This is a genomic window from Micromonospora endophytica, assembly GCF_003236305.1.
GTDB lineage: Bacteria > Actinomycetota > Actinomycetes > Mycobacteriales > Micromonosporaceae > Micromonospora > Micromonospora endophytica.
In genome coordinates, this window is sequence record NZ_POTX01000028.1 from 1 (window position 1) to 41,067 (window position 41,067).

Sequence of the window (41,067 nt, forward strand, 5' to 3'; positions counted from 1 at the left end):
CCCCCCACCCCCGCCGAACTGGACGCGATGCCGCAGCAGATCCGGGACGTGCTGGCCAGCTACCACGACCCGGCGTCGCTCACCGTACGGGCCCTCTCCCCCGCCACCGAGCCGATCGACCTGAACCGCGCCGACCTCCAGACCGTCCAGATACCCGCGGTCAACGGCATCTGCACCGCGCACGCCCTCGCTCGTTTCTACGCGGCGCTCATCGGCACCGTCGACGGCCACCGGATCCTTGACCCGTCGACGCTCGCCGTCGCCACCGCCGAGCAGGCCGACGGCATCGACCGGGTGCTGCACCTGCCGACCCGTCCCGCACTCGGCTTCGGCCTGCCCCTGGCCGGCCTGCCCTGGTGGAGCCCGACGGCCTTCGGACACGGCGGGCACGGCGGGTCGCTCGGCTACGCCGACCCGGAGACCGGCATCGCCTTCGGCTATGTGATGAACCGGCTGCACGTCGCGGCGGAACCGGACCCGCGGGCCGCCGGCCTGATCACCGCCGTTCGTGCCTCGGCTGCCGTCGCCGCCCCGGCCGGGTTGGACAGCGCCGCCACGAGGTGACGGTCGGAGCGCGACCGCCGCTGCCGTAGCATCCGGCAGGATCGCGCTTTCAGGTACGACGTACAGGAGAATCCAGATGAACCAGGCGAGCAAGCCCGAGATCGGTCCGATCGAGGGCGCCCCGCCGGCCGATCTCGTGATCGAGGACATCACCGTGGGCGAGGGAGCCGAGGCCCGGCCCGGCCAGACGGCCCGCGTCCACTACGTCGGCGTCTCGCACTCCACCGGTGCCGAGTTCGACGCGTCCTGGAACCGCGGTCAGGCGTTCGAGTTCCCGCTCGGCGGTGGGCGGGTCATCGACGGCTGGGACCGGGGCGTGGTGGGCATGCGGATCGGTGGCCGGCGCAAGCTGACCATCCCGCCGCACCTCGGCTACGGCAGTCAGGGCGCCGGCGGAGTGATCAAGCCCAACGAGACCCTGGTCTTCGTGGTCGACCTGCTCGACCTGCGCTGATCTGTGGCATCCGGCGCCGGCCCCCGTGCCCGGCGCCGGATGCCCCCTGGCTGCGCGGGCCCCGGCTCACACCGCGACGAGCAGCCGCTGCGGTGCCGCGGCGACGACCGGGATGACCCGGCGCAGGCCGGTGGCGCGGAGCACCCGCTCCACCATCGGCGACGGGTTCACCAGCACCAGTTCACCGCCCTGCGCCCGCACCCGCAGCCGGGCCGCGACAAGCGTGCGCACCCCGGCGGCGGAGAGCATCAGCAAGTCGGAGAAGTCGACCCGCAGCTGCGGCCGCGACGGTGCCGACCAGAGGGCGCTGCGGAACGCCGCGACGGTGGCGACGTCGATCACGCCGACGACACGCACCCTCACCGCCTCGTCGGAGACGGTCGTCTCGACGTGGAACCGCTCCTCGCGCTCTCGCATGACCCGAACCTATCGTCCGGCACCGACACTTCCACCCTGCCCAGCGGTGGTTCCGGGGTAATCCCAGGGCATGATCTGGCGGACCTCGGTGTCCACCCTAGGGACGATCCCCGGTCGGGCCGGTCCGTGGTGGACCGGCCCGACGCGTACGCTCCGGTCAGCCGCCGCTGGCGGACGGCGTCGGCTGCGGCGAGCCACCGGCCACCGCTCCCGGGTCCGCCGCCTGGGTGGGTGTGGGCCGCAGCCCGGGTGGCACGGGCAGCGCGCTGCCCTTGGCGAACTCGTCCCAGCTGACGTTCCACGCCGTCCAGCCGTTGCCCTCGTTCAGTTCCACCTCGGTGCCCTTGACGGTGACCAGGTCGCCGACCTGGGTGACCCCCATCAGCCAGTCGGCGTTGGCGGCGGAGAGGTTCGTGCATCCGTGCGAGACGTTGGTGTATCCCTGATCACCCTCCGACCAGGGCGCACCGTGGATGAACTCGCCACCCCAGGTGAGTCGCTGGGCGTCCTCCACGTCCACCACGTACGGGTCGGCCGAGCCGGTGGTGTCGAAGGTGGTGAACTCGTGCTTTTCCATGATCACCATCTTGCCGCTGGAGGTCGGCGTGCTCGGCTTGCCAAGGCTGACCGGCAACTTGCGCAGCAACTTGCCGTCCCGGACCACAGACATCTGCTTGGTGGCGTTGTCGATCTCCACTTCGACCTGCCGGCCGATCTTCGAGGTCGCCCGCCGGTCGGCGTCGCCGACGTTCTCCTTGCCGATCGGCAGACCCTCCAGCGCCGACCGGACGCTTACCGTCGTGCCGGGCCGCCAGAAATCGGGCGCCCGGTAATAGACCTGGCTGCCGTCGGACACCCAGGACCACGCGCCCGGCTGCGGTGGGTCGGTCTTCACGAACAATCGGCGCTGCACCTGCGCCCTGGCCTCTTTGGGAATCGGCGGGTCAAAGGCGACGGTTACCGGCATCGCCGTGCCGTACGTACGATTTCCGGCGAAATAAAGGGTACTGGTGACGGGCGGTTTCGACGAATTCGGCTGGGTCGTGAAGGTTGTCTTCCGGGTGACTGTCTTCCCGGAGTCGGCGGTCGCGGTCACCTCTGCGGTGTAGGTCCGCTTCGGCTGGAGGGTCTTGCTCGGCACCCAGCCCGAGCCGTCCTCGCGGGGCTCCGCCCCGACCGTGCCGCCCTTGTCGTCGGTGATCCGCACCGCAGTGACCCGACCGTGTTTGACCTGCGTACCGATCTCGCCGCTGATCGGCACGTCACGCGTGCCCTCGGCCGGCGTGACGACCAGCTCCGGCGCTGCGGCCCGCGCCTCGTTGCCCTGCCTGCGGTCGCTGGTGCACGCGCCCAGCGCCAGCGGTGCCGCTGCGACGGTCACCGCCAGCAGCGTCAATCGCCCCCTCAGCATCATGATTTCGTCCCCCCGTTTGCTGCTCCGGTCCTCACATTCTCACTGGCCCGGCGGTTCCGATTTAGCAATTCGGCGGAACAGGCGCGAATATTGTCAAGGACATTTTTCCGGATAGCTCCGAGGCCGACCATTCAATACGCATCCGAGCGTTATCCGGCACACTGTTGTCCACTGCGCCGATCAGGGCCGACGTCACGCCCGTACGCCGCTGCGCCCGGTGTCCCTTGCGGGACGCCGGGCGCAGATCGGGATCGAATGCCGGGGCCTGCGGGTCAGACCGCGGCGATCAGCAGGGCCGGTTGCTCCACGCAGTCGGCGACGTGCCGGAGGAACCCGCCGGCCACCCCGCCGTCGCAGACCCGGTGGTCGAAGGTGAGGCTGAGCTGGGTCACCTTGCGCACCGCCAGTTGGCCGTCGACCACCCACGGCTTGTCCACGATGCGACCGACGCCGAGCAGCGCCGCCTCCGGGTGGTTGATGATCGGTGTGGAGCCGTCGACGCCGAAGACCCCGTAGTTGTTGAGGGTGAAGCTGCCGCCGGTGAGCCGGGCCGGCGGCAGGTCGCCGGCGCGGGCCGCCGCGGTGGTCACCGCGAGTTCGGCGGCCAGTTCCGCGGTGGTGAGCCGGTCGGCGTCACGCAGCACCGGTACGACCAGGCCACGCTCGGTCTGTGCGGCGATGCCGAGATGCACCCCGGCGGACTGGATGATCCGCTGTCCCTCGGTGTCGACGCGGGAGTTGAGCTGAGGGTAGCGGCGCAGCCCCGACAGGCAGATCCGGGCGAGCAGGGCCAGGATGCTCACCGGGTGTTCGGGGCGGGCGGCGTTTATCGCGGCCCGGGTCTCCAGCAGCGCGGTGGCGTCGGCGTCGACCCAGATCGTCACCTCGGGGATCTCACGCCGGCTGCGGGAGAGTTTGTCGGCGATGACCCGGCGGATGCCGGTCAGCGGGATCACCACGTCGGACGCGCCGACCGGGGCGAGCCCGACGTGGGCCGCCGCCGGCCGTTCCGGCGGCTCCGCCGGCAGGTCGGGTACGGCGGTGAGCCGATTCGCTCCGGCCGCGGCCTCCACGTCGGCGCGCCTGATGACGCCACCGGGGCCGGTGCCGCTCAGCGTGGTCAGGTCCACCCCGCGCTCGCGGGCCAGCCGCCGCACGATCGGCGAGATGACAAGCGCCGCCGCCGCGCCGGGACGCGCGGTCGGTGCGGCTGCCCCGACGGCCGGTCCGGCGGTGTGCGGAGCTGGTCCGGCGGCGGGAGGGGTGGCCACGGGGGCGCGGTCAGCCGGCGTGGCGGCGTGCGCGGCCGGCGTCACCCGGGGCCGGCGGCGTCGGCGGGTGTCGCCGTGGCCGGTGCCGTACCCGATCAGCACGTTGCCGGAGCCGGCCCGCTCCTCCTCGCGGTAGACGGCGTGCCCGGTGGGCTCGCTCGCCCCGGCGATGGTGATCAGCGGCTGGCCGACCGGGCGCACCTCGCCCTCCGCGCCGTGCAGGGCGACGACCCGGCCGGCGTACGGGCAGGGCACGTCCACGACCGCCTTGGCGGTCTCCACCTCGACCACGCTCTGGTCGACGGTGACGATGTCGCCGACCGCGACCCGCCACTGCACGATCTCCGCCTCGGCCAGTCCTTCGCCGAGGTCGGGCAGAAGAAAAGTCTGCTCGCTCATGCCGCGCTGCCTTCGGTCAGCCAGCGCGGGTCGGGCTGGTCGTCCCACTGCAACCGGGCCACCGCGTCGAGCACCCGGTCGACCGAGGGCAGGTGGGTGTGTTCCAGCATCGGCGCGGGGTACGGGATGTCCAGTCCGGAGACCCGCAGCACCGGGGCGTGCAGGGCGTGGAAGCAGCGTTCCTGCACCCGGGCGGCGATCTCGGCGCCGACACCGGCGAAGCCCTGCGCCTCCTGCACCACCACGCAGCGGCCGGTGCGGCGTACCGATTCGGTGATCGTGACGTCGTCGAACGGCACGATGGTGCGGATGTCGACCACCTCCAGGTCCCAGCCCTCCTCGCAGGCGGCCTCGGCGGCCTCCAGCGCGACCGGGACCGCCGGCCCGTACGCGATCAGGGTGGCGTCGCGTCCGCTGCGGCGTACGACCGCCCGCCCGAACGGCTCGGTACGGGCCGGAAGCTCCGCCTCGCCGCTGCCGAAGTAGAGCTTCTTCGGCTCCATGAAGACCACCGGGTCCGGGTCGTCGATCGCCTCACGCAGCAGCGAGTACGCGTCGGCGACGGTCGCCGGGGTGACCACCTTCAGGCCCGGGGTGTGCGCGTAGTACGCCTCGGACGAGTCACAGTGATGCTCGACGCCACCGATGCCGCCGGCGTACGGCACCCGGATCACCATCGGCACGCTGAGCGCGCCCCGGGTGCGGTTGCGCAGCTTCGCCACGTGCGAGGCGATCTGCTCGAACGCCGGGTACGCGAACGCGTCGAACTGCATCTCGACCACCGGGCGCAGCCCGGACATGGCCAGGCCGACGGCGAAACCGACGATGCCGGCCTCGGCGAGCGGGGTGTCGAAGCAGCGCTTGTCACCGAAGCGGGCCTGCAGACCGTCGGTGATCCGGAAGACTCCGCCGAGCTGCCCGACGTCCTCGCCGAAGACGACCACCCGTTCATCGTCGAGCATCGCGTCGGCGAGCGCGGCGTTCAGCGCCTTCGCCATGGTCATGGTGGCCATCAGGCGTCCCCCTCCTGCGTCGCGGCCAACTCGGCGCGCACCTGTTCGCGCTGCTCCACCAGTTGCGGGGTGGGTTGGGCGTAGACGTGGTCGAAGAGGCTGAGCGGGTCGACCGTGGGCTGGATGTTCATCCGCTCGCGCAGTCCAGCGGCGTACTCCTCGGCCTGCGCGGCGATCTCGGCGACGGCCGCGTCGTCGAGCACGTCGCGGGCGCGCAGGTAGCTCTCCAGCCGGGCGATCGGGTCCCGGTCGCGCCACGCCGCGACCTCGTCGGCGTCGCGGTAGCGGGTCTGGTCGTCGGCGTTGGTGTGCGGCTCCATCCGGTAGGTGTGCGCCTCCACCAGGAACGGCCCCTTGCCGGCGCGGGCGTGCGCGACCGCCCGGTTCAGCACGGCCAGCACCGCGACCGGGTCGTTGCCGTCGACCTGCTCGCTGGGTACGCCGTACCCGACGCCCTTGTACGCCAGCGAGGGGGCGGCGGTCTGCCGGGACAGCGGGACGCTGATGGCGTACCTGTTGTTCTGCACGAAGTAGACCACCGGCGCCTTGAACACGGCAGCGAAGTTGACCCCCTCGTGGAAGTCGCCCTCGCTGGTGGCGCCGTCACCGATGTAGACCATCGCCACGGTGTCGCGGCCCTGGTACGACTCGCCGTAGGCGAGACCGGCGGCGTGCACGCACTGGGTGGCCAGCGGGGTGCACTGCGGGGCGGTACGCACCACCGTCGGGTCGTACCCGCAGTGCCAGTCGCCGCGCAGCAGGGTCAGCACCTCGACCGGGTCGATGCCGCGGGCGGTGAGCGCCATCGACTCCCGGTAGGTGGGGAAGACCCAGTCGTCGTCGCGCAGCGCCAGGACGCCGCCGACCTGGCACGCCTCCTGGCCCCGCGAGGACGGGTAGACGGCGAGCCGCCCCTGCTTGGTCAACGCGGTGGCCTGGGCGTCGAAGCGGCGACCGACGACCATCCGCCGGTACATCTCGCGTAGCGCCTCGACGGGGGGCTCGGGGTAGTCGGCGCGGGCCGGCAGCGGGCTGCCGTCCGGGTTCAGCAACCGGACCGACTCGGCTTCGGGCAGCAGGCCGGCGGACGGATCGGGCGCTGCCGGGGTGGCCGGTCGGCGCTTCCGCGGGGTTGCCCTGCGGACCGCCTGGGGGGTGCTCGTCACGGCGGAACCTCCTGGACGTGTGGTGGCCCTATGCTCCAGCGGTCGGATGATTGACTCAAGCTGCCCGCTGAAGGCGGGACGAATGGCACAGCGAGGGGGCGGAGATGGGTCAGGAGACCAACCCGACACCGGGCCCGGCGGGTGGAACGGGACGATCGGCCGCTGTGCTGGACGAGGTGGACCGGCGCATCCTCGACGAACTGGTCCGCGACGGCCGAATCTCCATCCGCACGCTCGCCGAACGGGTGCACGTCTCCCGCACCAACGCGTACGCCCGGGTGGAGCGGCTGCTCCGCGACGGCGTGCTCACCGGGTTCGGGGCCCGGATCGCGCCGGAGGCGGCCGGGTTGGGCACCTCGGCGTACATCGCGTTGACCATCCAGCAGAACACCTGGCGCGAGGTGTCGGCGGAGCTGGCCCAGGTGCGCTACGTCGAGCACGTGGCGCTGCTCAGCGGCGAGCACGATGTGCTCGCCCTGGTCCGCGCGCCGGACAACGCCACCCTGCGGGACGTGGTGCTGGACCGGGTGCAGGGCATCGCCGGGGTGCTCGCCACCCGCACCTGGCTGGTCTTCGACGAGTTCGACGGCGAACGCGGCCCCTGGGAATGATCAGACGACGACCGGAACCTGATCACCGAGTCGCCCGGGCGGAGCGCATGGGTCCCGGAGCGGCGGTGACGATTTTCGGAGTTGCTGTCAACAGCCGGCCGGGCCGGCCACGTCCATCAGATGTGACGTTCGAGGAGTACGCGTTCGCCCGCGCACCGGCGCTGGTGCGGCTCGCCCGGTTGCTTACCGGCGACGCGCATCGGGCCGAGGATCTGGTGCAGGACGTGCTGGTCAAGGCATACGTCCGGTGGGCGAGCATCTCCCGGGCGGAGCGGCCCGACGCGTACGTGCGGCGGATGCTCGTCAACGCCCACCATTCCTGGTGGCGTCGGCGCAGCAGCCGGGAGATCAGCGTCGTCGCGGTGGCCGACCGGGTGGGCGGCGCCGACGAGGCCGCCGGGGTCGACGAACGGGACGCGTTGTGGCGACTCGTCTGCGACCTGCCCACCCGGCAGCGCACGGTGATCGTCCTGCGGTACTACGAGGATCTCGACGACGCGACCATCGCCGAGATCATGTCCTGTTCACCGGGGACCGTCCGCACCCACGCGATGCGCGCCCTGGCCGCGCTGCGCCAGCGGCAGGAAGCAACCGATCCCGCCCCGACCGGAGGGTACTGATGTCCGACGACCTCGATCAGCGGCTCACCGCGACCCTTCAGCGCCACGCCGGCGGCAGCGTCGACCCGACGCCGCTGGTGGCGCAGGCCCGCCTTCTCGGCCGGCGCAGCCAACGCCGTCGCCGAGGGCTGGCCGCAGGGGGCGCGCTGGCGGCCTGCGCCGCCCTCGCCGTGGCGGTCGTGGCGCTTCCGCCCGGCCCGGCACCCGATGGGCCCGCTGGCCGGCTCGCGCTACCGCAGGCACCGGGAACACCGGGGGCCAGTGCCCGACCCGAGGCGGTCGGCACCGACCCGGGCATCGTCCACTTCACCACCGAAGCCCTGGTCAGCTCCGCCGAAACGGCCACCTGGCGGGCCGGTCGCGGGGTGGAGAGCGTCGAGTTCCAGGGGCCCTCCGGTGCGGCCCGGTTCGCCCTGGCCCGCAGCGTCGAGACCCTCGACCAGCTTCAGCAGACGTTGTCCTCGGCCGGACAACCCCAACCACCTGTCGACGTCCGGGTCGGTGCCCGGCCGGGGACCGCCTGGTTCGACAAGTCCGATGACCGGCAACTCTGGTTCGTGCGGTGGCAACCTGTCGACGGCCTCTGGGCGCAGCTGGACAGCTACGCGGCCGACCGGGACGAGGCCACCGCCACGGCGACCCTGGTCCGGTTCGACCAGGCCCAGCGCTGCGTCGTGCCGTTCCGCCTGGAGGCCCTACCGACCGGCGGACGGCTGCTCGAATGCTCGGTCACGCTGCACCGGGTCGAGCCGACCCCGGTCGGCGCCGCCTCCCTCGTCGTCGGCGACGACTCCGGTCGCTGGCTGACCGTCCGGACCCATGTCACGCCGGGTTACGAGGCCCCGCCCGGCGACCTCGTCGCCGGCCCCTACCGGGCCCGCCGGCAGGGCAGCGAGGTACTGGAGATGGTCGTCGAGCCCTATGTGGTCGAGGCGTTCCTGCGGGGCTGGGGAAAGGGATATCCCGAGTCGGTGGGTCTGACCGTGCTCGGCGGTTTCCAGGGGGCGCGCGACCCGGCCCGCCCGGACACCTGGTGACCTGGGCGCACCGCCCACGCCACGGTGCCGCTCAGCGTTCCGGCGGGGCCGCGAGCCCTTCCCGGTCGGCCAGTTCCAGCAGCGGTTCCAGGGAGTACGCCCGCTGGTCCAGGCCGGCGTGTGGATCGCCGCGCTCGGCGAAACGGCCCGGCAGGGTGGTGACGTCGAAGTCCTCCGGCCGGGCGTCGTCCAACTCGGCCCAGTCCAGCGGCGCGGAGACCAGCGCCGCCGGGCTGGGCCGGATCGAGTACGCCGAGGTCATCGTGTGGTCACGGGCCATCTGGTTGTAGTCGATGAAGACCGGACGGTCGCGCTGCTCACGCCACCAGGTGGTGGTGACCAGGTCGGGTCGGCGGCGCTGCATCTCGCGGCCCAGCGCCAGCACGGCCCGCCGGCAGTCGCCGAAGCTCCAGCGCGGCTCGATCGAGACGTAGACGTGCAGGCCCCGCCCGCCGGTGGTCTTCGGGTAGCCGACCAGGCCGATTTCGTCGAGGAAGGCGCGTACCTCGTGGGCCACCGGCACCACCTGGTCGAACCCCACCCCCGGCAGCGGGTCCAGGTCGATGCGCAACTGGTCTGGCCGCTCCACGTCGCCCTTGCTCACCGGCCACGGGTGGAAACGCAGCGTGCCCAGGTTGACCGCCCAGATCACCACGGCCAGTTCCCCCGGCGCCACCTCGTCGGCGGTCCGGCCACTGGGGAAGGTGATGTGTGCGGTGCCCACCCAGTCGGGCGCGCCCGCCGGCACCCGCTTCTGGTAGAACGCGTCGCCCCGGTTGGTCTGCCGGGTGGCGATGGTCGCCCCCTCGAACACCCCTCGGGGCCACCGCTCCAGCATGGTCGGCCGGTCACGCAACGCGCGCAGGATGCCGTCACCGACGGCGAGGAAGTAACGCACCACGTCGAGCTTGGTCAGCCCACGCTCGGGAAAATACGGCTTGTCCGGGCTGGAGACGCGGACCACCCGCTGCCCCACCTGCATCTCCTCGGCCGCGCCCGCCACGCTGACAGGGTACGACGGCACACCGACGCGGACGGTCCGTGCGGCGGGACCGGGTGGCGCGGTCGCCACCCGGTCCACCTCGTCCGGGCTGAGGTCAGCCGTTCTCCCGCTGAAGGCGGGAGACGAGCAACTGCTTACCCTGCTCGCCCGCCTTGCGGTTGTTCTCCTGGATCTTCCGGAACCAGGTGGCGAGTTCCTCGTCGCCCCGTGCGTCGGCATCCGCGATGTACGTCTCCAGTTGCCAGATGTGTTCCAGCGACATCTGCACCGCGTGCAGCAGGTCGTAGTTCTTGTCCTTCACCGGGCTGGCTGGTTCCCTCACCATGGTCGCCACGGTTCACCTCCAGGTAGTTCCGTCAGGTCCCGGTCGGGTACCCCCGACTCGGACCAACACACGCTGGTGGCGGGCCGAACAGCCCGTGCCGCAGCAGCCGTTGGTTCGCCGCGCTGCGGCGGGCCAGCGGCTCCGGGTCGAACATCGGCTGGTCGAGATTGGGTTGCATGACCGGTTCCAGCAACAGGGGACCGAGGATCCAGAACCTGCTCGCCTTCAGCCTGCTCTACCTCGCCGGCCGGGCCGTGGCCCGGCAGATCCGCCGACGCTGGCACCGCCCCGCCCCCGGGTGGCTGACCCGGGCACCCGGCCACCGGGCCCTGCTCGGCTTCACACTCACCCTGGCCGTGGTCGCGTTCGGTGTCCGGATCCGCTACCCGCTCGACGAATGGGTCCCGCTCTTCGAGTTCATCCAGGCCGAACCGGCCCGCCTCGCCCAGTACACCGCGTTCTTCACCGCCGGCGTCCTGGCCTACCGGTACGACTGGCTCGACCAGCTCTCCCGAGGTACCGGATACACCTGGCTGGCCGCCGGTCTGGCGCTCGCCGCCGGACTCTTCGTCACCGGCACCGACACCGCCTACTTCGCCCCCGGCGGCGCGTCTGCGGCGTCGGCCTGCTGGACCCTGGTGGAGATGGTCATCTGTATCGGGCTGAGCGTCGGACTGCTCACCCTCTTCCGGGACGTCGCCACCGGCCGCCACCGGCTCAGCCGCGCCCTGGCCGACAGCTCGTACACCATCTACCTGATCCACCTGCCGATCGTGGTGGCGCTCCAGTTCGCCGTCGCCCGTGCCGATCTGCCCGCCCTGCCCAGCTTCGCCCTTGTCGCCGCGCTCGCCACGGTGGGCAGCGTCGCGCTCGCCGTACCGCTGCGGCGGCTGCCCGGCCTGCGCGCCGTCCTGTAGGGCCGGGTACGGCGGCCCGGAGACGGTCGCGACGGCCCGACGCCGCCGTACCCGGTAGGATGACCTCGGGCCGTGACTGGCGCATTGGAGATGGATAACCATCGGGGAGCGGCCCCGTCACGAGGACGCATGCCGAGCGCCTGGGCCTTCCGCACGTCACCAGGAGGTCGCATGTCGCGCAACGTCGAGTCCACCGCATTCCGCAGCGCACTCGAGGTCATCGCCGGCGTCGAGCCGCGCGTCGCCGACGCCATCCGGGCCGAGCTGGCCGACCAACGTGAGTCACTGAAACTGATCGCCAGTGAGAACTACGCCTCGCCGGCCACCCTGCTGGCGATGGGCAACTGGTTCAGCGACAAGTACGCCGAGGGCACCGTCGGCCGCCGCTTCTACGCCGGCTGCCAGAACGTCGACACGGTCGAGGCACTCGCCGCCGAACACGCCCGGGAGCTGTTCGGTGCGGCGCACGCGTACGTGCAGCCGCACTCGGGCATCGACGCCAACCTGGTGGCGTTCTGGGCGATCCTGGCCGACCGGGTGGAGGCCCCCGCGCTGAAGCGGGCGCAGGCCCGGCACGTCAACGACCTGACCGAGGCGGACTGGTTCGCGCTCCGCCGGGAGCTGGGCGACCAGCGGATGCTCGGCATGTCGCTGGACGCCGGTGGTCACCTCACCCACGGTTTCCGGCCCAACATCTCCGGCAAGATGTTCGACCAGCGCAGCTACGGCACCGACCCGGCCACCGGCCTGGTCGACTACGACAAGGTCGCCGAGGCGGCCCGCGAGTTCCGGCCGCTGGTGCTGGTCGCCGGCTACTCGGCGTATCCGCGGAAGGTCAACTTCCGGATCATGCGGGAGATCGCCGACTCGGTCGGCGCGACCTTCATGGTGGACATGGCCCACTTCGCCGGGCTGGTCGCCGGCAAGGTCTTCACCGGCGACTTCGACCCGGTGCCGCACGCACACATCGTCACCACCACCACCCACAAGTCGCTGCGTGGCCCGCGCGGCGGCATGGTGCTCTGCGGCCCGGAGCTGGCCGACCAGGTGGACCGGGGCTGTCCGATGGTGCTCGGCGGCCCGCTGCCGCACGTGATGGCCGCCAAGGCGGTGGCGCTGGCCGAGGCCCGCCGCCCCGACTTCGCCGACTACGCCCAGCGCATCGTCGACAACGCGCAGGCCCTCGCCGAGGGGCTGCTGCGCCGGGGCGCCAAGCTGGTCACCGGCGGCACCGACAACCACCTGGTGCTGATCGACGTGACCGGTTACGGGCTGACCGGCCGCCAGGCCGAGCAGGCGCTGCTGGACTCGGGCATCGTCACCAACCGCAACGCGGTGCCGCAGGACCCGAACGGGGCCTGGTACACCTCCGGCGTCCGGATCGGTACGCCCGCGCTGACCACCCGTGGGCTGGGCCCGGCGGAGATGGACGGCACCGCCGAGTTGATCCACACCGTGCTCAGCCAGACCACCGCCGGCACCGGCCCCGACGGCACCCCCAGCAAGGCCAAGTACGTCCTCGACCCGGCCCTGGCCGACAAGATCAGCCGCCAGGCCACCGAACTGCTCGCCAGCTACCCCCTCTACCCAAACGTCGACCTGGCCTGACCTGACCCCCCGCCCCCCCGTTGATCATGAGCTTAGCGGCAGTGGTTGATCTTCAAAGTGCCGTCAACCTCATGATCAACGAGGGGAAGGGGTGGGTCAGTTGAGCGGACGCTTGAGGTGGTAGCGGTGCACCTCGGTGCTGCCCTGGACGTTGTTCACGTCCTCGGCCGCGGTCACGAGTTCCCAGCCCTCCCGGCCGACCCGGTTGAGATGGGCGACCGCGGTGTCGCCGTACGCCGTGACGTCCTTGCGGGACCCGTCCGGTCCGTACCAGACGAAGGTGACGTGAAAATTCCGGCCCTGTCCCTGGTAACGGCGAACCAGCAGGGCGTACTCCCAGGCAATCATGCCGCCCATTATGACCGTCCACCCAGGACGACGGCAGGGTGGCTGTCACACGTTGCCAGGCGGTGAACACGGCGAGTCAAAGTCGCCGCCTCAGTCGAGCGGCACGGTCCGCAACGTGCGGGCGGCCGCCGGATCCGCACAGCCGGCGAGGGCGAGCGCGTCCCGCAGCTCGTCGGCGAGCAACGCCAGCCCGGCACTCGCCCCGGCCGCTCCCCCGGCGGCCAGCGCCCAGAGCATCGGCCGGCCCACAAGCACGCCGTGCGCCCCCAGCGCCAGCGCCCGCAGCACGTCCAGACCGCCCCGGACGCCGCTGTCCAGCAGCACCTCACACCGCTCACCCACGGCGGCCACCACCTCGGGCAGCATGGTGGCACTGGCCGGCACCCCGTCGAGCTGGCGTCCGCCGTGGTTGGACACCACCACCGCACGCGCGCCCGCGTCGACCGCCCGCGCCGCGTCAGCCGGGTCGAGAATTCCCTTCACCACCAGCGGCAACTCGCAGTGCTCCGCCAGCCACCGCAGGTCCGCCCAACCCAACGCCGGCGCGAAGGCCGCACCGCTGGTCACCGACACCGCTGTGACGCCCGGCGTACCGCCGTGCGCCAGGTCGTCCCGACCACCGGGCAGGTTCGCCGCCACCAGCTCCGGCGGCAGCCGGAACGCGTTGCGCAGATCCCGGTACCGCCGGCCCAGCACCGGCACGTCCACCGTCACCACCAGCGCCCGGCACCCGGCCTCGCGCACCCGCGCCAGCAGCTCCGTCACCAACCCCCGATCCCGCAGCCAGTAGAGCTGGAACCACACCTCGGCACCGGTCGCGGTGACCTGCTCGATCGGCGTGCTGCCCAGGATGCTGGCCAGGTAGGGCAGATCGGCGGACCGGGCCGCGTTGGCCAACCCGACCTCACCATCGGGATGCACCAGCCGCTGGTACGCCATCGGCGCCACCCCGACCGGCATCGCGTACTCCCGGCCCAGCAGCCGGGTCCGCAGACTGGCGGTGGCCACCCCGGTCAGCACCCGGGGCAGCACCCCGACCCGGTCGAGCGCGCTCCGGTTCGCCTCGAGCGTGACCTCGGTGCCACTGCCACCGTCCAGGTAGTCCCACACCTCCGGCGGCAACACCGCCCGGGCTCGTTGCGCGAAATCAGCCAGACACACCGGCACCTTGCTCTCCATGGGCACACCTTAAGGAAGGGCCCCCTATTAACGCCTCATGCATAGGAAGGGCCCCCTATTAACATCCGACAATAGGATTCGCGGAAGCCGCGGCGTGGCGTCGGGGCGCCGGCGTGACGAGGTGGGAGCGGCCTGGCCGTACCGTGTCGCCGGTCGGTCCGTGCCGGCGGATCCCGGCGCGTATGGTCGGACGATGGCCAGTTGGGAAGACGTACGCCGGATCGCGCTGAGCCTGCCGGAGACCGGCGAGCGACCGTCGTACGATGCCTTGCCCGCGTGGACGGTGCGCAACAAGTCTTTCGTCTGGGAGCGTCCGCTGCGCCGCGGCGACCTCGATGCCCTCGGGCCGGCTGCGCCGGACGGTCCGATCCTCGGCGTACGCGTGGCCGACCTCGGCGTCAAAGAAGCGCTACTCGCCGACGACCCCGCCCGCTATCTCGCCACGCCGCACCTCGACGGTCATCCCATCGTGCTGGTCCCGCTGGACCGGATCGACGTCGACGAGCTGACCGAACTGATCGTGGAAGCGTGGTACGCCCGCGCCCCGAAGCGACTCGCCGCCGCCCACCGAGCCGAGACCGCACCACCCGCCACCTGACGCGCGGCCCCCGGGCAGCCCGAAGGTTGCCGAGCGCACACCCCGCAGCGGCACTGGCGCGGAGCACGGTGGCCCTTCCGGAGCACCGGCGGGCCGGTGACGGCGATCAGTCCGCGGTGCCGGCGGCAGGGGCAGCGGTTGGACGGACCGGCCCGTATGGTGGCGTGGTGATCACCTGTGTCGTGCACTACGTCATCGATCCGGCACAGATCGAGGCGTTCGAACGCTTCGCGCGCGAGTGGATGCGACTGGTGGCCAAGCACGGCGGCGTGCACCACGGCTACTTTCTGCCCGCCGAGGGGGCCAGCGACCGGGCCGAGGCGCTGTTCAGCTTCGAAAGCCTGGCGGCGTACGAGCGGTACCGCACCCGGTTCGGCAACGACCCGGAATTCGTCGCGGCCGACCAGATCCGCGAGGATTCAGGCTGTGTCCTGCGGTACGAGCGGACCTTCATGCGCCCGTTTCTGCCCTCGACCTGAAAGCCGGCAATGGTGATCACCGCCGTTTGTCACGGGGGCGATCAGGATCACCTGCCACCGCGCCGCCGGCTGAGGACGACGAGGTAGCGGCAGGGGCGGTCGGTGATGTTGCGGTAGACACCCGGCGCGGGTTCGCCGAGTTCGAGGCAGTCGCCGGGGTGCAGGTCGTGCGCGACGTCACCCTCCTGGAAGCGCAGTCGCCCGCGCAGCACCCAGATCTGGTGGTGCGCCAGCGCGTACGAGTCGGCCGGGTAGGCGACCTCCGCGCCGGCCGGCAACTCCACCTCGACCAGCTGCACCGAGCCACCAGCGGGCGAGACAGAGCGGCGTTCGTACCCGGTCTTCGGGTCGACCCAGACGGTCTGGTCGGCGCGGCGGGCCAGTCGGGGTGTCTGTCCCTCGGTGCGGGCGAACAACTCGGAGAGGGTGAGGCCGAGTGCTGCGCTGAGCCGGCCGAGGAGGACGGCGGTCGGCTGCGCCGTGCCGCTCTCGACCTTCGCGATCATCGCTCGGGAGACGCCGGAGCATTCAGCCAGGGCGCTCACCGACAACCCCTGCCCGGTGCGGGCGGCGCGGAGGGCGGCGGCGAGTTCGGCGGTCAGGCGGTCCGACATGACGCCACTATAGTAGGTCTTAGAACTACTATAGTGGCATGACGCTGACGATCCGTAACGCCGGGCCGGCTGACGCCACCGCCTGCGCGGCCATCTACCAGCCGTACGTGCGGGACACCACGATCACGTTCGAGATCGAGCCGCCGACGGTCACCGAGATGACCCGGCGCATCGCGGAGGCCATCACCACGCATGCCTGGCTGATGGCCGAGGTCGACGGATCCGTCGTCGGTTACGCGTACGCCGGGCCGTTCGCCACGCGCCCGGCGTACCGCTGGTCCTGCGAGGTGAGCGTCTACCTGGAGATGGGACGCCGCCGCACCGGCGCGGGCCGTGCTTTGTACGAGAAACTGCTGCGCCGGCTGGTCGAGCGCGGCTACCGGGTGGCGGTGGCGAAGACGACCCTGCCCAACGACGCGAGCCTGGGGTTGCATGCGGCGCTCGGTTTCCAGCCGGTCGGAGTGCACCGGCGCATCGGCTGGAAGCACGGCGCCTGGCACGACGTCGCCATCACGCAACTCTTCCTGACCGCCGACGACGAACCTCCGAGCCGCAACTCGGCCACCTAACGTACGACGAGCGTGCCGCCACCGAACTCCAGACTGGACAGGAATCTGTCAACCATCATTCACCATCGGCGTCCGACGCAATCGCGTCCGAGCCAACACTCCGTCGATGGCCGCCTCGAGAGACCTCTGCCCCATCGGCAACCGCAGCCGTCCGAACAGCTCCACCGGAGCGTTCATCCGCAGATCGGATAAGTAACCATACTCATCAATAACTTCTCCGTCGCCGCACTCGGCCAGGGCGAGCGTGCTAGCGATCGCCAGCACCTTCGACGCCGGCGAGCGTTCGGCCGCCACCCAGGCGAACAAACCCGTCTCCGGGTCGTCCGAACGCGACTGGTACTGACTAAGGCTCACCAGGACCGCGGCCTCCCAGTCCAGAACCTCGAAGTAGACGTCGGGTTGTGCTGGATCAGCACGGTAGGGATCCAGCCGCAGATCGAGCAATGCCTCCTCGACCGGCCCACTCGCGCCACCCCGACGCCGAGCCACCGTCGCTGCACGTGCTTCCACACGCCCACGGGCATCCGGCCTGGCCAGCAATTCGGCCAACCGGATGCCCGTCAGAGCGAGCGCTGCACGGAGGGTGAACGCGCTATTCACCCTGCTGCTCCACTCGACTGCCACAGCTGAACTTTAGCTGCACGCCCCTGCGACGCAACGGATCCAACTCTTGTCGGTCTTGATGTAAAGCTCCTTGACCACCCCGCGCGTCGTGACCGCCTTCAGCTTTTCGGCACCCTTGTCGATGAAGTCCCGCATTCTGGCATCCTCGACATTCTCTGCACGGATATAGACAATCGCATCCCGGTATTCCGCCTTCTGCAGCGAATCCTCGGCCCGCTGGGCGTACTCCTGCGGAGCCGACGGGCTCCTGCTGGTCGTGTTCTTCAGGCTGACGGGCACGCCGTCCAACCAGCCGTCAATTCCCGGAGTGTTGCGCTGCGGTTGGCCGACGAACTCCTTGCCGCCGAGATGATTGCCGATCTCGTGTGCCTGGGCGATCTCCTTCTCCTCCATATGCTCGGTGTTGGTCACCTTGCAGGCGTCGACGTTGTGGACCAGTACCGAGGTGGTGGGCGGCGCCACGTAGTAGGTGTGCAGGTCGGCCACGGTGAGGTTGTGCACCCGGGTGACCGCCGTGTAGCGGGCGAGCGCCGTCACCTGGACCGTCGTCCCGGCTGAGGTACGCAGCCATTGCCCCGCACGCAACTCGCCTGCCGGCACCCAACTGCCGAGTTCCGGCACCCAGAACGGGTGGTTCGCGGTCGCGGTCAGGGTCACCGTGCCCCTTCCCGGGGCGCGGTCGGGGTCGATGGTGACCTTGACGAGCTTCTTCTCACCCTCGCTGTTGATCGTACGGACGACAGGGCGCGCGGCCGTGGTGTCGCTCTGCGGATCAGTGGCCAGCACCTGATCGCCGATCCGGAGTTGCTCGATCGGCCGGGTCGTCCCGTCCGCCAGCAGAACCGGCGTGCCGGGCAGGAAACTGCTGGCCTTCTTGCACGCTTTGTTGCCGAATTTGTACAGCTCGCGCAGCAGGTCAGCACCGCGTTTACCGCCAGCGAACCAGCCGAGCACGGGGATCATCGCGGCCAGCGAGGTCAGCGCCCCCTCGGTGTCCCCTTCGAGATAGCTGATCAACGCATCGACGGCGTCGCACGGCTCGCCCACCACCGGAACGAACCCGCAGATCGTCAGCACGATCTGAATGACAATCTTGCCTTCGGCAGAGTTCTTCTGGTCGTAGTACTGGATCACACCGTCACAGACCGGTCCATGCCCGAACTGCAGCGTGCACCAGTTGTCGCCGCGCTCAATAGCACCGAGGATCGGGTTTTGACAGACGCCGAAGAGGTGCAGCCGGATATCGCATTCCGCGCTGCCAGGATCTGGCTGGCCGGCCTGACGACGGGCCTCGGCCTCTCGACGTTGCAGTTCGACCAAGGCCTCAAACGCCTCGGTGGCAAACTGGCGGGCCTCTGCGGCACTCTTGCCAGCCTCCTCTGCGGAAGCCCTGGCCCGCTCCGCCGAACGCTGGGCCGCCGCCGCATAGTTCGCTGCCCGGGAAGCCGACGTGGTGGCTTCGGCCGCCGATGCCTCCGCCGCCCGGGCCGAGGTCCGGGCCCGGGCTGCGGCCTCCTTCGCCGTCTGGGCCGATGCGGCGGCCCGGGCCGCTGACTGCCGGGCCTCCAAGGCGGACTGCTGGGCCTGCTGCGCGTACCCCTGGGCGTCCAGAGCGGACTGCGCGGCCTGCCGGGCGTACGCCTCGGCCTCGGCAGCCGCCTTCCGGGCTCGCGCGGCAGCCTCCGCCGCCCGGGCGGCATCGACCCGGGCCGACGCGGCGTTGCGTTCCGCATCTGCCACGATCTCGCGCATCTTGGCGACGTGCGCTGCCGTCTCCTCGTCCCGCTGCCGGGCTTTGTACTGGCCGACGTCGAGGAAATGGCGCAACGCCGCCCGGGAGCCGGCCAAGGCGATCGTCGCCGCCGCCTCCACCTCGGGGCCGCCGGCCGTCATCACCTGGCCAACCTTGATCCGGTCGTCGATCTCCGCCGCTTCGTACCGGCCGACACGGAGAAACTCGTGCCGATCCTGGTCATCACCGTTGAGGGCGGCCTGAGCCGTTGTCTTCATGGTCGGGCCGCCGGCGGTGATGAGCTGGCCGATCAGAATTCGGTCGTCGTCGGACTTGCCGGGATAGCTGTGCGTACGAAGAAACTCGCGAACCTGGTCGTCCGAACCGGCGAGCGCGGCCTCAGCCGCGGTCTTGAACGCCGGCTTGTCGGCGGTGTCGGCCAAGTGCGCCACCACCGCGCGGTCGTCCTGCGCCATGGCGACCGGCAACTCGTCGAAGAGGAACGCTCGGACATCCAACTCGGCGCCGACCAGCGCCCGCTCGGCTGCCATCCGCGTCCACACCCCGCCGCTTCGCAGCAGGCGCGCAGCGGCCCGGCGTCCGTTGGACAGCACCACCTCAGCTGACGCGCCGGGTGCGGTGGCCTCGGCGAGCAACCGCCGCGTCTCCTCGTCCCGCTGCGTCTCCTGCGCCTCGTCCCAGGCGGCCTGAGCGAGCCGCGCCTCCTCCTCCTTACGATCCACCTCGGCGGCCATCACCGCCTCTGCCATCATCGCCTTGAGCCGCTCCGTGTCCGCCTTGCGGGCAGCCGACTCCACCTCACCGGCCTGGGCGGCGGCGTCTGCTGCGGCGTCGGCCGCGTTCAACGCGTTGGTCGCGTGCTGCGACGCCTTCTGCGCGGCATACGCGGCCTCGCCGGCATGTGCCGCCGCCTCGTCAGCCGCCGCCGCCGCGTTGTCGGCGTGGGTGGCCGCAGCTCTCGCGGCAGTGGTCGCCTGGCCGGCCGCGACCGCTGCGCGGCGCGCCTCGGTGGCAGCCGCGTTCGCCGCCCGCTGGGATTCCTCGGCCTTGGCTCGGGCCCGAGCCGCCGCCTCCCGAGCTTTGGCGGCCTCGGCGGCAGAGACATTGGACTGGGCTGCGGCTTGCTCGGCGGCGTTGGCGGCGGCGATCGAGTTCGCCGCCGCACCTGCGGCAGCGACGCTGGCGTTGTCCGCCGCCGACGCCGCCCGCTGCGATGCCTCCGAGGCGTCGGCAGCCCGACGCGCCTGCCTCGCCGCGTCCCGGGACACCTTGGCAGCATCCCGAGCCTGCTGCGCTTTGGTAGCGTCCGCAGCGGCGTTCGACGCCGCCGTGTAGGCCTTGGCCGCCGCGGTCCCGGCAGCTGCGGCGGCCTGCGCCGCACGCGCTGCCGATGCCGAGGCGACCCGAGCTGCGGAACTCGCCGCGTTCGCCGCACCGATGGCGCGCTGCGCAGCGCTCGCGGCCCGCCCAGCCGCAGCTGCTGCCCGGGATGCCGCCGCCGCTGCATCCGACGCCGAGTCCTTCGCTGCGGCCGTCTCGGCAGCAGCTCGTTGCGCCGCTTCCTTGGCACGGCGGGCCGATTCAACGGCACGATCCGCGGCATGCTCGGCGTTGAGCGTCTCCTGCGCGGCCAGTTGGCCCGCCTCACGCGCCAGATCCGCGAGTTGCGTGATGGTGAGCGTTTCCTCGTCCCGCGCCCGTGCGACATGCTGGCCGTACAGCAGGAACTCACGGATGTCCTCGGCGCTGCCGTTCAGGGCAGCCTGCGCGCTGGCCTTCACGTACGGGCCGCCGGAGAAGAGGATCTGGGCCAGCAGGATCCGGTCGTCCAACTCGCGAGCGGCGTACTGGCCCGTCGAGAGGAACTCGGTGACCGCCTCGTCATTCGCCGCCAGCGCCGCCTGGCCGGCCCGCTTGACCTCCGGACCACCCACGCTGATGACCTGCGCCAAACGGATCCGCTCGTCGATGCCGAATGAGGTCTCCCAGCCGCCCATCACGAAGTCGCGCCGGTCACCTGCGGAACCATTGAGGGCGGCGGCCGTCGCCTGCTTCATCGTGTCGCCGCCGAGGCCCGCGTACTCCTCGACGCTGACCAGATCGTCCTGCTCCCGGGCTTCGAAGAAGCCGTCCGCGAGGAACTCCGTGACAGCCTGCTCGGAACCGACGAGGGCCTCTTCTGCCGCCCGGGCGACGTTGGGACCTCCGGTCTTCATCAACATGACCGCCGAAGCCCGGTCGTCCCTGGGTTCCAGGTTGTTGTCGTCGGCCGCCATGGCCGGAACCGCGGTCAGCGTCACGGTGAGAACTGTCGCCAGCCCCAGCGCGACGACCCGCCGGCCCCAGAGCATGACAGCGTGGGTCCTCCGTCGAAGCTTCATAAGCCTTCCCTGGCTATGACGGCTCAGCTCGACTACCAGGCCGAGCTGCCCGTAAGCGGAGTTGCGCGTGCGGAAGGTGCACCCCAGAGCCTTAGCTCATGCGGCAGCCGCACCGGCGGCAGCGCCGCCGGTGCCCAGGATTCGTTCGGTGTCTGGCGACCCAGCTCAGGATGCGATCGGGAACCGAAGCTCGAGAAGAAGCGCGTCGCCCCGCAACTGTCCCACCCCGACAGGCTGCCATTCACCCGGGTCGACCTGCTCGACCTCCACCACCGTCGGATCGTCCTTGACCTCGACCTTGGCTGCGATGGTGTTGGAGTTGTCCCCCCGAACGAAGTAGACCTTCGGGATCTCCATGGTCAGGTAGCCCGAGGTGCCCTTGGCGCGGAAGCAGAAGCTGCGTCCGGCCGGGAGGGTGAGATCGTTGCTCTGGACGAGGATCAGCTCAGCGGGGGGGTTGTTCGGGTTGCTGCCGCAGTCGGCCAGCATGATGCGACCGTCACCCTTGATCAGCTTGATGCCCGAACTGGAGAGGATCTCGGCATTCCCCGGATAACTGAAGTCTTCCACGATGCTGGGCGGGGTGTCTTCCGCCGACGACGGGATCTGTCCGACGACAACTGCCGCCGCGCTGGCGAGCAGAACAGCTCCACCACCGGCGATCACGGCCCGCCACGAAGACAATCTCACTTTTGCCCCTCCCCCGTGCCCATTCCCGCTCCGCTCAGAAAGAACAGGGCAGGAGCAATTACGTCCGGAGTGGACGAAACCGCGACCGTCATCATTCCACAGCGCGGCTTCATCGTGGGGGTACCGATGGCACAGCCACCGGCGGGCCGGTCAGTCCGGACGTGCGCTGTTCAGGGCGTCCGGCAGCGGCGCGTGGTGCAGCACCACCAGGCCCGCGACGGCCCGGGTCAGCACGACATAGAGCCGGTTCATGCCGCGCGGCTCGGCGGCCACGATCTCGGCCGGCTCCACCACGATGACGTGGTCGTACTCCAGGCCCTTGACCAGGCTGGCCGGCACGACCGTGACGTCGGTCCCGGCGACGAGCGGAGCGAGCGTGTCGGTCCGGTCGTCGGCGGCGATGACCGCGACTGTCGCGGCGCGCGGCACCTGCCGGAGTTCGTCGCGCAGCGCGGCGGGCAGGTCGTCGACCTGGCGTACGGCAAGTGTGCCGCCGGGCCGGTAGGAGCGCGTCGGGGCGATTCCGGGGGCCAGGGCGCGGGCAGCGTAATCCGCGATGAGCTGCGGCACTCGGTATCCGGTGTGCAGTTCCAGGGCCCGGATCTCCCGCTTGCCGATCCGGGCGAGCAGGTGCGGCCAGGAGTCGGCCGCCAGCGGATGGGTCGCCTGGCCGAGATCGCCGACCACTGTCATCGAGGCGTACTCCACGCGGCGCGCGATCATCCGGCATTCCATCGGGGACAGGTCCTGCGCCTCGTCGAGGATGACGTGCAGGTACGGCTCGTCGACCGCCGAGTCGTCGTCGGGTTCCTCGACCGGCAGCGGTTCGGCCAGCAGCGGCACGTAGCCCTCCTCGCCGTGCGGGTCGAAGCCGTCGGTCCAGCCGACGACCTGGTGCCCCTCCCGGAGGATCACCGCCTCGGCCCAGCGCTGCGCGGCGACGACCGCGTCGTTGTCGATCGTCGGTCCGGCCAGTGCGAACGGGGTAGCCAGGTGGGGTGCGTACAGCTCCCAGCCTTCCCGCAGACCGCAGCTGAGCACGAAGGTCGCCACCGTCCGGGTCTCGGAGGTCAGCTCGCGCAGCCGCCACTCGGGTTCGGGTGCCTTCGGTGCGACGGGCGGCCGGCCGAGCAGTTCGGCCAGTTCGTCCAGGAGCGGCACGTCGTCCACTGACCAGTCGGCGCGGCTGCGGTAGGTAGCGGCAAGCGTCTGCGCGGCCTGCGAGTCCAGGCCGACCACCCGGGCCGGGTCGCCGAGCCAGGAGAGCACCTCGGTCGGGATCAGCGGGGGCCACCAGGCGCGGCGGAACCGGCGGAACTCCTCGCGGTCGCCCACCTCCTCGGCGAACAGCTCCCGGTCCAGGTGCCTGCCGTGCACCTCCTGCCACAGGGCCTCCAGCAGGACGGCGCTGGTGGTCGGCCCGGCGGCGTTGGGTCTCGTGCCGTCGGCCTCACATCGGGCGCGCACCCGACGGCGGGCCGCCGCCAACTCCGGCGCGTCGAGCGTCAGCACCTCCCCGGCGTACACCAGGCGCAGCCGTTGCGGCGCGGTCGGCGGTGTCTGCCACATCAGCTCGACCAGCACGTCCCGCATCCGGTCGTCGCCCTTGATCCGCGCCACGTCGGCGCGGTCGCGACGGATGGCGGTCACCCCCTCCACCAGCTCGCCGAGGGCGCGCAGGTGCACGCTCTCCTCGCCGAGGGAGGGCAGGACCCGGCTGATGTAGCGGGTGAAGACGGTCGAGGGGCCGACCACCAGGATGCGGCCGTCGGTGAGCCGGCCCCGGTTGGTGTAGAGCAGGTACGCCGCCCGGTGCAGCGCCACCTGCGTCTTGCCGGTCCCCGGCCCGCCGGTGATCAGGGTGACGCCCCGGGCCGGTGCCCGGATGGCCTCGTCCTGTTCCCGTTGGATGGTGCTGACGATGTCGCGCATGTGCGGTCCGCGGGAGCGCCGCAGCGCGGCCATCAGCGCCCCTTCGCCGAGCACCCGCAGCTCACCGGCCTGGTCCGGGGTGAGCACGTCGTCGTCGAGGTCGACGACCGCCGGGCCTCGGCAGAGGATGATCCGGCGGCGGACCACACCGAGGGGTTCTCCCGGCGTCGCGCGGTAGAACGCCGCGGCGGCGGGTGCTCGCCAGTCGACCAGGAGCGGTTCCCGGCCGTCGCGTACGCCCAGCCGGCCGATGTGGAAGGTTTCGCCGTCGTCGAAGTCGAGCCGGCCGAAGACGATGCCCTCCGCCTCGGCGTCCAGCGATCGCAGCCGCACGGCTGCCCGGTGCACCATCGCGTCCCGCTCCACCAGTCCGGTGGACGGCCCACCCGTGGCCCGTTGGTGGCCCTCACCGGCGAGGTCGTTCGCCCGTTCCCGCATCCCCTCCAGCAACTCGTAGACCCGGTCCACGATTCGCTGCTCGGCAGCGATCTCCTGGGCTCTGACGTCAGACATGGCTGTCCCCCCGCACCGTTCGACGTGCTACGGGGCGAGCCTATGAGCAGGCACTGGGGACAAAATCATCATTCGGGGCGATTCGAAAGGCCGCTGCGCCCCGTACACTGAAGGTGGCGGAAAGAAGGGTCCGGTCCCAGGCCGCGACGCTTCCCGGCGACACCGCCGACCCTATCCTCAGTCGGCGGGCAGCCAGCTCTGCCAGACCTCCGGGTTGGCGTCCAGCCACTTCTTGGCCGCCTCGTCGTGCGACAGCTTGTCGACGGTGAGATAGCGGGCCACCTCGTTCTGATCGGCGTTCGTCCACTGGAAGTTCTTGATCAGTTCGGCGGCCGGGCTGCCCGACTCGGCAAACTTCCGGTTGGCGATCTTGTCGAGGTCGTACGGCTGGTAGTCGCAGGCCACCTTCTCCGGCTTCGCGTCACACCCGGGCGTGTACGGCGGTAGTTCGATGTGCACCAGGTCGACCTCGGCCAGGAACCACTGTGGTGCGTAGAAGTAGCCGATCACCGGTCGCCGGTTCCGCTCCCCCTCCCGGAACGCCTCGATCAGCTTGTCCTCGCTGCCGGTGGTGTCGACCGTGTAGTTCAGCTTCAGGTTGCGGATCAACGCCCGGTCGTTGGTCTCGTAGGAGGGATCCCCGTTGAGCAGCACACCCTTGCCACCTGAGGTGGGGGTCTGGAACAGGTACGCGTAGTCGTTGAGGTTCTTCCAGTCGGTGATGTCCGGGTACTGCTCGGCCAGCCACGGCGGGATGTACCAGCCGACCACCCCCTTGTTGCCGGTCATGCCGTGCTCGACGGCCGCCCGCTCCTCGTCGATGTAGCGCTTCTTCAGCGACTCGCGGCCCCAGTTCTCCACGATGACGTCAGTGCTGCCGGCCGCCACCTCCGCCCATGCCTCCTCCGCGGTGAGGTCCTTCACCACCACCGTGCAGTCGAGTCGGGTCTTGGCCAGGTGGGCCAGCACTGCGACGTTCGCCTCGTAACCGATCCACGGCAGGTTGGCGATGGTCAGGGTGCCGCACTCGGTACGCTCCGGCGGCCCCGGCACCGCGACCCGGGACCGGACGTCGGTGGCGCAGCCGGCCAGCGCCAGTACGGCCGTGCAGGCGAGCGCCGCCGCCCTGGTCCAGCCTGTCGTCTGCATCGCTGTCGTCTCCTCTGTCTCGTTGCGTACCGGCGTCACGGCACCGCAGCGTGCCGGCCCGCTCGCGGTCACCGGCCGGCACCGGCCTTGGCGAGGCGTTGCGCCAGGACCACCTCGGTCAGGGCGAGGAGCACCTGCTTGACCGATGCCCGCTGGCGCGCGTCGCACTCCACAAGCACCACCTCGTCGGCGACGCCGAGGGCCTCGCGCACCTCGGCCAGCGCGAACCGTTGGGTCGCGTCGAAGTTGTTGACCGCCAGCAGAAACGGGATGTGGTGGTCCTCGAAGTAGTCGATGGCGGGGAAGCAGTCCTCGATCCGCCGGGTGTCGATCAGGACGACGGCGCCCAGTGCGCCGTCCACGAGGTCGTCCCAGAGAAAGGCGAACCGGTCCTGCCCGGGAGTACCGAACAGGTACAGCAGCAGGGACTCGTCGAGGCTGATCCGACCGAAGTCCAGGGCCACCGTGGTGGTCGTCTTCCCGGCGACCACCGAGGTGTCGTCGACCCCCACCGAGACCTCGGTCAGGTCGGCCTCGGTGACCAGTGGCTCGATCTCCGAGACCGCTCCGACGAATGTGGTCTTGCCGACGCCGAACCCGCCGCTCACCACGATCTTCACCGCGGTGGGCGGGGGCGGCTGACTAGAGAGCGCGGACACGGTCCCGGATCCTCTCGATCATGGCGACGGAAAGCTCGCCCTGTTCCTCGCGGCGCAGATAGCCCTCGCTGAGCAGGTCTGCCACCAGCACCCGGGTGACGCCGAGTGGCACCCGCAGCGCCACCGCCAGGTCGGCCACGGTGATGGGTCGCTGGCACAACTCGACGATCCGGCGGGCCTCGAAACGCAGCGGTGCGGAGAGCGCCGCCGGCTGGGCGGAGAGCACGGTCTCCACCCGCAGCCCGTCCTGGACCGGCCGGGTGCGCCCACCGGTGAGCAGGAACGGACGTACCGCCGCCTCGTCCGGTGTCTCCGGTGCGGACCGCGGCGGCGACTGCGGGACGGGGTCGGCCGGTGCCGGGCTCGCGGTCCAGTACGGGATCATCCGTGGATCGGGCAGCCGGGGTCCACCGCTCACCGCGGCAGGATCCGTCTCGACTCGGAGATCAGCGCCGGGGTCAGTATGGTGCCGAACCGGTCGGCGAGCAGCGAGATCTCGTACCCGACCAGACCCAGGTCGCATTCGCCGTCGGCGAGCACGCCCAGGCAACTGCCGTCGCTGATCGCCGACACCAGCAGGAAGCCCCGCCTCATCTCGATCATGATGAGCTTGAGGCCGTCGAAGTCGTACTTGCGGGAGGCGGTCCGGGCCAGGCTGGCCATGCTGGACACGATGGCGGCGAGCTGGTCTCCGGCACCCCGGTTCAGGCCGGCCGAGACGGCGATCAGCAACCCGTCGGAGGAGACGGCGACCGCGTCCCGGACCCCGTCGGTCTGCCGGACGAAGTTCGCCAGCAGCCAGTTCAGCTGGTGCGGATCGCTCTGGATGTCAACCTTCACGTGCCCCCCAAGGCTCGCTCGTGGTGTCGTCGCCGGGCCTGGTCACCGGTGCCGACCGCTCCTGCTGGCCGCGTAGCGTTCCGGCCCGCAGCGCGGTCAACCGGTTCCGGATCTCCGTGGGTGAGTCGTCCATGGTCGCCGCGCGTTGCGTAGCTGCCGCCGGGCTGACCGGGGGCGCGGGCGCGCTCTCCCGCCGGTCCCGGGGCAGGCGCTTGCGCAACCCGTTCGTGGTCCGCTCCGCCACGGGCGCGAGCGAGGCCACCTCGCCGACGATGACCGGTGGGCCACCGGCCACGGGCCGGGCCCGCCCGGCGGGCGTCGTCAGCGTGCGGCGGTCGTGCTCCGGGGGTGCGATTGCGGTACGCGTGCCGACCTCGGCCACCCCGACCGCCGGCAGCGGGCGGGCGGGCCGGCCCGGGACGACGCCGGCGGGTATGGCCTGTGGCTCGGCGGCACCGGCGGTGATGGCGACCGGCCCGGCGTCGGGCTCACCGTCCTCCGGCGCGACCGCGTCGGGGCTGCTGAGCACGGTGGACGGCAGCAGCACCCGGGCGGTCACCCCGGTGACCGGTGAGGGTGCCAGCTGCACCTCGATGCCCAGTTCCTGGGCGAGTTGACCGACCACGTGGTGGCCGAGGTAGCGGGTGGGGGCCGACACGTAGTCGACCGCACCGCGCAGCCGGGCGTTGGCCTGGGCCAGGTCCTCGGGCGACATCCCGAGGCCCTGATCGGTGACGGCGATGAGGTAGCCGTCCCCGGTACGCCGGCCCTGGATCTCCACGTCGGCGTCGGGCGGGGAGAAGGTGAGTCCGTTCTCGACGAGTTCGGCGAGCATGTGGGCCACCGCGCTGACGTGGGCACCGACCACCCAGGCGTCGTCGATGCGGCGGATCTGCACCCGCCGGTACTCCTCGACCTCGGAGATCGCGGCCCGGATCACGTCGGCGATCGCCAGCGGCCTGGTCCACTGGCGAGGCCCGCCGGCACCCACCAGGACCAGCAGACTCTCCGCGTTACGGCGCATGCGGGTGGCGAGGTGGTCCAGTTCGAAGAGGTTGGCCAGACCCGCCGGGTCGGTCTCCTCCCGTTCGAGCTTGGTGATGAAGCTGAGCTGCCGCCGCAGCAGATTCTGGTTCCGTCGGCCGAGGTTGGCCAGCGACTCGGCGGTGCTGCGGCGCAGCACCGCCTGTTCGGTGGCGAGCCGGAAGGCCACCTCCTGCACCTGGTCGAGCGCGCCGGCCACCGAGCGGACCTCGGCGCTGGAGCGCGCCGACACCTCGATCGGGGCCGGTGGACGCGGGTCGGCGTCCTCGGTGCCGTCCTGCACCTGACGCACGGCCACCGGCAGCCGGTTGGCGGCGAGGTCGTGTGCCTCGGCGGCCAGCATCGCCAGCGGCCGGGTGATCGACCGGGCCGCGACCACCAGCAGGGCGACGGCCCCGGCGAGGAACAACACCACACAGGCACCGAGTACGAAGAGCCGCCGGGTGGACTCACCCTGCCGCTCCGCGGCACGCGCCTCGATCTCCGCGCCGACGTACTCCTGCATCTGGCGCATGCCGTCCAGCACGGTGGTCAGGGCCGACCACCATGACTGCGGGTTCACCTGCATCCGCCGGCCGTCGAAGGCGTCCAGGGCGACCTGTTCGAAGTACGCGGCCACCCGGGCCGCGCCGGTGTCCAGCACCCAGGCGTTGGCGGCCTTCTGGCTCGCGGTGGCGTGCTCGTCGAAGTCGGCGAGGGCGGTGTCCCGGGCTGCGCGGATCTCCGCGAACTGGATGAACTCCCCCTCGGCGAAGCCGCTGGCGGAGAAGACACCGTTGAGGAACGCCCGCTGCTGGGCGGTGCTCTCCTTGATCCGGTTCAGCGCGCCGAGGGCGGCCACCAGTCGATGCAGCTCGTGGTCTTCCGACTGGTCGAGTTCGTAGTCGAGGCGGTTCAGCGCGGCGATCCGCTCGGTGAAGAAGTCGAAGGTCGCGGCCCGTCCGGCGCTGCCACTGTCGGTCGCGGCGCGGACCACGGCGAGACCGTCGAGCTCCCGCAGGGCAGCCCCGACCCGGTCGGCCACCGGCCCGCCGGCGCTGATCGCCTCCTCGACCGCCTGGCGCCGCTGGTCCACCCGCTCGCGGGCCGGTGCGATCTCGTTTCGGAACCCCTCGTTGCCCTCGAGCAACGCGGCGCTGATACCCCGCTCGACCTGCAACTCCTCGGTCAGATCCTGCACCACGAGGACAAGCGACACGGCTTCGCTGGCCTTGCGGACCGCCTGGTACGACGACACCTCGACCACCGTCACGTAGCCGAGCAGCAGCAGCACGGCCGCCACCGGCAGGGCGATGATCGCGACAAGACGACCGCGGATGCTTCCGCCCCCGGTCACCACGGTCTCCTCGGTGCCCCGACCGGACAGTGTTCAGCAGGCCGGCTGCCTCGGCCGGAATCCTGTGTGGACACGCGGTCTCCAATCACCACAGGACCGCGCCGGCCGATGTGGTGGCATCAGGGGAATTGATCACAGCAATATGGCGGCCTGCCTGACCTCCCACAACCCTCGGGCGGGATCCTCATCGGCGAGAAGCTCGGGTTATGCCCTTTCGGGCAACGCCGGGCCGCCGATTGGTCGACCAGCTCTGTCCATTGCGTAACATCACCTCACCCGCCCACCCGGGTTCATGGGATCGCTCCCGGGTTTCGGCAGGTCGCCGCCCCGCTGCCACGCTCGCTGTCAGGCGAGCCCACCACGGGTGCCGTCAGGTGCGAGCCGGGGCGCGGGTCGACGGTCAGGCCGGGACCGGGGTCTGGGCGTGGACGTGGAAGCGCAGGGAGCAGGCGTCGGTGAAGCACTCCCGCATCGGCCGGACCAGCTCGCGATGCTCGGGCGCACCCTTGCCAGGAACACCACTCGTCCTCGGGTCATCGTCGGTCCTCTCCGGCCGGTGCCACGCCGCGTAGCACCAGCGCGCTGTTGAATCCGTCGAAACCACGGGCGCAGACCAGTGCCACCCGGCTGCGCGGGCGTCGGCGCTGGCGCAGGAAGTCCAGCTCACAGCCCTCGGCGACGGTCTGCGGACCGGCCGACGCGGGCAGCGTGTCGTGCCGGTAGGCGAGCAGGGCGGTGGCCACGTCCAGCGCCGACCCGCCCTGGTGTGCCCGCCCGGTCAACGCCTTGTGGGTGCTCACCGGCGGCGCGTCAGCGCCGAAGACCGCCCGCAGCGCGGTGGCCTCGGCGCGGTCGTACCGGGGCACCCCGAGGGCGTCGGGCACCACCAGGTCCACCTCGGCCGGTTCGACGTCGGCCCGGCTCAGGGCCAGGCGCATCGCGCGGGCGTACTGGTGCGGGTCACCGGCCGAGGTGGACGACGTGTGCGCCGCGTCGTGGGTGGCGCCCCACCCGGCCACCTCGCCGTAACTGCGGGCACCGCGGGCCGCCGCGTGCGCGTACTCCTCGACCACGAACACCGCGCCGCCCTCGGCCGGCAGGTAGCCGCAGGCGTCCACGTCGAACGGCCGGTAGGCACGCTCCGGGTCGGTCGCCTCGCTGAGCAGGCCGGACCGGGCCTGGCAGGCCAACGCGTACGGGCTCAGCGGGCACTCGGTCGCCCCGGCCAGCACCACTGACGCGCCGCGCCGGATGGTGCGTACGGCGTGGGCGAGGCTGTCCAGGCCGCCGGCCGACTCGGCCACCAGCACCCCGCTCGGCCCCTTCGCCTGGTGCCGGATGGAGATCTGCCCGACACTCGCCGCGTAGAACCAGGCGATCGACTGGTACGCGCCGACCGTGCGCGCCGGAGACGACCAGAGTCGTTGCAGTTCCCGCTGGCCGAACAGGTTGCCGCCGGAGGAACTGGCCAGGGTGACCGCCCAGTCGTACGGCTCGGGCGCCTGCTCGGGCAGGCCGGCGTCGGCGAGCGCCAGTTGGGTGGCCGCGAACCCGAGGTGGGTCCAGCGGTCGGTCTGCACCAGCGCCCGGTTGTCGGTGTAGCGGGTCGGGTCGAAGTCGGTCACCTCGCCGCCCAGGCGGGTCGGGTAGCCGCTGGCGTCGAAGAGGGTGATCGGACCGGTACGGCGTCGACCGGCAAGCACCGTACGCCAGTGCTGGTTCGCGCCCACGCCGCTGGGCGCCACCACACCGATGCCGGTCACCACCGCCCGGCGCTGCCGCTCGGTCACGCCGGCACCTGGCGGGCGGGCCGACGGAACAGCATCGCCGACTGGAAGCCGCCGAAGCCGCTGCCGACCGAGAGCGCCACGTCGACGGGCACCTCCCGCGCGGTGTGCGGCACGTAGTCCAGGTCGCACTCCGGATCCCGGGTGGCCCAGTTGGCGGTCGGCGGCACCACGCCGTACTCGATGGCGAGCGCGCAGGCGGCCATCTCGATCGAGCCGATGGCACCCAACGAGTGCCCGACCATCGACTTGATCGAGCTGATCGGCACCTGGTACGCGGCCGGTCCGAGGGCCCGCTTGAACGCGGCCGTCTCGTGTCTGTCGTTCTGCCGGGTGCCGGAGCCGTGGGCGCTGATGTAGGAGACGTCCTGGGGCGCGATTCGGGCCTGGCGCAGCGCGTCGGTGATGGCCAGCCCCATTTCCCGACCGTCCGGACGCAACCCGGTCATGTGGTAGCCGTTGCTGCGGCTGGCGTAGCCGGCGACCTCGCAGTAGACGTGCGCGCCGCGCCGCCGGGCGTGACCGGCCTCCTCCAGCACCAGCACCGCCGCCCCCTCGGCCAGCACGAACCCGCGCCGGTCGGCGTCGAAGGGGCGGGAGGCGTGTGCCGGGTCGGCGTTGTCGGGGCTGGTGGCCTTGATGGCGTCGAAGGAGGCGACGGTGACCGGCGAGATCGGCGAGTCTGCCGCGCCGGCGAGCACGAGGTCCGCCTCGCCGTCGGCGATGAGCTGGTGGGCGTACCCGATGGCGTCGATGCCCGAGGTGCAGCCGGTGGAGATCACCTGTGCCGGGCCGTGCAGCCCGAACTGGCAGGCCACGTCGGCGGCCAGGCTGCTGGGCACCAGCGCCGGATAGAGGTACGGGCCGCCCAGCGCGGCGTTGACGAGCCAGTGCCGGCCGCTGTCGCTGACCGTGACGTACTCCTGCTCCAGGGCCATGGTGCCGCCGACGGCGGTGCCGAGCACCACCCCGGCCCGGTCGCGGTCGGCGTCGGTCAGGTCCAGGCCGCTGTCGGCCACCGCCTCGGCGGCGCAGGCCAGCGCGAACTGCACGTACCTGTCGGCGCGTCGCCGCTGCTGCGGGGTCAGCCCGGCCGCGTCCGGGTCGAAGTCGCACTCGGCGGCGATCTGGGAGCGGAACGGCGACGGGTCGAAGAAGGTGATCCGCCGGGTCGCCGTACGCCCCTCGGTGATGTTCTTCCAGAACCGGTCCCGGGTGACGCCACCGGGGGCGACCACCCCGATGCCGGTGACCATGGTGCGGCGGCCGGTCATGACCCGTCCCGCTGCTCGACGAGTTCGGTGTCGACATGGCCGAGTTCCGGTCGGGGCGCCAGCGGGCCGAGGTGGAAGACCACCTCGGCGGGGAGGTCGCCGGTGTTGCGCAGCCGGTGCCGGACGTTGCGGGCCACGAAGAGCGCCTCGCCTGCGGCCAGCGGCACCGGTTCGTCGTCCAGGTCGACGGTGATCGTGCCGCAGACGACGTAGAGGAACTCCTCGCTGTACGGGTGGTAGTGCTCGGCGATGCGCTCTCCCGGCGCCATGGCGGCCACACCCATGAAACCGGAGGTGCTGCCGACGGTCCGGGGGCCGAGCAGGACGCGCAGTTCGCCGCCGCGCCGCCGGTCGGCGGGCACGTCCCGGGCGGCGACCAGGGCCAGGTCACTCATGCCCGTCTCCCCTGTGGCTGGTGGTCTCGTTCCGCTCGCGAGCCAGCCGCTCGATGCGTTCCTTGATCACGGCGAGCTGGATCACGCTGTTGGTGTTGATCCGCTCGGTCATCGCGGCGTTGTCCACGGGCGCGGTGGGTTTCATGGCGAAGTCCTGGGTCCAGGTCATCCGGACGCCTTCCGGTTCCTGCCGGTAGGTCCAGTGGATGTTCATGTACGCGAACGGTCCGGTCTCCACCCGGCGGGCACGCACCTGCCAGGTGGCGGGGTCGGGGGTGCGTTCGCTCACCCAGCTCCACGCCACCCCGTTCTCGTCGGGGTGCATGGTCAGCCGGAACCGGACGGTGTCACCGTCACGGTCGAGGATCTCGGCCTTGGCGTACTCGGTGAACAGCTCGGGCCAGCCGGCGACGTCGTTGGTGACCGACCAGACCAGCTCCAGCGGCGCGGCGATGAGGATGCTGTTCTCGGTGTGGCCGGGCGGGTCGGGGGTGCCCTGGGCGACCAACTCGGCCACCGCCGGAATGCTCAACTCGGCGGCCTGCTCGGGGATCGTGACCCGCCACCTGTCGGCGACGACGGCGGCGAGTTCGAGCAGCGCGAGGGAGTCCATCCCCAGTTCCTCGAGCGAGGCGGTCGGCGCGCGAGCGGCGACGTCCGGGTCGAGGCCGCAGTTGGCCACCAGGATGTCGGTTATCTCGCCGGTGAGCGAGCGTCCGTCGGTGACGGTCATCGTCTCCTCCTCGGTTGTGGCGGTCACGACCACCGTCCGTCGAAGCGGTAGAAACAGCGGGCCATGGCGTCGCGGGGCGCCCGCCAGCGCCGGCAGTTCGGTCGTGTCGGACTCGGCGAAGATCTCGGCGACCGCGTCTTCGGCGTCCGGGACCACTTTCGCGACGATGAGCGTGCGATTCATGCGGGCCCTCCTCCACCGCTGGCGCGCCGCCACCCGGCATCCCCGGGTGCCTGCCGGCGGCTCCGGCACCTGCGCTACGACTCCGGCAACTTCCGACACGATGCGGAGCGGGGCGTCACCCGAGCGTCACCGGCGCAGCGCGACGCGATCATCCATAGTGACGCTATGTTGACGTAAGCTGTGGATGGGCTGTGCCGCTCCGAGCGCCACGATCGACGAGATTTCCCAGTTCAGAGGCGATTTCACGGATGGCAAGCCGGTCACTTTGCCGACTCGACGTTGACTCAGAGTAATCGGTGTTGGTAATCTCCGCGACGGTTGGACCCGGCTGGCGCAGGCACCTGAGCGCGGCCCAGCAAGTCGACAGTGGCGTCCCGGCGACCACGCCGGACCTGGCCGAGACCCGCAGACGACCCGTTTCGCAGGGGGTGCCGCCGTGGCCGCCGATCCGCCCGCCCCGACCGCCGGAGAGCCCCGGGGCGTCGAGGTCGCGCTGCACCTGCTCGGTGGCTTCCGCCTGACCTCCGGCGGCACCCCGGTGGTGGTGCCCCGCGGCCTGCAACGGGTCATCGCGCTGATCGGGCTGCGCCCCGGCGCGACGCGGGCCCATCTCGCCGGGCTGCTCTGGCCGGACGCCACCGAGGAGCGGGCGCTGTCGTCGCTGCGGACGGCGCTGTGGCGGCTGCGCCAGGACCCCTACTGTCCGCTGACCACCACCTCGGACACCGTCCGGCTCGACCCGACGGTCCGGGTCGACGTCGACGAACTGGTCGCCACCGCCGCCCTGGTACGCGACGGCCAAGTGCCCGAGGACGCCACGCGGGCGCTCACCGCCGCCCGGCACGACCTGCTTCCCGGCTGGTACGACGACTGGGTGCTGACCAACCGCGAACGGCTACGCCAGCTCCGGCTGCACATGCTCGAACAGGTCGCCGGCCAGCACCTGGCCGCCGGACGGCACGGTGAGGCGCTGGAGGCGGCGCTGGAGGCGATGGCGGCCGAACCGCTGCGGGAGACCCCGCACCGGCTGGTCGTGCGGATCCACCTCGCCGAGGGCAACGCGTTCGAGGCGGTGCACGCCTTCTACGTCTACCGCGATCTGTTGCTGCGGGAACTGCGGCTGGAGCCGTCCCCGGCGATGACCGCACTGCTCGACGAGACGCTCGAGCCGATCCGGCGAGCCAGCCGGACCGCGTCGGCCGGCGGGTCACCGCAGGCACCCCGACCGCCACGGCAACCCGCCACCCGACCGACGCACCAGGCCCGCTGACCGGCGTCACCGCACCGACCCGACCCGTTGACGGTCAGGTGACAGTCCTCGATGCAGAGTGAGCGGGCCGTGGCCGGCGAGCGTCCGGACACGACCACCGGTGAGAGGGGATCGATGAGCCGTCTAGTGATCGTCAGCAGGATCATCCCGGGCGCGGAGGGTCGAGTCGGCCAGATCTTCGCCGAGTCCGACGCCACCGAACTGCCCGGCCTGACCGGGGTACGCCACCGCTCGCTGTACTGCCTGCACGACCTGTGCGTACACCTGATGGAGACCGATGAGGTCGGCTCGGACACCCTCGCCGCGGCCCGCAACCATCCGCTCTATCTCCAGGTCAACGAGCGGCTCTCCGCGCACACCTCGCCGTACCTGCCCACCTGGAGTTCGCCGCGCGACGCGCTCGCCCACTGTTTCTACCGCTGGGACGCCACCGAGGTCCCCGCCCGGCGCGCGGTCGGCTGAGCGGGACGCCACCGTCGGCGGCGGCACGGGCGGCCGCTGCCTGGCCCACGGGCTGCGCCGGGCCGGCATCAGCGTCGCCGTCTACGAGCGACACCGAACGGTCCGTGGCGCGGATGACACTGCGCCAGGTGCTGCTGACCGGCCTGACCGACGTGGTCCACCTAGACCACACCTTCACCCGGTACGACCAGCACGACGACGGCACGGTCACGGCCCACTTCGCCGACGGCAGCAGCGCCACGAACATCGCCACCCGGATCCCGCTCACCGAGTACACCCGCTCGCTGCTGCCACCGACGGTGCAGCGCGGCATCTCGCTGATCTTCGGCAGCGGTGGCGTGATGGGCGTACTGGAGCACCGCCCGCCGGTTCCCCGCCGACGTGCTGAACCGGCGCGGTACGGAGCTGATCCGGGTGGCCCTGGACCTGACCGCCAACTGGCACCCGCACCTGCGGGAACTGCTCAGCCGAGCCGACCCGGACAGCGCCCGGCCGATCCGGGTGTCCACCTCGGAACCTGTCCCGCCGTGGAAGAGCAGCCATGTCACCCTGCTCGGCGACGCGATCCACACCATGACGCCCGGTCGCGGAGTGGGTGCCCACACCGCGCTACGGGACGCGAACCTGCTGCGACGCCGACTCGCTGAACCGCAGCGGCACCAACGGTGACGATCGGATGTACAAGCCGCTGTTCGGTCGACTCGCGTTGCTCGGCGCCGGCGGTTACTTCCGGGTCACCAGCCGGGTGCCGCCGCTGCGTCGCAAGTTCCTCGACGACTTCCGCACCTACCGCGGTAAGCAGGACTGACCTCCCGATCTGCCCTGGATCTGTGACGCGGCGGCCACGCTGCGCTCGGGTGTGGACCGCTTTCACCGCCGCAGATCAACGGCGCGTTTCGCCCTCTCCCCACCTGCATACGGACTGTTACCGAGCCTGCCTGTTGTCTCTGTCCCGCGTGTGAAAAGCTGCGGCGAGCTTTTTTCGCGACGTTCCGGACTGAAAACCAGGGAGGTTTGCCGTGGGCGAGTCCTTCGGAAACTGGCTGATACTGCTCGTGGTGCTGCTGGCCGGTCTGGCCGGGGGCTGGCTGCTGCTGCGCGGCCGGCGCAACGATCCACCCGCGCCGACGAGCAAGGCCACCACGCAGACGACCGAGCCGGCCCCGACCACGACCAGCGACACCCCGCAGCCGAGCTCCACCACCGCGCCGGTTGCCGCCAAGCCGGACGACACCGAACCAGTCGACGCCACCGCACCGCAGCCCGCCGCGCCCGAGTCGGTCACCACAACCGAGCCGCTACCCACCGTGACTGAGGCAGTCACCGCGCCCGAGCCGGCACCCGCTGCGGCCGAGCCGGGCAGCGCGGCCGAGCCGGGCACCGCGACCGAGCCGGGCACCGCGACCGAGCCGGTCACCGCGACCGAGCCGGTCACCGCGACCGAGCCGGTCACCGCGACCGAGCCGGTCACCGCGACCGAGCCGGCGCCCGCCCTGGCCGAGGCGGTCACGGCACCCGCCGACGACCCGGTCACCGCCGCTGTGGCGGGCACCGAGTCGCAGCCGGCGAACGAGCCGGCCGCACCCTCCGTCGAGGACACTGCCGCACCGGTCGCCGACCGCCCCGCGCGGCGCAAGGCCGCCACCAAGCGGACTCCCGCCGCAGCGCCGGCCGCCACCGAACCCGAAGCCGCCGCGCCGGTCGCCACCGCCACGGAAACCGCCACGCCCGCCGCCACCGAAACCGAACCCGCCGCGCCGGTCGAGGAGAGCGTGGCGGCCGGCGCGGCTGTCGCCGACGACTTCCGGCGTATCCAGGGGGTGGGACCGAAGATGGCCGCGGCTCTGCACGGCGCGGGAATCCGGACCTACCGTCAGCTGGCGGAGCTGGACGAGGCCGCGTTGCGGGACACCATCAAGGGTGCCGGGCTGCGGGCAACGGCCAGCGTGGCCACCTGGCCCCAGCAGGCGAAGATCCTGGCGGCCCAGGTCAACGACGCCTGACCACCGCCGCTGCGCCACCCGATGCGGGGGCCGGACCGCCCACCCGGGCGACCCGGCCCCCGCTCCCGTCCGCACCCCGTCGAACTCCGCCGACCGGGCCGGCGCAGTCGAGGACCCCGCTACTTCGGGGCAAGTGCTGCCTCGCCGGCTGCGGCTGACGAGACAGCATCTTCCCCGAAACTGCCGCGAGGGCCACACCGACCGGGGTGTCGTTAGCGAAACGGAGCGGTTGGGTACAAGGGCGTCATCCACCCCCGGACCGTGGAGGAAGCCATGCGCGGCACGTCGATATTCGGAGTTCTCGTGGTGATCTGGCTGATCATCGGCGCAGTCGCTGCGGGCCAGCGCGGCTACTACAACAACGAGGAGACCAACTGTGCCGAACTCGGCACCATCCTGGTGACCATCGTCGCCGGTCCCTTGAACTACGTCGGCGCCAACCCGAAGGTCGAGTGCGAACTGCCCCAACCCTCGCAGTGACGGTGGCACGGGGACCGGCCACCCACGCCGCTCCGCCCGCCCCCGGTCGACACGACCGACGGCGGGCGGAGTGACGCGCCGCGACGGTGGCCCGATTGCCGGTCACCCGGCTGTCGTACAGCTTGGTGGAGCCGGCGGTGACGAACAACCCGGCGCCCCGGGAGCGGGGGCACACTGCTGCGTTGCCTCGGGTGGTGTTGCCGCTGATCACACTGCCGGCCGGCGGCAGCAGGCCCTGCACGGCCTACGTTTCCCGTCAAGCCGCCCCCTCAGCCCCCGACGTGGATGCCGGGGCGGCGGGCCGGGTCGGGCTCGGACTTGCGCAGGATCTCCCGGACCACCGGCGGGGTGTCGCCACGGCCCAGGATGAGGTACCGCAGCAGGTGGGCGATGGGGTTCCCTTCCGACCACTCGAAGTGTGCGTGCGGGCGAACGCCTGTGGCGTCGCGCAACGCCAGCAGGATCGCCGCTATCGCGTTGGGCGCGGCCGGGCTGCTGGCCCGCAGCACCCGGTACCCGCCGACCTCGACGCCGTGCACCCGCAGCACGTGCCGGAAGCCGGACGGATCGTGCACGTCGATCTCCAGGAAGAGCACGTCGGTCGCGCCGGGCACCGGGTTGAGGCCGCGCTGTCCCCGCTCCTTGACGGTGTACTCCTTGATCGCGCCGCTGTGCGGCTTGTGAGCGATCACGTGCAGCCGGCCGTCGTGGGCCACCGAGTCGGCGACGAACCGCCGCGCCGGCTCGTCGAACTCCACCCGTTCGGCCCGCAGCTCGGTGGTGCGGGTGACCCGGGACACCAGCGACACGGCGATGATGCCGAGGATGAACAGGCCGGAGATGGCGATCCCGTCCGGCTTGCGGATCACGTTCTCGCCCAGCGCGTACAGCAGGACCACGGTGAGCACGGTGAAGCCGGCGGCGACGGCACGCTGCCGGTGCCCGGCCGCCGCGATCGCCACCGCCACCGCGGCGGAGACCATCATGGCCAGGATCCCGGTGGCGTACGCGCCGGCCTGGGCGTCCACGTCCGCCCGGAACAGGACGGTCAACACGATGCAGACCAGGGTGTAGACGATGACCACCGGCCGCACCGCCCGGGCCCATTCCGGCGCCATGCCGTAGGTCGGCAGGTAACGCGGCACAATGTTGATCAATCCGGCCATCGCCGATGCCCCGGCGAACCAGAGGATGAGGATGCTGCTGACGTCGTACGCGGTGCCGAACACCTCGCCGAGCTGTGCGTGGGCCAGATAGGCCAGGGCCCGCCCGTTGGCCGCGCCACCGGGGGCGAACTGCTCGGGCGGGATGAGCAGCGCGGTGACGAAGGTGGTGCAGATGAGGTAGACCGACATGATCAACGCGGCGGCGGTGAGCAACCGGCGGGTGTTGCGGATCCGCGCGGCCAGTCGCGCCTGCGCGTCCGGGCCCGCCCCGGCGACCAACGGCATCATGCTCACCCCGGTCTCGAAACCGGAGAGACCAAGCACCAGCAGCGGAAACGCCAGCGCGGCGGTCAGCGCCACCTGGCCCGGGCCCCCGCCTGCGGTGAGCGCCCCGGTCCAGTCCGCGAGCACCTGCGGGTTGTCGACGATCTCGACCAGGGACACTGCCACGATCACGGCGTTCAGCGCCAGGAAGGCGCCCACCAGCGGTACGGCCACCGCCACCGCCTCCCGGAAGCCGAGCAGGAAGACCCCGCCCAGCACCAGCAGGAGCAGCACCGTGACGGCGACCGCGACCGGCGTACCGCCGAACCCCTCCGGCAGGTACGGATTCTGCAGCAGGTGCACGGTGGCGTCGGCCGAGGAGAGCGTGATCGTGACGATCCACGAGGTGGCGACGAAGCCGAGCAGGACCAGCACGAAGACCTTGCCCCGCCAGAACGGCAACAGCCGCTCCAGCATCGCCACCGACCCCTGGCCGTGCGGGCTCTCCTGCGCCACCCGGCGGTACATCGGCAGCATGCCGAACAGGGTCAACACCACGATCAACAGGGTGGCCACCGGCGACAGCGCCCCGGCGGCCAGGGCCGCGATGCCCGGCAGATAGGACAGCGTGGAGAAGTAGTCCACCCCGGTCAGGCACATCACCCGCCACCAGGAGTGCGACCGGGCCTGCCCCTCGCCGGTCTCCGGGCCGACCGGCTGCACCTGATGCCGGAACAGCCAGCGGCGCAGCCGGCTCTCCGGACGGGCGGGCGCTTTCGGTCCCACCGCCACCCGCTCCGGCACGGTGATCCGTGGACCGGCCCGGTCGCCCGGCCGGGTGGGGTCACGGGCGGCACGCAGCCCGGGATCCGGCGTACCGGATGCCGTACGGCGGTCCCGGCCGCGCCGCGTTCTGGCCCTGTCCCCCATGTTCCGCCCCGCCCTCCGGCGTTCCTGACCCGACCGTAGGCGGTCGTCGTGCGCCGCCTCGGCGGAACGGTGAAAGCGGGTCGTCCCTCCAGACGCCGGTGCGGTCGGCGCTCAGGCGTCGCCGGTGAGGGCGCGGGCCAGGCCGGCGGGGTCGGCGACAGTGACAGTCATTCCGGGGTGACGTGGCCGGCCGCCGGGCACCAGGGCGGGCACCGGGTGGACGAACCGGACGCAGAGACCGGCGAGGGTGCTGCTGCCGAAGGTGACACCGAGGTCGGAAGCGGACAGCCGGGGACCTATCGCGCGCCACCAGCGGTACGGGCCACCGGGCTCGACGCCTGCCACATTGTCCCGTCCGGTGCGCAGCCGCCACGGGCCGAACCGCACCACGAGGTCGTCCGCGTCCACCCGCACCCAGGCGGTCGACGGTCGGACTCCGATCAGGGCCAACACCTGACGAAACGGCCTGTCGAAGCGGAACCGGAAGAGTTGCCCGTCAGTGGCCATGCCCGGCGCGTACCCGGGCACGGGCCGGCCGACACCCCCCGGAGCCGGCCGGCCCGCTGATCCCCCGTGTTCTTCGATCCCCCGTG

The 41,067-nt window shown here is 71.4% G+C and carries 38 protein-coding genes, 5 pseudogenes and 1 riboswitch; of the genes and pseudogenes, 15 read left to right on the plus strand and 28 right to left on the minus strand.

What is annotated here, in order from left to right; genetic code table 11:
* Window positions 1–564, plus strand: a 564-nt coding sequence (locus tag C1I93_RS06625) for a serine hydrolase (protein WP_146603451.1), incomplete at its 5' end; no start/stop codon positions are given.
* Between the two features lie 76 nt (window positions 565–640).
* Window positions 641–1,018: an FKBP-type peptidyl-prolyl cis-trans isomerase gene (locus C1I93_RS06630; protein ID WP_111242343.1), complete on the plus strand. Its 378-nt coding sequence runs from the start codon at window positions 641–643 to the stop codon at window positions 1,016–1,018.
* A gap of 66 nt (window positions 1,019–1,084) precedes the next feature.
* On the opposite strand, the gene C1I93_RS06635 is transcribed toward C1I93_RS06630, so the two are convergent.
* From C1I93_RS06635 to pdhA, 5 genes are all read right to left on the minus strand, one after another.
* Window positions 1,085–1,435 (minus strand): STAS domain-containing protein, encoded by a 351-nt coding sequence (locus C1I93_RS06635; protein WP_111242344.1) that lies wholly within the window; start codon window positions 1,433–1,435, stop codon window positions 1,085–1,087.
* A 157-nt stretch (window positions 1,436–1,592) separates the two neighbouring features.
* Window positions 1,593–2,849, minus strand: a complete 1,257-nt coding sequence (locus tag C1I93_RS06640; protein ID WP_111242345.1) for a L,D-transpeptidase — start codon at window positions 2,847–2,849, stop codon at window positions 1,593–1,595.
* Between the two features lie 272 nt (window positions 2,850–3,121).
* Window positions 3,122–4,519: a dihydrolipoamide acetyltransferase family protein gene (locus tag C1I93_RS06645; protein ID WP_111242346.1), complete on the minus strand. Its 1,398-nt coding sequence runs from the start codon at window positions 4,517–4,519 to the stop codon at window positions 3,122–3,124.
* Window positions 4,516–5,532, minus strand: coding sequence for an alpha-ketoacid dehydrogenase subunit beta (locus tag C1I93_RS06650; protein WP_111242347.1), 1,017 nt, complete (start codon window positions 5,530–5,532; stop codon window positions 4,516–4,518). The genes C1I93_RS06645 and C1I93_RS06650 overlap by 4 nt, the downstream gene beginning before the upstream one ends.
* Entirely contained in the window at window positions 5,532–6,698 is a 1,167-nt protein-coding gene (pdhA, locus tag C1I93_RS06655) for a pyruvate dehydrogenase (acetyl-transferring) E1 component subunit alpha (protein WP_111242348.1), read from the minus strand. The genes C1I93_RS06650 and pdhA overlap by 1 nt, the downstream gene beginning before the upstream one ends.
* A 104-nt stretch (window positions 6,699–6,802) precedes the next feature.
* Between pdhA and C1I93_RS06660 the strand changes: the two genes are divergently transcribed.
* The 3 genes from C1I93_RS06660 to C1I93_RS06670 all read left to right on the plus strand — a co-directional run bounded on the left by C1I93_RS06660 (window position 6,803) and on the right by C1I93_RS06670 (window position 8,966).
* Window positions 6,803–7,309, plus strand: a complete 507-nt coding sequence (locus C1I93_RS06660; protein WP_111242349.1) for an Lrp/AsnC family transcriptional regulator — start codon at window positions 6,803–6,805, stop codon at window positions 7,307–7,309.
* Between the two features lie 122 nt (window positions 7,310–7,431).
* Window positions 7,432–7,929, plus strand: a complete 498-nt coding sequence (locus C1I93_RS06665) for a SigE family RNA polymerase sigma factor (RefSeq protein ID WP_111242350.1) — start codon at window positions 7,432–7,434, stop codon at window positions 7,927–7,929.
* The gene (locus C1I93_RS06670; protein WP_111242351.1) at window positions 7,929–8,966 is read left to right on the plus strand and encodes a hypothetical protein; all 1,038 of its coding nucleotides are present in this window, start codon (window positions 7,929–7,931) and stop codon (window positions 8,964–8,966) included. Before C1I93_RS06665 ends, C1I93_RS06670 begins: the two co-directional genes overlap by 1 nt.
* Window positions 8,967–8,997: 31 nt before the next feature.
* Here the strand turns inward: C1I93_RS06670 and C1I93_RS06675 are convergent, their stop codons facing one another.
* The 3 genes and pseudogenes from C1I93_RS06675 to C1I93_RS06685 form a co-directional block, all read right to left on the minus strand.
* Entirely contained in the window at window positions 8,998–9,948 is a 951-nt protein-coding gene (locus C1I93_RS06675; protein ID WP_223256286.1) for a DNA polymerase domain-containing protein, read from the minus strand.
* Between the two features lie 115 nt (window positions 9,949–10,063).
* Window positions 10,064–10,294, minus strand: coding sequence for a hypothetical protein (locus C1I93_RS06680; RefSeq protein WP_111242374.1), 231 nt, complete (start codon window positions 10,292–10,294; stop codon window positions 10,064–10,066).
* 31 nt (window positions 10,295–10,325) lie between these two features.
* Window positions 10,326–10,502: pseudogene (locus C1I93_RS06685) on the minus strand (TetR/AcrR family transcriptional regulator); the annotation flags it as partial.
* Between C1I93_RS06685 and C1I93_RS06690 the strand changes: the two are divergent.
* Together C1I93_RS06690 and C1I93_RS06695 are read left to right on the plus strand one after the other, a co-directional pair.
* Window positions 10,501–11,211: pseudogene (locus C1I93_RS06690) on the plus strand (acyltransferase family protein); the annotation flags it as partial. The pseudogenes C1I93_RS06685 and C1I93_RS06690 overlap by 2 nt on opposite strands.
* Before the next feature lie 62 nt (window positions 11,212–11,273).
* Window positions 11,274–11,364: riboswitch (ZMP/ZTP riboswitch) on the plus strand.
* Window positions 11,365–11,382: 18 nt separating this feature from the next.
* Window positions 11,383–12,819, plus strand: a complete 1,437-nt coding sequence (locus C1I93_RS06695; protein ID WP_111242353.1) for a glycine hydroxymethyltransferase — start codon at window positions 11,383–11,385, stop codon at window positions 12,817–12,819.
* Between the two features lie 96 nt (window positions 12,820–12,915).
* Here the strand turns inward: C1I93_RS06695 and C1I93_RS06700 are convergent, their stop codons facing one another.
* Both C1I93_RS06700 and C1I93_RS06705 read right to left on the minus strand, forming a co-directional pair.
* Complete coding sequence (locus C1I93_RS06700; RefSeq protein WP_111242354.1) at window positions 12,916–13,176, minus strand: hypothetical protein; 261 nt, start codon at window positions 13,174–13,176, stop codon at window positions 12,916–12,918.
* A gap of 81 nt (window positions 13,177–13,257) precedes the next feature.
* Window positions 13,258–14,346, minus strand: a complete 1,089-nt coding sequence (locus C1I93_RS06705; RefSeq protein WP_111242355.1) for an alpha-hydroxy acid oxidase — start codon at window positions 14,344–14,346, stop codon at window positions 13,258–13,260.
* Window positions 14,347–14,539: 193 nt separating this feature from the next.
* Between C1I93_RS06705 and C1I93_RS06710 the strand changes: the two genes are divergently transcribed.
* Together C1I93_RS06710 and C1I93_RS06715 are read left to right on the plus strand one after the other, a co-directional pair.
* Window positions 14,540–14,944, plus strand: coding sequence for an MmcQ/YjbR family DNA-binding protein (locus tag C1I93_RS06710; RefSeq protein ID WP_111242375.1), 405 nt, complete (start codon window positions 14,540–14,542; stop codon window positions 14,942–14,944).
* 167 nt (window positions 14,945–15,111) lie between these two features.
* On the plus strand, window positions 15,112–15,423 hold the full coding sequence (locus C1I93_RS06715; protein WP_111242376.1) for an NIPSNAP family protein: 312 nt from the start codon (window positions 15,112–15,114) through the stop codon (window positions 15,421–15,423).
* A gap of 47 nt (window positions 15,424–15,470) precedes the next feature.
* On the opposite strand, the gene C1I93_RS06720 is transcribed toward C1I93_RS06715, so the two are convergent.
* A complete protein-coding gene (locus C1I93_RS06720) occupies window positions 15,471–16,037 on the minus strand; it encodes a helix-turn-helix domain-containing protein (protein ID WP_111242356.1) in 567 nt (188 codons plus the stop codon).
* Window positions 16,038–16,075: 38 nt separating this feature from the next.
* Between C1I93_RS06720 and C1I93_RS06725 the strand changes: the two genes are divergently transcribed.
* Window positions 16,076–16,606 carry a GNAT family N-acetyltransferase gene (locus C1I93_RS06725; protein ID WP_111242357.1) on the plus strand — a complete coding sequence of 177 codons (531 nt, stop codon included), beginning with the start codon at window positions 16,076–16,078 and terminating at the stop codon, window positions 16,604–16,606.
* 48 nt (window positions 16,607–16,654) lie between these two features.
* Here C1I93_RS06725 and C1I93_RS06730 read toward each other — a convergent pair whose 3' ends face one another.
* The 15 genes and pseudogenes from C1I93_RS06730 to C1I93_RS33200 form a co-directional block, all read right to left on the minus strand.
* The gene (locus C1I93_RS06730) at window positions 16,655–17,206 is read right to left on the minus strand and encodes a hypothetical protein (protein ID WP_258378266.1); all 552 of its coding nucleotides are present in this window, start codon (window positions 17,204–17,206) and stop codon (window positions 16,655–16,657) included.
* 33 nt (window positions 17,207–17,239) lie between these two features.
* The gene (locus tag C1I93_RS06735; protein ID WP_223256279.1) at window positions 17,240–21,283 is read right to left on the minus strand and encodes a polymorphic toxin-type HINT domain-containing protein; all 4,044 of its coding nucleotides are present in this window, start codon (window positions 21,281–21,283) and stop codon (window positions 17,240–17,242) included.
* A 246-nt stretch (window positions 21,284–21,529) separates the two neighbouring features.
* On the minus strand, window positions 21,530–22,054 hold the full coding sequence (locus tag C1I93_RS32280) for a hypothetical protein (RefSeq protein ID WP_223256278.1): 525 nt from the start codon (window positions 22,052–22,054) through the stop codon (window positions 21,530–21,532).
* A 150-nt stretch (window positions 22,055–22,204) separates the two neighbouring features.
* Window positions 22,205–24,499 carry a HelD family protein gene (locus C1I93_RS06745; protein ID WP_111242360.1) on the minus strand — a complete coding sequence of 765 codons (2,295 nt, stop codon included), beginning with the start codon at window positions 24,497–24,499 and terminating at the stop codon, window positions 22,205–22,207.
* 177 nt (window positions 24,500–24,676) lie between these two features.
* Window positions 24,677–25,648, minus strand: a complete 972-nt coding sequence (locus C1I93_RS06750) for a glycine betaine ABC transporter substrate-binding protein (RefSeq protein WP_111242361.1) — start codon at window positions 25,646–25,648, stop codon at window positions 24,677–24,679.
* 68 nt (window positions 25,649–25,716) lie between these two features.
* A complete protein-coding gene (locus tag C1I93_RS06755) occupies window positions 25,717–26,307 on the minus strand; it encodes a GTP-binding protein (RefSeq protein ID WP_111242362.1) in 591 nt (196 codons plus the stop codon).
* Window positions 26,291–26,692, minus strand: a complete 402-nt coding sequence (locus C1I93_RS06760; RefSeq protein WP_111242378.1) for a DUF742 domain-containing protein — start codon at window positions 26,690–26,692, stop codon at window positions 26,291–26,293. The genes C1I93_RS06755 and C1I93_RS06760 overlap by 17 nt, the downstream gene beginning before the upstream one ends.
* 29 nt (window positions 26,693–26,721) lie before the next feature.
* Entirely contained in the window at window positions 26,722–27,147 is a 426-nt protein-coding gene (locus tag C1I93_RS06765) for a roadblock/LC7 domain-containing protein (RefSeq protein ID WP_111242363.1), read from the minus strand.
* Window positions 27,137–29,530, minus strand: a complete 2,394-nt coding sequence (locus C1I93_RS06770) for a nitrate- and nitrite sensing domain-containing protein (protein ID WP_309148191.1) — start codon at window positions 29,528–29,530, stop codon at window positions 27,137–27,139. The genes C1I93_RS06765 and C1I93_RS06770 overlap by 11 nt, the downstream gene beginning before the upstream one ends.
* A 397-nt stretch (window positions 29,531–29,927) precedes the next feature.
* Window positions 29,928–30,029 (minus strand): annotated as a pseudogene (locus C1I93_RS06775) (antibiotic biosynthesis monooxygenase family protein); the annotation flags it as partial.
* Between the two features lie 31 nt (window positions 30,030–30,060).
* Window positions 30,061–31,317 (minus strand): beta-ketoacyl synthase N-terminal-like domain-containing protein, encoded by a 1,257-nt coding sequence (locus C1I93_RS06780; protein ID WP_111242365.1) that lies wholly within the window; start codon window positions 31,315–31,317, stop codon window positions 30,061–30,063.
* Window positions 31,314–32,588 carry a beta-ketoacyl-[acyl-carrier-protein] synthase family protein gene (locus C1I93_RS06785; RefSeq protein WP_111242366.1) on the minus strand — a complete coding sequence of 425 codons (1,275 nt, stop codon included), beginning with the start codon at window positions 32,586–32,588 and terminating at the stop codon, window positions 31,314–31,316. Before C1I93_RS06785 ends, C1I93_RS06780 begins: the two co-directional genes overlap by 4 nt.
* Window positions 32,585–32,983: a cupin domain-containing protein gene (locus tag C1I93_RS06790; RefSeq protein ID WP_111242367.1), complete on the minus strand. Its 399-nt coding sequence runs from the start codon at window positions 32,981–32,983 to the stop codon at window positions 32,585–32,587. The genes C1I93_RS06785 and C1I93_RS06790 overlap by 4 nt, the downstream gene beginning before the upstream one ends.
* A complete protein-coding gene (locus C1I93_RS06795) occupies window positions 32,976–33,716 on the minus strand; it encodes an SRPBCC family protein (protein WP_111242379.1) in 741 nt (246 codons plus the stop codon). Before C1I93_RS06795 ends, C1I93_RS06790 begins: the two co-directional genes overlap by 8 nt.
* Window positions 33,717–33,767: 51 nt before the next feature.
* Window positions 33,768–33,899, minus strand: a pseudogene (locus C1I93_RS33200) (TcmI family type II polyketide cyclase); the annotation flags it as partial.
* Between the two features lie 436 nt (window positions 33,900–34,335).
* Between C1I93_RS33200 and C1I93_RS06805 the strand changes: the two are divergent.
* The 5 genes and pseudogenes from C1I93_RS06805 to C1I93_RS06825 all read left to right on the plus strand — a co-directional run bounded on the left by C1I93_RS06805 (window position 34,336) and on the right by C1I93_RS06825 (window position 38,114).
* Window positions 34,336–35,169 (plus strand): AfsR/SARP family transcriptional regulator, encoded by an 834-nt coding sequence (locus tag C1I93_RS06805; protein ID WP_111242368.1) that lies wholly within the window; start codon window positions 34,336–34,338, stop codon window positions 35,167–35,169.
* Window positions 35,170–35,283: 114 nt separating this feature from the next.
* Window positions 35,284–35,631 (plus strand): TcmI family type II polyketide cyclase, encoded by a 348-nt coding sequence (locus tag C1I93_RS06810; protein WP_111242380.1) that lies wholly within the window; start codon window positions 35,284–35,286, stop codon window positions 35,629–35,631.
* 40 nt (window positions 35,632–35,671) lie between these two features.
* Window positions 35,672–36,439, plus strand: a pseudogene (locus C1I93_RS33205) (FAD-dependent oxidoreductase).
* 211 nt (window positions 36,440–36,650) lie between these two features.
* Entirely contained in the window at window positions 36,651–37,634 is a 984-nt protein-coding gene (locus tag C1I93_RS06820; RefSeq protein WP_111242369.1) for a helix-hairpin-helix domain-containing protein, read from the plus strand.
* A gap of 273 nt (window positions 37,635–37,907) precedes the next feature.
* The gene (locus tag C1I93_RS06825; RefSeq protein WP_111242370.1) at window positions 37,908–38,114 is read left to right on the plus strand and encodes a hypothetical protein; all 207 of its coding nucleotides are present in this window, start codon (window positions 37,908–37,910) and stop codon (window positions 38,112–38,114) included.
* 269 nt (window positions 38,115–38,383) lie between these two features.
* Here C1I93_RS06825 and C1I93_RS06830 read toward each other — a convergent pair whose 3' ends face one another.
* Together C1I93_RS06830 and C1I93_RS06835 are read right to left on the minus strand one after the other, a co-directional pair.
* Window positions 38,384–40,474 carry an APC family permease gene (locus C1I93_RS06830; RefSeq protein WP_111242371.1) on the minus strand — a complete coding sequence of 697 codons (2,091 nt, stop codon included), beginning with the start codon at window positions 40,472–40,474 and terminating at the stop codon, window positions 38,384–38,386.
* Between the two features lie 111 nt (window positions 40,475–40,585).
* Window positions 40,586–41,067, minus strand: a 482-nt coding sequence (locus tag C1I93_RS06835; protein ID WP_438819577.1) for a hypothetical protein, incomplete at its 5' end; no start/stop codon positions are given.

What these genes read in the sequence shown, in the direction of transcription:
- C1I93_RS06790 (WP_111242367.1), bottom strand. Translation starts at nt 32,983, where the DNA reads ATGAGTGACCTGGCCCTGGTCGCCGCCCGGGACGTGCCCGCCGACCGG.
- C1I93_RS06670 (WP_111242351.1), top strand. Translation starts at nt 7,929, where the DNA reads ATGTCCGACGACCTCGATCAGCGGCTCACCGCGACCCTTCAGCGCCAC.
- C1I93_RS06705 (WP_111242355.1), bottom strand. Translation starts at nt 14,346, where the DNA reads ATGGAGAGCAAGGTGCCGGTGTGTCTGGCTGATTTCGCGCAACGAGCC.
- C1I93_RS06660 (WP_111242349.1), top strand. Translation starts at nt 6,803, where the DNA reads ATGGGTCAGGAGACCAACCCGACACCGGGCCCGGCGGGTGGAACGGGA.
- C1I93_RS06725 (WP_111242357.1), top strand. Translation starts at nt 16,076, where the DNA reads ATGACGCTGACGATCCGTAACGCCGGGCCGGCTGACGCCACCGCCTGC.
- C1I93_RS06795 (WP_111242379.1), bottom strand. Translation starts at nt 33,716, where the DNA reads ATGACCGTCACCGACGGACGCTCGCTCACCGGCGAGATAACCGACATC.
- C1I93_RS06810 (WP_111242380.1), top strand. Translation starts at nt 35,284, where the DNA reads ATGAGCCGTCTAGTGATCGTCAGCAGGATCATCCCGGGCGCGGAGGGT.
- C1I93_RS06645 (WP_111242346.1), bottom strand. Translation starts at nt 4,519, where the DNA reads ATGAGCGAGCAGACTTTTCTTCTGCCCGACCTCGGCGAAGGACTGGCC.
- C1I93_RS06745 (WP_111242360.1), bottom strand. Translation starts at nt 24,499, where the DNA reads ATGTCTGACGTCAGAGCCCAGGAGATCGCTGCCGAGCAGCGAATCGTG.
- C1I93_RS06710 (WP_111242375.1), top strand. Translation starts at nt 14,540, where the DNA reads ATGGCCAGTTGGGAAGACGTACGCCGGATCGCGCTGAGCCTGCCGGAG.
- C1I93_RS06635 (WP_111242344.1), bottom strand. Translation starts at nt 1,435, where the DNA reads ATGCGAGAGCGCGAGGAGCGGTTCCACGTCGAGACGACCGTCTCCGAC.
- C1I93_RS06695 (WP_111242353.1), top strand. Translation starts at nt 11,383, where the DNA reads ATGTCGCGCAACGTCGAGTCCACCGCATTCCGCAGCGCACTCGAGGTC.
- C1I93_RS06640 (WP_111242345.1), bottom strand. Translation starts at nt 2,849, where the DNA reads ATGATGCTGAGGGGGCGATTGACGCTGCTGGCGGTGACCGTCGCAGCG.
- C1I93_RS06720 (WP_111242356.1), bottom strand. Translation starts at nt 16,037, where the DNA reads ATGTCGGACCGCCTGACCGCCGAACTCGCCGCCGCCCTCCGCGCCGCC.
- C1I93_RS06760 (WP_111242378.1), bottom strand. Translation starts at nt 26,692, where the DNA reads ATGATCCCGTACTGGACCGCGAGCCCGGCACCGGCCGACCCCGTCCCG.
- C1I93_RS06700 (WP_111242354.1), bottom strand. Translation starts at nt 13,176, where the DNA reads ATGGGCGGCATGATTGCCTGGGAGTACGCCCTGCTGGTTCGCCGTTAC.
- C1I93_RS06825 (WP_111242370.1), top strand. Translation starts at nt 37,908, where the DNA reads ATGCGCGGCACGTCGATATTCGGAGTTCTCGTGGTGATCTGGCTGATC.
- C1I93_RS06750 (WP_111242361.1), bottom strand. Translation starts at nt 25,648, where the DNA reads ATGCAGACGACAGGCTGGACCAGGGCGGCGGCGCTCGCCTGCACGGCC.
- C1I93_RS06650 (WP_111242347.1), bottom strand. Translation starts at nt 5,532, where the DNA reads ATGGCCACCATGACCATGGCGAAGGCGCTGAACGCCGCGCTCGCCGAC.
- C1I93_RS06785 (WP_111242366.1), bottom strand. Translation starts at nt 32,588, where the DNA reads ATGACCGGCCGCCGCACCATGGTCACCGGCATCGGGGTGGTCGCCCCC.
- C1I93_RS06830 (WP_111242371.1), bottom strand. Translation starts at nt 40,474, where the DNA reads ATGGGGGACAGGGCCAGAACGCGGCGCGGCCGGGACCGCCGTACGGCA.
- C1I93_RS06680 (WP_111242374.1), bottom strand. Translation starts at nt 10,294, where the DNA reads ATGGTGAGGGAACCAGCCAGCCCGGTGAAGGACAAGAACTACGACCTG.
- C1I93_RS06675 (WP_223256286.1), bottom strand. Translation starts at nt 9,948, where the DNA reads ATGCAGGTGGGGCAGCGGGTGGTCCGCGTCTCCAGCCCGGACAAGCCG.
- C1I93_RS06630 (WP_111242343.1), top strand. Translation starts at nt 641, where the DNA reads ATGAACCAGGCGAGCAAGCCCGAGATCGGTCCGATCGAGGGCGCCCCG.